This is a genomic window from Teichococcus wenyumeiae (assembly GCF_003696345.1).
Classification (GTDB): domain Bacteria; phylum Pseudomonadota; class Alphaproteobacteria; order Acetobacterales; family Acetobacteraceae; genus Pseudoroseomonas; species Pseudoroseomonas wenyumeiae.
This window is the reverse complement of sequence record NZ_RFLX01000008.1, coordinates 109,947-166,395: the sequence shown is the minus strand read 5'-3', so window position 1 is coordinate 166,395 and position 56,449 is coordinate 109,947. Positions and strand designations below refer to the sequence as shown.

The following is a 56,449-nucleotide window of genomic DNA, read 5'->3' as shown; positions in this document are numbered from 1 at the left end:
GGGCTACCTGAACGCCGCCATCAAGACGGTCGCCGAGACCAATGTCGGCGACACCATCACCGACGACCGCAACCCGGCGGCCGAGCCGCTGCCAGGCTTCAAGCCCTCCATCCCCGTGGTCTGGTGCGGCCTCTACCCCGTCGATGCCGACGACTTCGAGAAGCTGCGCGAATCCTTGGGCAAGCTGCGGCTGAACGACGCCTCCTTCCATTTCGAGGCGGAAAGCTCGGCGGCGCTGGGCTTCGGCTTCCGCTGCGGCTTCCTCGGCCTGCTGCACCTGGAGATCATCCAGGAGCGGTTGAGCCGTGAGTTCGACCTCGACCTGATCGCGACCGCGCCTTCCGTCGTTTACAAGCTGAAGATGACGAAGGGCGAGGAGATCGACCTGCACAACCCGGCCGACATGCCGGACCCCTCGCTGATCGAGAGCATCCAGGAGCCCTGGATCAAGGCCACCATCATGGTGCCGGACGAGCACCTTGGCTCGATCCTGACGCTCTGCTCCGAGCGCCGGGGCCAGCAGGTGGAGCTGACCTATGTCGGCAACCGCGCCATGGCCGTCTATCGCCTGCCGCTGAACGAGGTGGTCTTCGACTTCTACGACCGCCTGAAGTCCGTCTCCCGCGGCTATGCCTCCTTCGACTACCAGATGGACGGCTACGACGTGGGCGACCTGGTAAAGATCTCCATCCTGGTGAACAACGAGCCGGTGGATGCGCTCTCCTTCATGGCGCACCGGACGCAGGCCGACCGCCGTGGCCGCGCCATCTGCGAGAAGCTGAAGGAGCTGATCCCCCGCCAACTCTTCAAGATCCCGATCCAGGCGGCGATCGGCGGCCGCGTCATCGCGCGTGAGACGATCAGCGCCATGTCCAAGGACGTCACCGCCAAGTGCTATGGCGGCGACATCAGCCGCAAGCGCAAGCTTCTGGAGAAGCAGAAGGAAGGCAAGAAGCGCATGCGGCAGTTCGGCAAGGTCGAGATCCCGCAGAGCGCCTTCATCGCCGCGCTCAAGATGGATAGCTGAGTGCACCACGGCCTGAGCTGGTACGACGTCCTCGCCCTGGCGTCCTTCGGGCTCTGGCCGGTGCTGCTGCCCGTGCTGCTGCTGCTGGCCTGGTATGGCTGGCACCGGCAGCGCCGGCACTGGAGCGGCTGGCTGATCCTGCTGCCGGCGGTGATGGCGGCGGTGCTGGTGGCTTTCGCCGCCATGGATACCGCCTGAAGCACAACCTTTCCCCTTGACGACATCCCACCCGGACCGGAGAGATACCGTAATAAATTCGTTCCGGGAGATTTGTCCGCATGCTCCGACGCAGCCTTCTGGCCGTGATCGCCGCGCCCGTCCTGTCCGCCATGGCGCTGCTGGCGCCGGCCGGGGCGCAGGCGCAGGGTGCCTATCCTAACCGCACGATCACCGTTGTTGTGCCTTTCGCCGCCGGCGGGCCGACCGACACTGTCACGCGCCTGGTGGCGGAATCCATGAGCCGTGACCTCGGCCAGACCGTGGTGGTGGAGAATGTGGGCGGCGCCGGCGGCACCCTGGGCGCCGCGCGCGTGGCCCAGGCGCGGCCGGACGGCTACTATCTGCTGCTGCACCATATCGGCATGGGCACCACCCCCAGCCTCTACCGCAAGCTCTCCTACGATGCCGTCGGCGGCTTCGAGCCGGTCGCGATGGTGACCGAGGTGCCGATGACCATCATCGGCCGCAAGAACCTGCCGGCGAACAACCTGCAGGAGCTGGTGGCCCTGGTGCGCCAGGAGCGGCAGAAGCTGAACTACGCCAATGCCGGCATCGGCGCCGCCAGCCATCTCTGCGGCTTGCTGTTCCAGAAGGCGGTGGATGCGCCGATGACCACCGTGCCCTATCGCGGCACCGGCCCGGCCATGACCGACCTGATCGGCGGCACCGTGGACCTGATGTGCGACCAGACCACCAACACCACCGAGCATATCCGCGCCGGCGCCGTGAAGGTCTTCGCCGTGACGACACCGGAGCGCCTGGCCTCGCTGCCTGAGGTGCCGACGGCCAAGGAAGCCGGGCTGCCGGGCATGGACGTGACCATCTGGCACGCGCTCTATGCCCCCAAGGGCACGCCGGCCGAGGTGGTGAACCGCCTCTCGCGCGCCGTGCAGGCCGCGCTGCGGGACGAGAAGGTGGTGGCCCGCTTCGCCGATCTCGGCACCGCCCCGGTGACGCAGGAACAGGCGACCCCCGCCGCCACCCGCGCCTTCTGGCAGGCCGATATCGCCAAGTGGCGGCCGGTGATCGAGGCCGCCGGGGAATACGCCGACTGAGGCCGCCGCAGGCCGGGTCCGCCCGGCCTGCCGGATTCTCATACGCCAATATCCGGCTTATGCCTGCTCTGGTATAAGAAGTGGGCAAGGATGACCGGGGCGGGCACCGCTCCCTCCGGATGGGCTGAGGGCGGGAGAGCGTGCGGGCTTGAAAATCGGGGAACCGCCAGCCTTGCCGGGGCAGTCGGAATTGATGGAGCAGCCCGGCGACACCATCCGGAGCCTGGGTACCTACGCCCGGCGCTGGCGGCCTACGGTGCGGCTGCACCTGCTGATCCTCTCGCTGACAACCCTGCTGCCGCTCTGGATGCTGGCCGGCTACACCGCCTGGCACGCGGCCGAGCAGCAGCGCGCCACCTTCGCCAACGACACGCGCGATGCCGCCCGCAACCTCGCCTTCGTGCTGGAGCGGGAAATGGTCGGGCTGCGTGGCGCGCTGACGGCACTGGGCAGCTCCCCGGCGCTGCGGGCCAATGACTTCGCCACCTTCCATGCCCAGGCGCTGGCGCTGCAAAGCGTCGATGGCAGCCGCATCCGGCTGACCGATGTCACCGGCCGCGTGCTGCTGGATACCAGCCTGCCCTATGGCGCGGCGCCGCCCGATGCCGTGCCGCCGGCCTCCCCCGGCGCCGACCTGCCGCTGCCCGATGCCTTTTCCGGCACCCTCGCGCCGGAGCGCCCGGGCTCCCCGCACCAGGTGGCCCTGACGCTGGAGGTGCCGCGCAGCGCCGGACAGAATCCGCTCTTCCTGTCCATCGGCACCGACCCGCTGCGGCTCTGGCTGGGCTCGCTGCGCCGCGCGGCGCTGCAGCCGGGCTGGATCGCGCTGATCGTCGATGCCGAAGGCCGCATCGTGGCGCGCGAGCCCTATGAGGCCAGCGCCATCGGGCGGCAGCTGCCGGTGGGCAGCGTGGCGCGGCAGGCGCTGGCCAGCGGCCAGTTCTTCGGCTGGTCGCGCGGCCGCTCGCCGGACGGGGTGGAACTGACCACCGCCTGGCACCGCGTCGGCGCCTCGCCCTGGCTGGTGGTGGTGGGGCTGCCGGCCACCGAGACGGACAGCCTGCTGGCGCGGGCGCTGCTGCCGGTGCTGCTGCTGGGCAGCGTGCTGCTGGTGCTCTTCACCCTTGGGCTGACCTTGTGGGTGGACCGCCGCGTCGCGGCGCCGCTGGCCCGCATGGGGCGGCTGGCCACGGCCTATGGCCAGGGTGCGCCGCTGCCCGGCCTGCGCCGCTCCGGCCTGCATGAGATCGACATGGTGGCGGAGGCGCTGATCGATGCCGCCGCCAGCCGCGAGGTGCTGGAGGCCGAGCGGCTGGAGCTGACCGCCCGCCTGCGCATGGTGCTGGAGAGCACCACGGACGGCGTGCTGGTGCTCGACCCCCAGTGGCGGCTGCTCTACGCCAATGGCCGCGCCCGGCTGCAGCTGGGCGGCGAGGGGGATGCCGTGGGGCGCATCCTGCCCGAGGCCTATCCGGGCTGGGCCCAGGGTGTCTTCGCCCACACTTGGCGCCGCGCGATGGATGAGCGGCGGCCGCAGCGCATCACCGCCTTCCATGCCGCCATGGGGCGCTGGATCTCCGCCGATGCCTATCCCTCGGCGGAGGGGCTGACCGTCTTCTTCCGCGATGTCAGCGCCGAGCGGGCGGCCGAGACCGTGCTGCGCGAAAGCGAGGCCTTGCTGAAGGCGGTGCTGGACAATGTGCCGGTGGGCATGGTGGTGGCCGAGGCGCCTTCCGGCCGCATGATCCTGGCCAACCGCCGCACCGGCGAGATCCTGCGCATGCCGCACCCGCTGTCCGACAGCATCGAGAGCTATGCCCGGGACTGGGAATGGTACCACCCGGATGGCCGGCGGGTGCAGGGCGCGGAAATGCCGCTGGCCCAGGTGCTGGCGCGCGGCATGCCGGCGGCGGCCGAGTTCCAGGCCCGCCGCGGCGATGGCGAACTGGGATGGGTGCGCATTTCCGCCAGCCCGGTGCGCGATGCCCAGGGCAAGGTGACGGGCGCGGTGGCCGCCATCACCGACATCGACATCGAGCGCCGTGCCGCCGAGCAGGTGCGGGAAAGCGAGCAGCGCTTCCGGACCCTGGCCGAGACCATCCCGCAGATCGTCTGGTCCGCCCAGCCGAACGGGGAGGTCGATTACGTCAACCCGCGCCTGCGGGACTTCACCGGGCTTTCGGGGCCGGATGCGCAGAAGATGCTGCCGCAGATCGTGCATCCGGACGACCAGCTCCGTGTCGAGCGGGCCTGGCGCCGGGCGATGCGGGCGGGCACGGCCTTCTCGGCCGAGCTGCGCCTGAAGCGGGCCGACGAGGGCTGGCGCTGGTGCGTGGCGCGCGCCCTGCCGGTGCATGGCCCGGAGCAGGGCGGGGAGCAGGGTCCGATCCGCCGCTGGATCGGCACCGTGACGGATGTGACCGACATGGTGGAGACGCGGGAGGCGCTGGCGCGGCAGGTTTCCGCCCATGCGGCCTCGCGCGAGGCGGCGGTGCGGGCGGCGGCGGCCCTGGCGGCCTCGGAAAGCCGCTTCCGCCGCTTCGCCGAGGCCAGCCCTGACGTGATGTGGATGACCGACAGCAGCGGCTCGGTGCTGGAATTCGTCAGCCCGGCCTTCGAGCGCATCTGGGGCGTGCCGCAGGAAGCCATCCTGGCCAACCCGCGGCTCTGGCTCGATGCCGTGCATCCGGCGGACCAGGACCGGGTGCGGATGGCCTGGAACGATTCCCGCTATGGCGGCACCTTCGATGCCGAATACCGCATCCACCGCCCCGACGGCGGCCAGCGCTGGATCCGCGATGTCGGCTTCCCCATCCTGGACGCGCAGGGCGGGCTGAGCCGGCGCGGCGGGCTGGCGCGCGACATCACCAGCGCCAAGGCGGCCGAGGCGCGGCAGGTGCTGCTGCTGGGCGAGCTGAACCACCGGGTCAAGAACACCCTGGCCACGGTGCATTCCCTGGCCTTGCAGACCGCCCGCACCGCCGGGGACGAATCGGAGGCGCTGCGCCGCTTCCTGGCCGATTTCCAGGCGCGGCTGATGGCGCTCTCCCGCGGCCATGACCTGCTGACCGCCCGTACCTGGCGGGGCGCGACGCTGAACGACGCGGCGCAGGCCGCGCTTTCTCCCTGGCGGCCCTTGCCGGCGGAGGGCAGCGAAGGGCAGGAGGCGGCGCGGCTGCGGCTCAGCGGCCCGCCGGTCTGGCTGGCGCCGAAGCAGGCGCTGGGCCTGGCGCTGGCCATGCACGAGTTGGCCACCAACGCTGCCAAGCATGGCGCGTTGAGTCGTCCAGAAGGCTCGATCCGCGTGGCCTGGCGTGAGGAAGAGGATGGCATGGTGGAATTGCTGTGGCAGGAGGAAGGGGGGCCGCCGGTGCAGCCGCCCCAGCGCCGCGGCTTCGGCAGCCGCATGCTGGAGCGCGGCCTGCCGGCGGAACTGGGCCCCGGTTCCTCGGTGGTGATGGATTACGCGGAGAGCGGCTTCTCGGCCACCATCCGCTTCCGTCCGGTCAATGGGCCTGGGGCTGAGGAGGAACGGGCTTGAAAGCAAAGACATGGAATGCCGGCTGCCGATGGACCCGCGCATGACTTTGAACGGACGGCGTATCCTGGTGGTCGAGGATGAGGCGCTGATCGCCATGCTGGTCGAGGATGCCTTGCTGGATGCCGGCGCCGAGGTGCTCGGCCCCGCCGCGACGGTGGAGGAGGCCCTGGCCCTGCTGGAGGACAGCGAGATCGGCGGGGCGGTGCTGGACATCAACCTGGCCGGCCAGCTTTCCACCCCCGTGGCGGATCTGCTGGCCGAGCGTGGCGTGCCCTTCGTGGTGGCCACCGGCTATGGCGCCGCCGGCCTGCCGGAGCATCACCGGGGCGTGCCGGTGCTGGCCAAGCCCTATGACCCGCGCGAGCTGGTGGAAACTCTGGAGCAGATCTGCGGCTAAGCCGCTTCAGCACCCGCCCAGGGCGCGCAGCACGCGCTCTGGCGTGGCCGGCAGGTCGAGGCGGGCGGCGCCGGTGGCGTCGCGCAGCGCGTTCCACACCGCCGTCGCCAGCATCAGCGGCGGCTCCCCCACCGCCTTGGAGCGGAAGATGGTCTCGGCCCGCGCCGGCGCATCCTCCAGCAGCTTCACGTTGAAGACCGGTGGCACGTCGCGCGAGCCCGGGATCTTGTAGGTGGAAGGGCCCAGGGTGCGCAGGCGCCCGGCGGCGTCCCACCACAACTCCTCGCAGGTCAGCCAGCCCAGGCCCTGCACGAAGGCGCCCTCGATCTGGCCGAGGTCGATGGCCGGGTTCAGGGAACGGCCGCAATCCTGCACCATGTCGGCGCGCAGCACGCGGTGCTCGCCGGTCAGCCGGTCCAGCAGCACCTCGGCCACGCTGGCGCCGTAGGAGAAATAGAAGAAGGGGTGGCCCTTCATGGCCACCGGGTCCCAGTGCAGGTCCGGGGTCTTGTAGAAGCCCGTGGCGGAAAGGCTGATCCGCTGGCTCCAGCAATGATGCGCCAGCTCGCCGAAGCTCATGCTGTGGTTGCCGGCCGTGACCTGGCCGTCGGTGAAGGCGACATCCTCCTCCGCCAGGCCCCAGAGCGCGGCGGCGGCCCTGGCCATGCGGGCGCGGATGGCGGTGGCGGCGACATGCGCCGCCCAGCCGTTCAGGTCGCTGCCGGTGGAGGCCGCCGTGGGGGAGGTATTCGGCACCTCGTCCGTCGAGGTCGCGGTGATGCGGATGCGCTCCACCTCCACCCCGAACACCTCCGCCACCACCTGGGCGACCTTGATGAACAGGCCCTGGCCCATCTCGGTGCCGCCATGGTTCAGGCGGATGGAGCCATCGGTATAGACGCTGACCAGCGCGCCCGCCTGGTTCATGGCGACGATGCCGAAGGAAATGCCGAAGGCCAGCACGAAGCTGCCCAGGCCCCGGCGCAGGGTCGGGTGGCTTGCGTTGAAGGCGTCGATCTCGGCACGGCGGGCGTCCCAGGCGGAGAGCAGTTTGGCCTCGGCCCAGACACGGCGGATCAGGTCGCCTTCCAGGTGCTGGCCATAGGGCGTCTCGTCGCCATTGGGGCCGCCGGCGAAGTTGTGCTCCCGCACCGCTTCCAGGCTCTGGCCGGTGGCGCGGGCGGCGGCCTGCAGCACGTCCTCCATCAGCAGCACGCCCTGCGGGCCGCCGAAGCCGCGGAAGGCGGTGTTGCTGACCGTGTTGGTCTTGCAGGCCAGGCCAGTGACGCGCACCGCCGGCACGTCGCAGGCATTCAGCGCATGCGTCACCGCCCGCATCACCACGCCGCCGGACAGGTCCAGCGTGCTGCCGCCATCGGCGGCCAGGGTGGCATCCAGCGCCAGCAGCCGGCCGGCGGCATCGCAGCCCGCGCGCCAGCGGAACAGGAAGGGGTGGCGCTTGCCGGTAGCGGCCATATCGGCCTTGCGCGCCAGCCGCAGCTTCACCGGCCGGCCGCTGGCGCGGGCGGCCAGGGCGGCGGCGGCGCCGACCCAGCTGGCATTGCTTTCCTTGCCGCCGAAGCCGCCGCCCATGCGCCGGCACTGCACGGAAACGCGGTTGTAGTCGCAGCCCAGCACGCGGGCGGCGATATGCTGCACCTCCGTCGGGTGCTGGGTGGAGGAATGCACGGTCAGGTCGCCATCCTCGCCGGGAATGGCCAGGGCGATCTGCCCTTCCAGATAGAAATGTTCCTGCCCGCCGCAGCGGAATTCGCCATCCAGCGCGATGGGCGCAGCCGCCAGCGCCGCCGCCGCGTCGCCGCGCTGCATCACCATGGGCGGCATCAGCAGGCTGTTCGCCGCCAGGGCCTCTTCCAATTCCAGCACCGGGGGCAAGGGGCGGATCTCCGGCCGCAGCGCGGTGGCGGCGGCGATGGCCTCGTCCCGCGTGTGGGCCACCACCAGGGCCAGCGGCTGGCCCCAGTGTTCCACGTATTCCTCGGCGAAGAGCCGTTCCCGCGCCTTGCCGCTGGGCGAGATGTCGTTGCGGCCTGGGATATCCCCCGGCCCCAGCGCCACCACCACGCCGGGCATGGCGCGGGCCGGGGCGAGGTCCAGGGGCGCCAGCGCGCCATGCGCCACGGGGGAGAGCGCCAGCACCGCATGCAGCAGCCCCGGCGGTTCCAGCATGTCGTCAGCGAAGCGCGCCTCGCCGGTGGTGTGCTTCAGCGCGCTGTCCTGGCGCAGCGCGGCGCCCATGCCGGTCTTCACAGCGCATGCACCTCCATCGCCAGTTCGGGATGCGCGGCGCGCCAGTAGAGCCGCCGCAGCAGCCCCGCCGCGCCCGCCGCGCGGTATTCCGCGCTGCCGCGCCAGTCGGAGAGAGGCGTGAAATCCCGCGCCAGAGCCTCGACGGCGGTGGCGAAGCTGGCTTCGGCCAGGGGGGCACCGGTCAGGGCGGCCTCGGCGGCGGCGGCGCGGGCGGGGGTGGCGGCCATGCCGCCGAAGGCCAGCCGGGCCTCGGCGATGCGCCCGCCTTCCAGCCGCAGCAGGAAGGTGGCGGAGACGGTGGAAATATCCTGGTCGTGCCGCTTGGAAAGCTTCTCGCAGACAAAGACGCTGTTCTGCGGCGGGCGCGGCAGGTCGATGCGGATGATGACCTCGTCCGGCGCCAGCAGCGTCTGGCGGTAGCCGGTGAAGAAGGCATCGGCCCCGACCACCCGCTTCCCCCGCGCCGCCGAGGCCAGCACGATGCGCGCGCCCAGCGCCAGCAGCGGCGGCAGCGCATCCCCGATCGGCGAAGCGGTGCCCAGATTGCCCCCCAGCGTGCCCATGCCTCGGATCTGGCGCGAGCCCAGGCGGCGCAGCAACGCGGCCATGGGGGCGAAATCCCCCTCCAGCGCCGGCAGCAGGCGGCCATAGGTGACGCCGGCGCCGATGCGCAGCCCTTCCGGCCCCGCTTCCAGGTGCTGCAGTTCCGGCACCGCCGACAGGCAAAGGATGGCGGGCGGCTTTTCCCGGTGTTCGGAGACGCGCAGGCCGAGGTCGGTGCCGCCGGCCAGCAGCCAGGCATCGGGCAGGGTGGCGCGCAGCGCCAGCAGGGAAGGAAGGTCGGCGGGCAGGTGGAATTCCTGCCCGGTGCCGCTGAAATGCCCGCCCGCCAGGGCAGCGGGTGGCGGGGCGGGGGCCGCGTCATCCTCCAGCCGGGAAAAGGCATCGAGGATCGGGCGGTAGCCGGTGCAGCGGCAGAGATTGCCTGCCAATGCCTCATGCACGCTGCCGCCTTCGCGGGCATGCGCCCAGGCGGACATGACGATGCCGGGGGTGCAGAAGCCGCATTGGGTGGCATCGGCCTCGGCCATCGCGCGCTGCACCGGGTGGGGGGCGCCGCCGGGACCGCGCAGCCCTTCCACGGTGCGGAGGCTGCGGCCATGCATCTGGCCCAGCAGCGCCAGGCAGGCATTCAGCGGCACGCGGCGGCCGTCCGGCTCCTCCGCCACCACGGTGCAGGCGCCGCAATCGCCCTCGGCGCAGCCTTCCTTGGTGCCGGTCAGCCCGGCCTCAGGCCCGCGCAGCCATTCCAGCAGGGTCTGGCCCGGCGGGGTGCCGGGCGGCAGGCGGCGGGTCACGCCGTTCAGGACGAACTCGATGCATCCGTTCATCCCGGAAGCGAAGCAAATCCCGCGCCGTGCCGGAAGGGATTGTTCTCAGCGCCAGTTGATGCCGCCGCCGGCGCCGCCATAGAAGCCGGAGGTGCCCGGCCGATGGGCGGAATCCCGGTCCTGGCTGCAGGCGGAGAGCGTGCCGGCCGCCAGGACCAGCGTCAGGACAGCGGCCAGGCGGGCCAGGGTGGTGCGGGTCATTGTTCGTCTCCCTCGTGGTGGTGGATGGTCAGGGCACGGTGCCTTCCGGCAGGCCGGCCACATGGTCCAGGATGCCGCCGGCGGTGGTGATCCAGACCTCTTCGCGCGCCGCCGCGATCGTGGCCAGCGCTCGCCGCAGCGCCCGCAGCCGATAAGGCTGGCCGATCAGGTAAGGATGCAGGGCGATGCCCATCACCTGCGGCTTGCCATCCCGCACCTGCCGCAGCCTTTCCGCGAAATCATCCAGGATCATCTCCGCGAACTGCGCCGCGCCGTCCTTGCGGGCCACAATGGCGGGGATGTCGTTGACCTCCTGCGGATAGGGGATGGCCAGCAGCCGGCCTGCGCGGGTGTTCATCCAGACCGGCTGGTCGTCGGCGCACCAGTTCAGGGTGTAGCGATAGCCGGCCTCGGCCAGCAGGTCCGGCGTGGTGCGGCTCTCGGCGATCCAGGGGGAAAGCCAGCCGCGCGGCGCCGCGCCCTCATGCCGCGCGATGGCGGCGGTGGCCTCGGCGATCAGCGCGCGCTCCTCCGCCTCGGGCAGGGTGCTCTGGCGCTCGCTGTTGCTGCGGCCATGGCCGGCGATCTCGTCGCCCCGGGCGCGGTGGGCGGCCACCAGCTCCGGCGCGTAGTCATACATGGCGCTGTTCAGCAGCACCGTGGCGGGCAGGGCGAGTTCCTCCAGCAGTTCCAGCACCCGCCAGGCGCCGACGCGGTTGCCATAGTCCCGCCAGGCATAGTTCAGCACATCCGGCTGCGGCCCGCCGCCGCCATTGGCGCCCGGCGCCAGCTCCGCCCCCAACCCCTCGCCAAAGGCGAAATGCTCCAGGTTCAGGCCGAGATAGACGGCCAGCCTGGCCCCGCCCGGCCAGCGGTATTCCGGCCGCTGCGGCCAGGGATGGTAGGCATAGCGACCATGGCTGGGCAGCATCGGCGGGGGTTTTCCTGCATCCGGCGGGCAATTCGCACAGGCAGCGATACCGCCCCGGGACAATCTGTTCTAGAACGCCCGGCATGTCCCTGCCCCGTAAGGCCGAGATGGCCCGGGCGCGCGCCCTGCTTTCGGCCGCGGCACGTGAAAGCCGCGGCCGTCTGGCGCGCCCGGTTCTGCTCGGCATCGCCTCCATTGCCTGCGGCATCGCCCAGGCCTGGTTCATCGCCCGCCTCCTGGCCGCCCTGCTCGGCCATGGCGAAGCCCGCTGGGGCGAGGCCGGCTGGCCGGAACTCGCCGCCGCCGCCGCCCTGGCGCTGCTGGCCACCGCCCTGACGGTGGCGCAGGAGCGTGCCCAGGCCGCCGCCGGCGCCGCCGCCCGCGCCACGCTGCGGGACCGCGCCTTCGCCGCCCTGCTGGCCGCCGGCCCCGCCGACGAGCGCCCGGTGGGCGAGCGCGCCGCCCTGGTGGTGGACCGGATCGAGGCTCTGGACGGTTATTTCTCCCGCTGGCTGCCCGCCGCCATCCTGGCCGCCGCCGGGCCGCTGCTGATCGCGCTGGCGGTAGCGGCGGTGGAACCGTTGAGCGGCGTGATCCTGCTGGTGGCCGGTGCGCTGGTGCCGGTCTCCATGGCCATCACCGGCATCGGCGCCGCCGTGGCCTCCCGCCGCCAGTTCGATGCCCTGCAGGCGCTGTCCGGCCGCTTCCTGGACCGCATGCGCGGCCTGCCGCAACTGGTGCTCTTCCGCCGCCAGGACGCCGAGGCCGAGGCTTTGAGCGAGGCCGCCACCGACCTGCGCCGCCGCACCATGAAGGTGCTGCGCGTCGCCTTCCTGTCCGGCCTGTCGCTGGAGGCCATTGCCGCCGCCGTGCTGGGCTGCTTGGCCTGGCGGCACGGCAACCTGCTGGTGGGCGGGCATCCGGAGCCGGTGGCGGCGGTCTTCTCCATCCTGCTGGTGCCGGCCTTCTTCGCGCCGCTGCGCGCCTTCTCGGCCGCTTATCACGAGCGCATGTCCGCCAATGGTGCCGCCGCCGCCCTGGCGCCGCTGCTCGCCTCCGAGGTGCCGCAGGAGGAGGGGCTGAAGCTCCAGGAGATCCCGCCCTCCTTGGTGGTGACCTTTGAGGGCGTCGGCCTGACCTATGACGCCGCGCGCGGCGCCGCGCTGTCGGACCTTTCCTTCCGGGTCATGCCGGGGGAGGCGCTGGTGCTGGCCGGCCCCTCGGGCTCCGGCAAATCCTCCGTTCTGCGCCTGCTGATGGGCTTCCGCCTGCCGGATACCGGGCGCATCGCCTTCAATGGCCGCGACGCCACCACCCTGGCCCCCGCCGAGCTGCGCCGCCTTTCCGCCTATGTCGGCCAGAAGGCGCATCTCTTCCGCGCCACCATCCGCGAGAATATCGCCCTGGCCCGCCCCGATGCCACGGATGCCCAGGTGGAGGCCGCCGCCCGCGCCGCGCGGGTGACGGATTTCACCGACAGCATGCCGCAGGGGCTGGAAACGCTGGTGGGCGAGGGCGGCTTCGGCCTGTCCGGCGGGCAGGCGCAGCGCGTGGCCATTGCCCGCGCCTTTCTGCGCGACGCGCCGCTGGTGCTGCTGGACGAGCCCACCGCGCATCTCGACCCCGGCACCGAATCGGATGTGCTGGACAGCCTGCGCCGCCTGTGCACCGGCCGCACCGCCATCATCGCCACCCATTCCACCGCGCTGCGCGCCCGCTTCAACCGGGTGCTGGAGCTGGAACACGGCCGCGCCCTGCCCGGCACCCGCATGGCCGGGGAGTGAGCCTCCATGCTGCATGACCTGACCCGCGTCCTCGGCCTCTGGCGCTCCCGCTGGGGCTGGCTGATCGCCGGGGCCATCGTCTCCATCCTGGCGGTGCTGGCCGGCGTGGCGCTGCTGGCCTTCGCGGGGCGTGGCGTCTCCGAAGGGCTGCGGACCGGCGCCCTGGCCGGCGCCGCCGCCGGCTCGCTGATCCTGCTGCGGCCGCTGATCTTCCTGCGCCCCGGCGCCCGCTACTTCGAGCGGCTGGTGACCCATGCCGCCACCTTCCGGGCGCTGGCCGATACCCGCGTCTGGTTCTTCCGCCGCCTGGCCGAGCGCCTGCCGGGCGGTCTCGGCCTGCGCGGGGCGGGCGACCTGCTGGGCCGCCTCGTCACGGATGTCGAGGCACTGGACGGGCTTTATCTCCGCGCCCTGGTGCCGGTGACCGCCGCCCTGGCGGTGGTGCTGGCTGCCGCCGCCATCCTGGGCGCGCTGGACCCGGCGCTGGCCGCCATCGTGGCGCTGCCGCTGGCCCTCGCGCTGCTGCTGCCGCCCCTGCTGGCCCCCGGCGCCGCCCGCGCCGCCGAGCGGGTGGCCGAGGCGCAGGGCGGCCTGCGCGCCGCCGCCATCGACCCGCTGCTGGGCATCGAGGACACACTGGCCGCCAATGCCGAGCCGCGTGCCGCCGCCCGCCTTTCCGCCGCCGCCGAGGTGCTGACCGCCGCGCAGAAGCGCCTGTCCCGCCGCTCCGCCTGGGGTGGCGCCGCCGGCACGGTGCTGGCGCAGGCGGCGCTGCTGGGGGCGCTGGCCTATGGCCTTTCCGGCGGCCCCGCCGCCGTGGGCGTGGCCGTGGTGGGCCTCTTCCTGGCCCTGGCCGCCGGCGAATCTCTCTCCGCCCTGCCGCGCGCCGGCACCGCCCTGGCCGCAGCCGGCGCTGGCGCCCGCCGCCTCTTCGAGGCCGCCGACACGCCCCCGCCGGTGGCCGAGCCCGCCACCCCCGCCGCCCCGCCCAAGGGTTATGCGCTGAAGGTGGAGGGTCTGCATTTCGCCTGGAACCAGGACCGCGACCCGGTCTTCACCGGCCTGGACATGGACCTGCCGGAAGGCGGGCGCCTGGCGCTGCTGGGGCCGTCTGGTGCTGGCAAGTCCTCGCTCGCCGCGCTGCTGCTGAAGCTGGCGGCGCCACAGGAAGGGCGAATCCTGCTGGGCGGCGTGGATATCGCCACCCTGGCGCATGACGAGGTGCGCGCCCGCATCGCCTGCCTGACGCAGGATGCCCGCCTCTTCGACGACAGCATCGCCGCCAACCTGCGCCTCGCCGCGCCGGATGCGAGCGACGAGGCGCTGTGGCGTGCCCTGGACCGCGCCGGCATCGGCGATGTGGTGCGCGCACTGCCGGAAGGGCTGGAGACCGGTTGCGGCGAGGGCGGCGCGCGCTTCTCAGGCGGGCAGGGGCGGCGGCTGGCGCTGGCCCGCGTGCTGCTCTCCCCCGCGCGCATCCTGATCCTGGACGAGCCGGCGGCGGGGCTGGACCCCTCAGCCGAGCGTGCCTTCCTGGAGACGCTGGACACCGCCACCGAAGGCCGCAGCGTGATCCTGATCGCGCACCGGCTGCTGGGGGTGGAACGGCCGACGCGCATCCTGCGGCTGATCGCCGGGCGGGCCATTCCGGCGATGCGGTGAGAAAGGCTGGAGGGGCGCCGCCCCTCCAGGTCACCCCGCTGGGTGACAGGGTCACCCCAGACCCCGCCAGCAATTGAGCCCTGACGGCACGGTGGTTCCGCCGGAGGTCATCGACCTCCGGCGACTGCGGCCTCAGCGCGCGTGGCCGTCATTGCGCCACCCTGGGCTTGAAGCCTTTAGAAAACTCGAAGCGGGGTCCGGGGTGGACTCTCCACCCCGGCGGGGTCCAGGGGCAGCGCCCCTGGCCTGTCCCCTCAGTGCCGCTCGTAGATCAGTCGCGCCCGGATGGTGCCCGGCACGTCCCGCAGTGTCGCCAGCAGCGAGTCGGGTTCCGCCACGTTCTCGGCGTCCACCACGACGTAGCCGATCTGCGGGTCCGTCTGCAGGTACTGGGCGGTGATGTTCAGGCTGTAGCGGCTGAAGGCCTCGTTCAGCGCCGCCAGCACGCCCGGCACGTTGCGGTGGACATGCAGGAAGCGGGTGCCGCGCGCCGTGGCGGGCAGGGTGACTTCCGGGAAGTTCACCGCGCCGAGCGTGGCGCCGGTGTCGGAGTAGTCCGACAGCTTGCGGGCGGTTTCCTCGCCGATGCGCTCCTGCGCCTCTTCCGTGCTGCCGCCGATATGCGGCGTCAGGATTACGTTGGGCAGGCCCTGGAGCGGGGTGGTGAAGCGCTCGCCGTTGCGCTTCGGCTCCTCGGGGAAGACATCGGCGGCGGCGCCGAGCAGGTGGCCGGACTTCAGGGCCTCGGCCAGGGCGTCCAGGTCCACCACCTTGCCGCGGCTGTTGTTGATCAGCAGCGCGCCCGGGCGCATGGCCGCGATCTCGGCGGGGCCGATCAGGTGGGTGGTCTGGTCCGTCTCCGGCACATGCAGGGTGACGACGTCGGAGGCCGCGAGCAGGTCGTGCAGGGAGGCGGCGGCGACGGCATTGCCATGGCCCAGCTTCGGGATGGTGTCGTAGTAGATGACGCGCATGCCGAAGGCCTCGGCCAGCACCGAGAGCTGGCTGCCGATATTGCCGTAGCCGACGATGCCCAGCGTCTTGCCGCGCACTTCCTTGCTGTTGTCGGCCGACTTGTCCCAGCCGCCGTCATGCGCGGAGCGGGAGCGGTCGGGGATGCGGCGCAGCAGCATCACGATCTCACCCATCGTCAGTTCCGCCACGCTGCGGGTATTGCTGAAGGGGGCGTTGAAGACCGGGATGCCCAGCTCCTTGGCAACGGCCAGGTCCACCTGGTTGGTGCCGATGCAGAAGCAGCCCACCGCGATCAGCCGGTCCGCCGCGCGCAGGGCCTCGACCGTGAGCTGGGTGCGGGAGCGGATGCCCAGCAGGTGCACGCCCTGCAGCGCCTCGGTCAGCGCCTCGCCTTCCAGTGCCTTGGTTTCGCGCTGCACATTCGTGTAGCCCGCGCCGGCCAACAGGCTGACGGCGGTGTCGGAAACGCCTTCCAGCAGAAGGATGCGGATGCGCTCCTTGGGCAGGGAGATGCGCTGATTCGACAGCGGAACGACGGGGCTGGGTGCGGTGTGATTCGGCATGGCGTGCTTCCATGCCCCCGAAATTGCCGCGCGAGAAGTGCGAAACCGCGGGACGTGCCGTGTCGTTCGGGAAGACGTGGGGGTGGCGGAAAGCGCCATGCCAGAGGCTGAGCCGGGTAGGACATGGCCCCCATGCGCCTTCCCCGGGGATGCGGGTGTTGCGGCCAATGGCCGATGCGGCCATGTCCCGCATCCGCGACCCCCGCCGTGCAAGAAGCGGGATCGACGCGTTTGGAGATAGCCCCCATGGCCCTTGAGACTTTCGCCCTGCCGCCGGCAGCCCGCCGGCGCATGACCCTCGACGCGCTGACTGACCTGACCCAGGGTGACCTGGCCGACCGCCTGCGGCTGGAGGCCGCCGCCCGCATCCTGTGCACCGTCCGCCGCGTGGCGGAGATGGTGCAGGAAGGCTCGCTGCCCGGCGGCGTGGCCGCGCCCGCCGTGGTGCAGGATTGGAACCCGCGCCTGACCACCGCGCGTGAGCATGCCGAGACGATGACCCCGGCGCAGATCGACCGCCTGCTGGCCGAGGCGCCGGGCTGGGCCGAGGCCGTGCTGCTGGCCCGCCCCGCGCAGCGCCACGCCGCCTGATGCCGGAGGGGCCTTCGGGCCCCTGGCCGCCGCGCATGAAAAAAGGCCACCGGGTTGCCCCGGTGGCCTTTTTTCTGATCCGCGCCTCAGAGGCGGCCGACGTAATAGCCGGTGAGCGCAGTCTGGTAGACGAGCTGCAGCAGGTCGCGCGTGATCTGGAAGCTCTTGGCGCCCAGCTGCGGCAGGGCGATCAGCTCGTCGCCAGGGCGCGGGCCCTCACGCGGGTCGAGGATCACCTGGCCGCTGGCGCGGCGGATCATCACCGCATCCGCGTCGCCACGCTGGGTCACGCCGCCGGCGGCATCCAGGTACTGGCGGATCGTCATGCCCTCACGCCAGACCACGCCGCCGGGGTTCAGCACCTCGCCGCCCACCAGCACGGTGTCGGAGCGCTCGGGGATCACGATGGTGTCGCCATCCTCCAGGCGGATGCGGGCGCAGCGGCCCTGGTCGTCCACCGCCACCAGCCGGCCTTCCGGCTGGATGCGGCGGCCGCGCTGGATGTAGCTGGAGACCAGCTGCGCTTCCTGCGTGCGGATCTCGGCCACGCCCGTGGTGGCGGAGGAGGCGGTGAAGAGCTGCCGCTCCAGCCGGTCCAGCGCCTCATTGATGGAGCGGAGCTGCTGCGCCGCCAGGCGCTTGCGCAGCACATAGACCGAGCGCGTATCGGCCAGGGCCGGGTTCACCTCGATATAGTCGAGCAGCTGGCAGAGATTGGCGTCGCGGTCGGCCACCAGCACGGAGGGACCGATGCGGCTGCCTTCCACGAAGACGCGCACGGTGGGCGCCGGCGAGTCGGTGATGAAGGTCACCACGTCCTGGTCCAGCAGCGGCAGGCGGCGCAGCTCGGCCAGGGTGGCGTAGCGCGACCAGGGTTGGCTGTTGCGGGTGCCGCGCACCACGGCATTGGTGGCTGCCGGCAGCGGCCCGGAGAGGTCGATCAGCTCCTGGCCCTGCATGGAGCGCCCGTCCACCTCGAAGAGGTAGTTGTTGCGCACCGCGCCATCGGCCGAGATGGTCGCGCCCTGCTTGCCGACCACGATGGTGTCGCCGTCCTGCAGCGAGATATTCGGCAGGCTGCCGCGCAGCAGGAAGGGGTAGAGGTCGATGCGATTTACCACGCGGCCGCCACGGTTGACCGTGATGTCGCGGTAGGAGCCGCGGGCGGGGTCCACGCCGCCGGCGCGCAGCAGGAAGTCCAGCGGGGTATCGGAGGCCGAGCCCTGGTGGCGGCCAGGCAGCCGCACATAGCCGGTGACATAGACGCCGAGGCGCCCCGCAGCCAGCAGCACGGCATAGACCTGCACCTGCTGGGTGTAGATGCGGCGCACCTCGGCCTCGACCGTCTGCTGCAGGTCGCCGGCGCGGACGCCGGCCAGGCGCAGCGGGCCGATGGAGGGCAGGAAGAGGTTGCCCTGGTTGTCCAGCGCGCCGATGGCCTCGGTCTCCACCGGGCCCCAGACGCGGACGCTGACGCGATCGCCCGGGCTCAGGCGGTAGTTGGGGTTGCCGCTGTCGGAGGGCGTCGGCGCCCCGCGCGCGAAGAGGGCGGCACCGAAGACGGTGCGGCTGGGTCCGGGGTTACGGAAGGGCTCGGCCAGCGGGCCCTGGGCGGTGGCGCCGGCCTCGGCCTCGGTGGCGCTGCCGGCGCGGTTGACGACGGTATCCGGCGCCAGCAGGCTCGGCACCTGCTGCATGGCGCCGCTGTTGGTCATCAGCCCCGGCGTCGGCGAGTTCAGCATCTGCTGGCCGCCGGCCTGCTCGCTGTTGAGCTGGGTCTGCTGGGCCCGCTGGGCCTCCAGCATCTGCTGATACACGTTCTGCTGCGCGCTGGCGGGTGCCGGCGCCACGGCGGCGGCGGCGAAGGCCAGCGCTGTCAGGAGAGCGGGAAGACGGCGGCTAGAGCGCATGTTCGCGAACCCCGGCGAGAAGAAGCCAGCCGACGCCATAGAGCATCGACAGGACGGCAAAGAAGCTGATCAGGAAGATGGCCGCGCGGGGGTAGAGCGGGTATTCGGCCATGTTGGGCTCCACCACGCGCGCGAGGAAGAGCTGCTGGCGCTGCGCCTCCATCCGCGCCATCTCGAGCGAGGCGGTGGCGGAGGCGAGCTGCTTGTTGGCGAATTCCCGCTCCTGCGCCAGGCGCTCGAAGACCGAGATCCGCTCGGGCAGCGCTTCGGCGCCGGTGGTCAGGCGGTCACGCTCGATGCGGATGCGGGCCTGCAGGGCCTGGATGCGGTTGCGCAGCGTGGCGATCTGCGGGTTGTCCGGCCGCATGAAGGCGGACTTCTCCTGCAGCTCGGTGCGCGCGGTGTTCAGTTCCTTTTCCAGCGCCGCGAAGCCGGCCTGGTTGATCTGCGCCAGGCTGACCGGGTCCACCGCCTGCTCCCGCTGCCGCCATTCGGTGATGGCGGTCTGGGCGGCGATGACGCGCTCCTCGGCGCGGCGCAGCTCGCCCTGCGCGAAGTTCACCGAGGCTTCCCGCGCGCGGGAGGAGAGCTTGTTGACGAATTCCTCGGACAGGCGGAGCTGCTCCTCGGCCACCCGATGCGCATCCTCCGGCCGGAAGGCACGGGCGCGGATGGTGGTGATGCCGCCCGTATTGTCCACGGTCACCGTGTTCATGTGGTGGTAGTAGAGCGCCATCAGCTCGGCCGGCAGGTCGGGGCTCCAGAGCCGCGCCAGGAAATCGGCTTCCGGCCGGCGGTAGATCTCCACCAGCCCGATCCGTGTCTTCAGAGATTCGATCGCGTCATGGGATTCGAGATAGTCGCGCACCGTCAGGGCCTCGGCCGGCACCTGCTTGAAGCCGGCGGCGGCGCCCAGCATCTCGCCCAGAGAGGAGGAGGTGGAGCCGCGCGATTCCTGCTGCCCGCGCACCACGAAACGCGCTTCCGAGACATATTGCCCGGCGGCGATGCCATAAAGGTAGATGGCGGCGATCAGGGTTGGTAGCCCCACCAGCAGCAGGAAGAAGCGTCGCCGCCACAGCATCCGCAGCAGCGCCGACCGTGGGGCGACGGCCGCAGGGCGTGCCCGCCCGGCGGAGATGGGGATGTCAGAGACCCTGGTAGGCGGCGATAGCTTCATCGACATCCTCATAGAATTCCAGCATGCCGTTCCGCAGGATGGCAGCTGTATCGCAGTATTGGCGCACATGCTGTGCGTTGTGCGACACAAGAATCATCGCGGCATTCTCACGCCGGACTTCCAGCATGTGACGGCATTTGGCGGCGAAGCGGGCATCGCCGGTCGAAAGCGCCTCATCAACCAGATAGCAATCGAAGTCCACTGCGAAGGACAGGGCCATCAGCAGGCGGCTGACCATGCCGGATGAATAAGTGTTCACAGGCTCGTAGAAGTAACGGCCAAGCTCGGCGAATTCTTCCACGAAATCCTGCGTCTGCTGCACCGGCGTGCCGTAGAGGCGGGCGATGAAGCGGGCATTGGTCGCGCCCGTCGCCACCTGCTGCAGGCCGTAGCTGCCGCCGATGGGCCAGGAGATGCTCATCTCGCGTCGGATGATGCCGTGGGTCGGGTTGTCCACGCCGCTCAGCAGCCGCATGAGGGTGGACTTGCCGGAGCCATTGCGCCCCAGGATGCCCACATGGTCGCCCTTGCGGATGCGCCCGTGCACACCGCGCAGGATCTGGTTCTGGAGGCCCGTGCGGTGGCTGCGATAGCTCTTCCAGACGTCGATCAGCTCGATCATCGGTGGCGTCTCGTCAGTCGGTTGTCACGTAGGGGCGGGCGGCGCGCAGCGCCATGATGCCCATGAAGTTCAGGATCAGCACCCAGAGCAGGACATAGGGAATATTATAATAGGCGACGATGAGGTCGCCCCACTGGGCATAGCGCATCGCCTCGTGAACATGCGCCAGAGGGTTCCAGAGCAGCAGCTCCCGCGCGCTCTCCGGCAGCGAGTCGAGCATGCCGAAGGCGCCGGAGATCGGCATCATCAGATAGGTGAAGGGGTGCACGAAGCGCTCCAGCGGCTCATAGAAGACGATGAGCGCGGCCAGCAGCGTGCCCAGCCCATGTGCCAGCAGGGCGCTGAGCACCAGGCTGAAGACAAAGAGGCCAGGATCGGACGGCCAGTATCCGCCAATGATGATGCCGCCCACCACCAGCAACAGGATGACGGGCATGCAGGCCGCGGCTTCCAGCACCGTGCGCGACATGTTCAGGTCATGCAGCCGGATGGCATTGTGATAGAGCAGGCTGCGGCCGTTGGAGATGGCCCCGGCATTGCGCGTCAGGATGCCGCGGAACATGTAGAAGGGGGCGTAGCCCAGGCCATAGAACAGGAAGACGGGAATGTTGTGCTGCAGCCCGTGCCCGGCCAGCCAGTGAATGGTTGAAACGCCAAGAGCCAGTATCGCCGGCTCGGCAACCAGCCAGACATAACCGACCCGCGACTGCCCGAAGCGGAGCTGCATGTCGCGAATCACAAGGGCGTGAATGACGCGGAGCTGCGTCGCCAATGCGCTGGCTTGGCGGCGGCGGGGTACGTAACCGCTCATCCGCGTGTTCTCCTTATGGCCGAATCGGCGGCCCATTCTGCAGCAGGGGGCGGACCGCGTCCCATTGGCCCGGCATGGTCTCGCAATACAGCGCCTGACGCCCGGTGGCCATGCTGCCGAGCAGCAACTGGCGGCAGGGGCGGCCGCCGCCGGAGTTATAAGCACGCATCAGCCGGACCGGAACCGGCGGGCTGCCCACCAGTTCCTCCTGCCCAAGCTGGGCCCGCGCCGCGAAGGCCGCCAGCGGGTCGGCGGGCCGGGGCGGCAGGTCCCCTATCGGGGGCGAGGCCATGTCGGAAGGGGCGCTGGCGCGGCTGGACACCATGCTGCAGCCAGACAGGCTCAGCAGCACCAGGCCCAGCACGGCCGGCAGCCGGAGACGCGGCAGCATCCGTGCGGCCGCAGGCGATTGGGTGGCCAAGGGGAATCCGTTCACGCCCACTCACATGCTATCCTGATGGGCCGGAAGCTAACGCACAGCACCCTTGGTAGCAAAGCCCCTGCTTTCACAACCTGCCCGGCACCGCCATCCGACAGACGGGATCTTCCACGCCTTGGCCCTTCCGCCCCGCCGCCGCCTGGCCTTTCTGCCCGAGGTTCTCCAACGCATGCCGCATCTGCCGGCCTTCTGGCCGGAGCACGAGCCTGTCATGGAACAGGCGGAGATCCTGGCGCTGCCGGCCGGCCTGGCGCCGCCCCGGGGCGCGCCGGCGGAGTTGCTGCGCTACTCGGTCGGCCCGCTGCGTGCTCCCGCTTTCGGCGGGCGGCTGGCGCCGGTGGCCCTGCTGATGGCCGATGGCCTGCCGGCCTGCCTGGACTCCGCGCCGCTGGCCCCGCCGCCCCCGGCGGCAGCCGAACTGGCTGGCCGTGCCAGGGCCGCCGCCGCTTATCTGGCTGAGTCGCGCATCGGTGGCGAGCCGGGCCTGCCCGATCCTGGCGCCGCCGCCATGCGGCTGGCGCAGCGTGGCTGGGTGGTGGTGCTGGACCCCTGTGACCCGGCGCGGCTTGCCGCCGGGCGGGCGGCACTGGCCCAGGCGGCTGCCATGCGCGCGGGGCCGCTGCTGCTGGCACGGGACCCGGCGGCCCCGGCGCATGGGCGGATGGTGCTGGCGCCCCCCATGGGCGCGCGGCTGCTGGACGCACGGCTCTCGCCCTGGACGCTGCTGGACCTGGCTGCGGATCTCCATGGCGCCACGGCGGAGATGGCGCTGCTGGCCGCCGCCGCCGGGGTGCCGGTGGCGGGGCGGGTGCTGGACCCGGTGCCGCGCATGGCGGCGCTGATCCGCGCCAGCCGCTGCGCCGATCCTTTCCTGGCCCGCCCCTGGCGCTTCGAGCAGGCGCTGGAGCAACTGGCCAACTGGAACCGCGCCCAGGCCGAGAACCGCCCGGTGGTGGCCTGCCTCGGCATGTCCTGGTGGAAGCGGGAGCGGGTGGCGGCCCTCTTCGCCCATGCAGGTGGCGCGCCAGCCTTCACCCATGGCGGGGCCTCGGCGCTGCGGCGGGCCAGGGCGGAGCGGGCGCGCAGCGGGCAGGCCGCCATCGCCGCCTGGGCCCGCGCGGTGCCGCCGGGCTTCCGCGCCGAGTGCGAAGCCGCCGGGGTGGCGCTGCTGACGGTGGAGGATGGCTTCGTGCGCTCCCGCGGCCTGGGCGCCCGCTTCCTGCCCGGCGCTTCCTATGCCGTGGACCGGCGCGGCATCTATTACGACCCCGCCACGCCCAGTGCGCTGGAGGAACTCCTGGCCACCGCCAGCTTCCCGCCGGAGCTGCTGGCGCGCGCGGCGGCGCTGCGGCAGGCGATCGTCGGGCGTGGCGTGACCAAGTACAACCTGGGCGGCGAGACCCCGGCGATCCAGGCGCCGGCGGGGCGCCAGCGGCTGCTGGTGCCTGGGCAAGTGGAGGATGACGCCTCGGTCCGGCTGGGTGGCGGCGCCATCCAGGGCAACCTGGCTCTGCTGCGGGCGGTGCGGGCCGCGCATCCCGATGCCTTTATTATCTACAAGCCGCATCCCGACCTGGAGGCCGGCTTCCGCAAGGGGCATGTGGCGGCCGAGGCCCTGGCGGCGGTGGCCGACCAGGTCGTCTCCCGCGCGCCACTGACCGGGCTGCTGGGGCAGGTGGATGCGCTGCATACCCTGACCTCGCTCTCGGGCTTCGAGGCGCTGCTGCGCGGCGTGCCAGTGGTCACCTGGGGCCAGCCCTTCTATGCCGGCTGGGGCCTGACCGAGGACCGTAACCCGCCGCCCCGCCGTGGCCGCCGGCTGGAGCTGGACGCGCTGGTGGCAGCCACGCTGATCCTCTTCCCCCGGCAGGTGGACCCGGTGACCGAACTGCCCTGCCCACCGGAGGTGATCCTGGAGCGGCTGGACGACCCCGGTGCCTGGAAGGTCTCCCGCCTCAGCCTTTATCGCGGGCTGGAGGGCGCGCTGCGCAGCGGGCTGGCCCGCCTCTGGCGCCGCCAATAGAAAAAGCCGCCCGGCATCGCTGCCGGGCGGCTTTCCACCCTGGCCGTCAGGCCAGGGCTGTCACGCAAGCCGCGGCGTCAGGACTTGACGGCGTCGCGGACATCATCCTTGGCCTTACCAACCGTGCTCTGGACCTTGCCGGCGTTCTTCTGCGCGGCGCCCTCGACCTGGGTGCTGGTATTGCCGGTCACCTTGCCAGCGGCTTCCTTCACGGCGCCCTTGACCTGGTTGGCGGCACCGTCGATGCGATTCTTGTCCATGGCTGATCCTCCATTCGATTGGCTCGTGGGTGGCGGGACTGCCATCCGGCCACGCCTCGGCGCGGCTCTGGGGATAGAACAGCGGGGGCAGGGCAGGGTTGCGGCCGTGGCCTGAGCGTTACCTTCTGCAATCTTGACCCGGCGGGTGCCGTCCGGCTACACAGTGCGGCCCTCCGGTTTATCCGGTGGGTATTCAATGGTCGGAGCGCATGAGGTGCCCGGCTCCGTCGCTCCGCGAAGACTCGCGCAGCGGCGCGTTTTGTTTTGGGCGGGTGTCAACGCATCCGCATGAAGGGGCAACGGCGGCCACGATGTTCGAGGCTTTGTCCGGCAAGCTGAACGGGGTTTTCGACAGGCTGCGCCGCCGTGGCGCGCTGACGGAAGCCGACGTGGCCGAGGCGTCGCGGGAAGTCCGCATCGCCCTGCTGGAAGCCGATGTCGCGCTGCCGGTGGTGAAGGACATCGTGGCCAAGGTGCGCGAGCGCGCCGTGGGCTCGGATGTCATCAAGTCCGTCTCCCCCGCCCAGCAGGTCATCAAGATCGTCAACGACTGCCTGGTGGAAGCACTTGGCGGAGGTGAGGGCGTGGAGCCGGCGGCGCCGGGCATCAGCCTGGCGGCCGCGGCGCCGGTGCCGATCCTGATGGTCGGCCTCCAGGGCTCGGGCAAGACCACCACTTCCGGCAAGATCGCGCTGCGCCTGCGCACGCGGGACCGCAAGAAGGTCCTGCTGGCCAGCCTCGACGTGCACCGCCCCGCCGCGCAGCTGCAGCTGGAGACGCTGGCGAAGCAGGCGGGCGTCGCCAGCCTGCCGATCGTCCAGGGCCAGACGCCGCTGGAGATCGCCGCCCGTGCCATGCAGGTGGCGCGCAACGAGCTTTACGACGTCGTCATCCTCGACACCGCCGGCCGCCTCTCGATCGACGAGGCGCTGATGGAAGAGGTGGCGCAGGTCAAGGCCGCCACCAAGCCGCACGAGAGCCTGCTGGTGGTCGATGCCATGACCGGCCAGGACGCGGTGCAGACCGCGCGCGCCTTCAACGAGCGCGTCGGCATCACCGGCATCGTCATGACGCGCATCGACGGCGATGCGCGCGGCGGTGCCGCGCTCTCCATGCGTGCCGTCACCGGCGCGCCGATCAAGCTGATGGGCGCCGGCGAGAAGCTGGAAGCGCTCGAGGATTTCCACCCGGACCGCATCGCCAGCCGCATCCTCGGCATGGGCGACATCGTCTCGCTGGTGGAGAAGGCGGCCGAGACCATCGACCGCGACGAGGCCGAGAAGCTGGCCGCGAAGATGCAGAAGGGTCAGTTCGACCTGGAAGACTATGCTTCGCAGCTCAAGCAGATCGGCAAGATGGGCTCGCTCTCGGGCATCCTGGGCATGCTGCCGGGCATCGGCAAGCTGAAGAACCAGATCGACGAGTCCAAGCTCGACAACAGCATCCTGACGCGTCAGGCCGCCATCATCGGCTCCATGACGAAGAAGGAACGCCGCAACCCCGATATCCTGAAGGCCTCCCGCAAGAAGCGCATCGCCGCCGGCGCGGGTGTCACCGTCCAGGAAGTCAACAAGCTGCTGAAGCAGTTTGACGACATGTCCGCGATGATGAAGCGGATGAACAAGCTCGGCCAGAAGGGCCTGATGCGTGGCGGTCTCGGCGCGCTGCTCCCTGGCATGGGGGGCGGCAAGCGCCCCTTCTGATGAACAACCCTTAGCGACACTGGAAGACTGGAAAACACTATGGGCCTGAAGATCCGCCTCGCTCGCGCCGGTGCCAAGAAGCGCCCCTATTACCACATCGTGGTGGCCGACAGCCGCTCCCCGCGCGATGGCCGCTTCATTGAGAAGGTTGGCAGCTACAACCCGATGCTGCCGGCCGACCATGCCGAGCGCGTGCGCCTGTTCGACGAGCGCATCAAGCACTGGCTGAGCGTTGGCGCCGTTGCCACCGACCGCGTCGCCAAGTTCCTCGGCAAGGCCGAGCTGGCGCCGATGCCGGTGTTCCGCGAGCAGCCGAAGCAGTCCGCGCCGAAGAAGAAGGCGCAGGAGCGCGCCGCTGCCGCCGCCGCGGCGGCCTGAGGCAACAGGCATTCGGTAGCAGCCTGACGCCATGGCCAAGCAGCGCATCCTGGTGGGGGAGATCGGACGGCCGCACGGTGTGCGGGGCCTTGTCCGCGTCCAGTCCTTTACCGCCGAGCCGGCGGATATCGCCGGCTATGGCCCGCTCTCGGACGAGGGCGGCAAGGAATATGTGCTGCATTGGCTGCCCGGCGGCCTGGCGCGCATCGACGGCATCACCGACCGTGACGTCGCGGCCAAGCTGACCGGTACCCGCCTCTACGTGGACCGCGACCGCCTGCCGGCACCGGAGGAGGAGGAATTCTACCTCGCCGACCTGATCGGCCTCTCCGCGCGGAATGCCGCCGGGCAGGATCTGGGTCAGGTGCGGGCGGTGGAGGATTTCGGCGCCGGTGCCTTCCTCACCATCGTCACCGATGGCGGCAAGGATCTGCTGGTGCCCTTCACCCGGGCCGCCGTGCCGGAGGTGAAGGTCTCGGAAGGCTGGCTGCTGGTGGTGCCGCCCGAGGATGGTGCGCTGCCCGAGGGGATCGAGACCGCGCCTTCCGAGGACGTGCTCGACGATGCCCACGCGCTGCCGCGACGCCAGGACGTGCCGCGCCGGGGCAACCCGCGCCCGCCGCGCGGGGGTGTTGTCGGATGAGCTGGCACGCCACCGCGCTGACCCTGTTTCCGGAAATGTTCCCGGGCACGCTGGGGCATTCCCTGGCCGGCCGCGCCCTGCGCGAGGGGAAGTGGAGCCTGGACACCCTCCAGATCCGCGACTTCGCGACGGATAAGCACCGCACGGTGGACGACACGCCTTTCGGCGGCGGCGCCGGCATGGTGATGCGGCCGGACGTGGTGGATGCCGCCTGCGCCGCCGCGCTGGCCGATGGCGTGGCGCGGCCCCTGGTCTACATGACGCCCCGCGGGCGGCTGCTGGACCAGGCGATGGTGCGGGAGCTGGTGGCGGGGCCGGGGATCATCCTGGTCTGCGGCCGCTACGAGGGGCTGGACCAGCGGGTGATCGAGGCGCGCGGCATGCGCGAGATCTCGGTCGGCGACTATGTGCTGAGCGGAGGCGAGCCGGCGGCCCTGGTGCTGCTGGATGCCTGCGTGCGGCTGCTGCCGGGTGTGATGGGCGGGGCGACGAGCGCGGAGGAGGAAAGCTTCTCCGCGGGTGGCGCGCCGCTGCTGGAATACCCGCATTACACGCGGCCGGCGGAGTGGGATGGGCGGGCTGTGCCCGATGTCCTGCTTTCCGGCCACCACGCCGAGGTGGCGCGCTGGCGCCGTGGCATGGCGGAGGCGGCGACGCGCGAGCGGCGGCCGGATCTCTGGTCGCGCCGCACCCCGGCGGGGGCTCTTTCAAACTGAACGCGTTTTTGTCGAAGGACTGAACCCATGAACCTGCTGCAGCAGTTCGACGCCGAGCAGAAGGACCGTCTGCTCTCCGCCCGCGCCGTGCCCGACTTCGCCGCTGGCGACACCGTCCGCGTGATGGTGAAGGTCGTGGAAGGCGAGCGCACCCGCACCCAGGCCTATGAGGGCGTGGTGATCGCGCGCTCCAACAAGGGCCTGCACAGCAACTTCACCGTGCGCAAGCTCTCCTACGGTGAGGGTGTGGAGCGCGTCTTCCCGCTCTATTCCCCCAACGTGGCCGAGATCGCCGTGCTGCGCCGGGGCAAGGTGCGCCGCGCGAAGCTGTACTACCTGCGTGGCCGCACGGGTAAGTCCGCCCGCATCGCCGAGAAGGTGGTGGCGCGCGCGGAGAAGACCCAGGGCTGATGCCGGCGCCGGGGACACTTCCCCGGCCTTGCCGCTGCCTTTCGCGACGCCGCCCTCCGGGGCGGCGTTTGCGTTTCTGGCGGTCCTGCGCTGCACTGCCCTCCAGCCGGGAGAGGGGAGGCGATGGCGCAGAATATCTACGGCCAGCCGGATTTCTTCGCCGGCTACAGCCAGCTCAGCCGCCTGGTGCGGGGGCTGGACGGCGCGCCGGAATGGCTGGCGCTGCGGGCCATGCTGCCGCATGGTCACGCTTTCGGCTCCTTGCCGCAGCATCCGATCTGACGAAAGATTAAGACCCTTTCCAGCGCGCTTCACGACAGTTATGTGCTGTGCCCGGGGGAGGATCGCGTCAGCCATGGTGGCTGGCACCCGAGGCCGGTGCTTCAATGCCCCGGTGCGGGACCCTATCTTCCCTGGCACCACGCCGCCTGCCCGTGGCGTGCCTGTGTTTCGTTTGTTGAGGAAATGCCGATGTCGGCCACGAAGCCGCGTACGCTGTTCGACAAGATCTGGGACGCGCATGTCGTCGAGACCCTCCCGGACGGCACCGCGCTTCTCTATATCGACCGGCACCTCGTGCATGAGGTGACCAGCCCGCAGGCCTTCGAGGGCCTGCGCATGGCGGGCCGCAAGGTGCGGCGCCTGGATGGCACGGTCGCGGTGATCGACCACAACATCGCCACGGATGCCAGCCGCTACACCGGCCAGATCGAGGACCCCGAGAGCCGGCTGCAGGTCGAGACGCTGGAGAAGAACGTCGCCGAGTTCGACGTGCCCTATATCCCGCTGACCGACGCGCGGCAGGGCATCGTGCATATCGTGGGGCCGGAGCAGGGGCTTTCCCTGCCGGGCATGACCATTGTCTGCGGCGACAGCCATACCTCGACCCATGGCGCCATGGGCGCGCTGGCCTTCGGCATCGGCACCTCCGAGGTCGAGCATGTGCTGGCCACCCAGACGCTGCTGCAGAAGCGCGCCAAGAACATGCGCGTCACGGTGAACGGCAAGCTGCCCGCGGGCTGCACCGCCAAGGACATCGTGCTGGCCATCATCGGCAAGATCGGCACCGCCGGCGGCACCGGCCATGTGATCGAATATGCCGGCGAGGCGATCCGCGCGCTGGACATGGCCGGGCGCTTCACCGTCTGCAACATGTCGATCGAGGCCGGTGCCCGCGCCGGCATGATCGCGCCGGACGAGACCACCTTCGAATACGTGAAGGGCCGCCCCTTCGCCCCGCAGGGCGAGGCGCTGGAGCGCGCCATCCAGTGGTGGCAGAGCCTGCCTTCGGATGAAGGCGCGCATTTCGACAAGGAAGTGGTGCTCGACGCTTCCGAGATCGTGCCCATGGTCTCCTGGGGCACCAGCCCCGAAGACGTGCTGCCCATCACCGCCACCGTGCCCAACCCGGCCGAGGCGGCGGACGAGGCGCGCCGCGCGCAGCTGCAGCGCATGGTCGATTACATGGGCCTGACGCCGGGCCAGAAGCTGACCGAGCTGAAGGTCGATGTGGTCTTCATCGGCTCCTGCACCAACAGCCGCATCGAGGATATCCGGGCGGCGGCCGAGATCGTGCGCGGCAAGACCGTGGCCCCGGGCGTGCGCGCCATGGTGGTGCCGGGCTCCGGCCTGGTGAAGCATGCGGCCGAGGCCGAGGGGCTGGACATCGTGCTGAAGGAGGCCGGCTTCGAATGGCGTGAGGCCGGCTGCTCCATGTGCCTGGGCATGAACCCGGACAAGCTGACGCCGGGCCAGCGCTGCGCCTCGACCTCCAACCGCAACTTCGAAGGCCGCCAGGGTCCCGGCGGCCGCACCCACCTGCTGAGCCCCGCGATGGCCGCCGCCGCCGCCATCACCGGGCACCTGACCGATGTGCGGGAGATGGCCTGAACCATGGATGCCTTCACCACCCTGACCGGTATCGCCGCGCCGCTGCCCATGGCGAATGTCGATACCGACAAGATCATCCCCGCGCGCTTCCTCAAGACCATCCAGCGCACGGGCCTGGGCAAGGCCGCCTTCGCCAATCTCCGCTACAGGGAGGATGGCAGCGAGAACCCGGATTTCGTGCTGAACCAGGAGCCTTACCGCCATGCGGAGATCCTGATCGCGCATGAGAATTTCGGCTGCGGTTCCTCGCGCGAGCACGCGCCCTGGGCGCTGCTGGATTTCGGCATCCGCTGCGTCATCGCGCCGGACTTCGCCGATATCTTCCACGGCAACAGCTTCAAGAACGGCATCCTGCCCATCAAGCTGCCGCGCGAGATCTGCGACGCGCTGATGGAAGACGCGAAGATGGGCGAGAATGCGCGCATCACCGTGGACCTGGAGCGGCAGGTGGTCGTGCGCCCGAATGGCGAGGAAATCCCCTTCGAGATTGACCCGCTGCGCCGCCACCTGCTGCTGAACGGCCTGGATGACATCGGCCAGACCATGCAGCGCGGCACGGCCATCGACAGCTTCGAGGCGCGGCAGCAGGCCGCGCAGCCCTGGCTCTACCGCTGATAAGGACGCGCGAACCGATATGACTGCGAACAAGAGGCTGCTGGTTCTGCCCGGTGACGGCATCGGGCCCGAGGTGATGCGCGAAGTGCGCCGCGTCATCGACTGGATGGACCGCCGCCGCCATGTGAGCTTCGCGCTGGAGGAAGGGCTGGTCGGCGGCGCCGCGCTGGAGGCCACCGGCTCCCCCTGCCCGGATGAGACGGTGGAGCGCGCGCTGGCCACCGATGCCGTGCTCTTCGGCTCGGTCGGCGGCCCCAAGTGGGACAGCCTGCCCTTCGAGAAGCGTCCGGAGCTGGGCATCCTGCGCCTGCGCAAGGAGCTCGGCCTTTTCGCCAACCTGCGCCCCGCCGTGGTGCTGGACCCGCTGGTGGATGCTTCCAGCCTGAAGCCCGATGTGGTGCGCGGCCTTGATCTGATGATCGTGCGCGAGACCACCGGCGGCATCTATTTCGGTGAGCCGCGCGGCGTCGAGACCATGCCGAACGGCAAGCGCCGCGGCATCGACACCGAGGTCTATACCGAGGACGAGATCGCCCGCGTCGCCCGCGTCGCCTTCGACCTGGCCCGCAAGCGCAGCAACCGCCTGACCAGCGTGGAAAAGGCGAACGTCATGCAGTCCGGCCGCCTCTGGCGCGCCGTGGTCAGCGAGGTCGGGAAGAACGAGTTCCCGGATGTCGAGCTGAGCCACATGTATGCCGACAACTGCGCCATGCAGCTGGCCAACCGGCCGAAGCAGTTCGACGTCATCCTGGCCGGCAACCTGTTCGGCGACGTGCTGTCGGACCTGGCAGCGGCGCTGACAGGCTCGCTCGGCATGCTGCCTTCCGCCACGCTGGGGGCGCCGGATTCCTCCGGCCGCCGCAATGCGCTGTACGAGCCGATCCATGGCTCGGCGCCGGATATCGCGGGCAAGGGCATCGCCAATCCCTGCGCGCAGATGCTCTCCCTCGCCATGCTGCTGCGCTGGTCCTTCGGCATGGAGGAAGACGCGAAGATGATCGAGACGGCGGTGGAGAAGGTGCTGGCCGGTGGCTTGCGCACCGCCGACATCATGGGCCCCGGCACCGCCCGGGTCGGCACCAGCGTCATGGGCGACGCGGTGCTGCGGGAGCTGGACAAGCTCGCCGCCTGACGCTCCGGGGCGGGCTTCCGGCCCGCCCCGCTTTTCCGCGCCTCAGGCGCGGCGGCGCCGCGCGACGCCGAGGCCGATCAGGCCGCTCGCCAGCAGCAGCATCGAGCTGGGCTCCGGCACCGGCACAGGGTCGCTCGGATCGGCCGGGGGCAGGGTGCCCTTGAAGCCGTAGTCATGCAGCTCGCCCCGGCCGTTGAAGGAGGCGGCGACCAGCGTGCCCTCGATCGGCGTGCTGTTGGTGACGGCTGCGTTCAGCGCCAGCACCGAGCCGTGCCAGAAGCGGTCGAAGTTCAGCACCGTCGCTTCGTAGAAGTTCCAGATGACGCGCTGGTTGACCTCCGCGCCCGCGTTGAAGTTGGCCGTGTCCAGGAAGACGCTGCCGCTGACATTGACGATGACGGTGTCGGCGCCGTTCAGGTTGAAGTTGATGTTGCGGAAGCTCTGCAGCGCCGCCGTGCTGGTCGAGAAGACCGCCAGGCCAGCGGCATCCGGCGCCGCGTTGAAGGCGACGTTGTTGAGGTCGCCGGCACCGATGTTGCTGTTGGCCTGCAGGCCGGTGAGCTGTTCCACCAGCGCGCTCATCGGCGCCATGAAATCGGCCACGTCGAAATTCGCCGTGCCGGTGGTCAGCGTGCCGCCGCCATTGAGATTGAAGCGGCCGCCGTTGCTGCCGCCCACCACGACGCTGCCACCGTTGTTCACGTTGTATGTGCCCGGCGAGACATCGCCCGCGACGTTGAGCGCGCCATAGCCCGCCACCGCGCCGCCGCGCGGCTGATTATAGAAGGTGGCGCCGCCCGTCATGTTGCCACCGATGGCGGCCCGCCCTTCCACGTCCGAATTGCTGGTGAAGTCACCGAAGACCACCGCGTTGAAGTTGCCCAGGATCTCGCCGGCGGTGAGGGGAGCGGCCTGGCTGGCGCCACTCATGAACATCATAACGGCGCCGACGAACGGAACGCTCCATAAACGCATCTCTGGACACCTTTTGGCATGAGAAGAAGATGCAGCCTTCCTCGCAAGACATGTGCCAGATTTTAAGACGTTGGAATGTTGGCGAATTTTATGGCGAGGATCACCATGCGTAAAAAATCCTGACACTGCCGCCACTCCAGCTCTGGTGCCACGACCCCGCAGCCTGGGTTGCGGAAGAAATCTGCGGCCAAGGTGAAAAAAGATGACGAGTTCCGGCCGGCCCCTGTTGCGCTCGGCGCCGCTCCTGGCTATTTCCCCCCTCACTGGACGGCGCCCGTAGCTCAGCTGGATAGAGCACCAGACTACGAATCTGGGGGTCAGGAGTTCGAATCTCTTCGGGCGCGCCAGTCTTTCCTGAGTAAGATCAGGACCTTATCGAAAAGCCCGGCAGAGATGCCGGGCTTTTCGCGTTTGGGCGTCCCACGCTGCATACACCTGTTTCGGCGGGCATTGGCCGATAGCCGCCAGTTTGCTCCTGAGGTGCAAAGCCGTCCAAGCGGACTGATGTGCGCCCTGGGTCAGTATGTGCCGGGCGCGGTTTTCGGCATTATCATCTCAAGGCGACAAGAGCGGGCTCTGGCAGAACTCTTCCGGGCGTTCTGGCAAGAGTGTAAGGCCGCTCCTCAAGGCGCCCCCCTCTGCCGGGAGTCCGCGGCGAGCTTGTCCAGGCTGGGCGGCTTACCCCCGATGCCCGCTTCATGCTTCTCCAGCCGCAGGATGATGCGCCGGTGCAGGCCGGGCTCCGCCACATGACCTCCACCCGCCCGCTCTCCAACGGCAGGGCACCATACTTGACGCATTGGTGGCGAGTTTCGTGCAGGGCGAGCACCACGCCTGCGCCTGATGCGCTGAGATGCGGAAATATTGAGGTGCCGGCACCACGATGCGGCCCGTGCAGCGCCAGGCTGCGAGAACAGCCTCCACCAGCGTGCCCATCTCAGCACCCTCCCAATCAGATCCGGTCATCAGGCCATGGGCCTGCGCCAGGGTTCGCGGCCGCCGCGCGAAGTCCTGAACGAACCGGTCAGGCTTGCCGCCAGCGCCCGCCGCGGTCTGCGCAGCCAGCGCCTGCACGATGGCGAGCATGTTCTTGACGTGGTGGTTCAGCTCACGAACCAGCAGATCTCGACGCTGTGCCGCCATGGGCCAGGGCAGGTGAGGTGGCCAGAGTGGAGAGTGCCGTCAAGCCGACCTCGATCTCCCGGTCCAGCATTGGATGTCCCGGTGCGTGGCGCCGTCGGCGACAGCATGGTCGCGGTATTCTGTTAGGCTTGTGCGGGGCTACGACCGGCGCAAGGCCGTGTGGCGAGGCACGGCAGCTGGCGCAGCGACCCTGATCACGCCAAGCACCGAATCCTGCGATCGGGAGGACGTGGAGCAACTCTTCGCGAAAACGCAAGAACGGGCGCCGAGGCCGGCGGATCGCGCAGGTGGCCCGGGCGGCGGAACTGCCGCGCTGCGCCAGCCTGCAAGTTCGGGAACTACCGCACGGGCAGCAGCAAAGGCACCAGCGCCAGGCTCACCACCATCACCAGCACGGTGAAGGGCACGCCGATACGCAGGAAGTCACCGAAGCGATAGCGTCCTGGCCCCATGACCAGCATGTTCACCGGCGAGGATACCGGCGTCATGAAGGCTGCTGAGGCAGCCAGGGCAACGATCATGGCGAAGGGATAGGGCGAGAAACCCAGCTCTCGCGCCGTGGCGATGGCGACGGGCGCCATCAGCACGGCCGTCGCGGTATTGGAGATGAACAGGCCGGTCAGAGCCGTCGCCACGAACAGGCTGGCCAGCAGGGCGTAAGGTCCTGCTTCTCCCACCAGATTGATCAGCCCATCCGCCGCCATGGCGATGCCGCCGGTTTTCTGCAGGGCCAGGGAAAAGGGCAACATGCCGCCGATCAGGACGATGGTCTGCCAATGGATGGCCCGGTAGGCGCTGTCCATGTCGATGCAGCGGAAGCCCAGCATCATCAGGCAGCCGACCAAGGCGGCCTGCACATGTGGCAGCACGCCGCTGACCATCATCACGATGACCACGGCCAGGCTGAGCAGGGCCTGCGGCGCGCGGTCGGCGGCAGGGGACAATTCCTCCAGATCCGCCGGCTGGCTGAGCAGCAGGAAGCTCCGCTTGCCGCGCTGGGAGCGGCGAAGCTCTTCCCAGGGGCCAACCAGCAGCAGCGTGTCTCCGGCCTGCAGCTTTTCCTCCAGCACACCCTTGCCCCAGGCAGTCCGGCCGCGGCGCAGTCCCACCACCGTCAGCCCGTAGGTGGAGCGGAACTCGGCTTCCAGCACCGATCTGCCGGAGAGCGGAGAGTCAGGGGGAATCATCACCTCGGCCAGGCCGATGGGATGTGGCTTGCGGATCGTGTCGAGATCGCGAAGCGGCGAATGCTGCAGGCCCAGCCGGGCGGCAAGCGCCAGCATACTTTCTTCAGAGCCGGCGAAGTGGACGATCAGCGAATCACCCGCGCGTAGCACCGTCTCCCCGGCCGGATTCAGGAAGGTGGAGGTGAAGCGCCGCGGGCGCTCGACGGCCATGACAATCAGGCCATGCGCGCCGCGCAGGCGCAGCGCCTCAAGGCTATGCCCGGCAAGCGGCGAGTCAGCCTTGATGCGGAGACGGTGGGAGGACTCGATGAGGCCGTAATCCCGGATGAGCTGCGCCAGGGTCGGCTGGCCGTGGCGCCCCGCTTCCTCCGGCTCCGCATCCGCCAGCCACCGACGCGCCACAGTCATGTAGGCGATGCCGAGCAGCAGGATCGGTAGCCCGAAGGGTGTGAAGCTGAAGAAGCCGAAGCCGGCATATCCCTCCCGCAGCAACGCGCTGTTCACAACCAGATTGGGCGGCGTTCCCACCAGCGTCATCATGCCGCTGATCAGGGCGGCGAAGCTCAGCGGCATCATGATCTGGCCGGGTGCGATCCGCAGCCGCATGACGATGCGCATGACGATGGGGATGAAGATGGCGACCACCCCGGTGGAACTCATCACAGAGCCCAGCGTCGCGACGGCCAACATCAGCATCGTCATGAGCCTGCCGCTGCTGCCGCCCGTGCGGGAAGCGATCCAATCTCCCAGGCGGCTGGCGACACCGGTCCGGACCAGCCCTTCGCCGATCACGAAAAGGGCAGCGATCAGCACAACACTGGGCTGGCTGAAACCGGCCAGCGCTTCCTGAACGGTAAGGATGCCGGTCAGCGGCAGGGCAACGATCATGATCAATGCGACCGCATCCACACGCGGGCGGCCCCAGGCGAACATGCCGATCGCCGCTGCCAACAGGCCGAATACGACAGATAGGTCCAGGGACATGACCGTGCTCCGGCAGATGATATTACTGCCTGTTGTTGCCATAGAGAACTAACACCGCTCAGTCCATGAAGACATGTTTTCCAGGATAATGCCCCGAAATGCGCCAATCACCTGCCGGATGAGTGATTGAGCGCCAGATGCCGCAATGCCAGGATCAGGATCTATCAACGAGGTTCTCGCGCTTTGATCCTGCCGTGATTCCATGGTGACAGAAGGTGCTGCCATGGCTGACCTGTCTTGGCAGACGGCGGCGCAGATCCAGCGGATCGCGTCCAACATACCGCTTTCGTATGGAGGCGCAGCGAGTGGATGATCAGCGCGCAGTCGGCGGCACCATCCATAACAGCTTGTGCTGGCGCGATGCTCCTACCATGTGCAGCCCGCACAAGACTCTATGGAACCACTTTGTTCACAGGAGTCGCATAGGTGTCTTCAACCGCATCTTCTCTAGGCTTGCGGGATGCAAAGGCCAGCCGTATCGGCTGCTGATCGGCGCCATTCACCTCAAGGCGCACCGCACGGCAGCTGGCTTGCTTGCAAAGAGACTGTTCCCCGCCATATGGGGCGCACCAAGGGTGGCCTGAACTCCAAGCTGCACACGGTTTCGGATGAGTGAGGCCGCCACTGGCGATGCTGTCCGAATACCCAGATGAGCGACCACAAAGGCGCAGCGCCGATGCTCGGTACCTTGCCGCATGCCCGCGCCCCGGACCGCGACAAGGGCTAGGACAGCAACTGCTTCCGCGAAGCCACGACCGCTCGCAGCATCAGGCCCATATTTTGTCACGCCGCAGCCACAAGCAGCGCATCCCGCATAATAGGATGCTGAATCGCCATGTGCATCTGCGCGCTTCGGCCTGAACTCTCGACCACATGTCATGGTGCTGCCCAGCCTGAGACACTCCAGTGTACTTCAGCAGAGCGCGCCTCTATTTTCCTTGCAGGATCACACCATGACCAAGGTTCCGAACCTCGCCACCGTCGTGCTGCGCCGCGACGATGCCGGGCGCTACGCCGTCCTCTCCCGTGCCGCCATGCCTTCCGGCGGGCTGCTGCCCGGGTGGAGGGTCATCCTCGACGCCGGCAGGCCGTTCTGCTTCCGCGCCGGGCTGGACGTGAACACCAGCCACGGCGGCTCAGGGACTGCGCGACATCGCGGCGTGGCTCACCGCCGTCACTGACCGAGTTCGTCGAGCAGAAGTACCTGCCGCAGATCCGGCCGATCCGGCGCAGAGGTAAAGCCCTCCTAGGCGACGAAGCCGCCATGGGTCTGGGTGCAGACACGGCAGCCTCCAAGGTGCTCATGGGCCGGAGGCGATCACAGCGGTGGCGATTCCGATAGAAGCAGGGCAGCAGCACTCGGTTCGATGACGGTGAACGCCCTATGATACTCAAACGCTGGGATGAGCGTCAGGATCACCTTCAGCGGGACTGTCGGAAATTCCGTGTTTGGGATCGTACGGTGCTGTTGAGGGAGCCATCGTATGCCGCGACGCAAACAGCCCCTGATCCTGGATGAGCTGTTGGATCAGCTCCTGGCCGGATTCGCCCCGCGACGGCCCTGGCCGATAGCGGTCTCCTGGACGGGTTCAAGAAGCCCTGGCCGAACGGGTACTCAACGCCGAGCTGGACCATCATCCCGACGGCGGTGAGCCTGATGGCCGATCCAACGGCCGCAACGGCTATGGCAGCAAGACGGTGCTGGCCGGCACGGGCAAGCTTGACCTAAAGATCCCGCGCGACCGGCTCGCGACCTCCGACCCGCAGTTGATTGCCAAGTACCAGCGCCGCTTTCCAGGCTTCAACGACAAGCTGTCGGTCGCAGTGTTCGATGTACGCCCGGGGCATGAGCACGCGGGAGATCCAGGGCCACCTGCGCGATCTCTATGGCATCGGCGTCTCGCCCGACTTGGTCAGCGCTGTGACGGATGCCGTGCTGGACAAGGTTGCCGAGTGGCTCCTGACAGTCCCGGCTTGCCCCGTCGATAAGCGCGGCGGTTCAGGGGAGAGGGTTCGTGACCGTCGCAGGTGGGGAGAGGACCTCCTCGACCCCCTGCTTCTTCGCGTTGACCCAGTGCAGCATCACTCGTAAAAGCCCGCCTCCCTGAACCAGCGAAGCCCGAACAGGCGCAGCCTTATCCAGCGCCGGAGGCGCCGCTTGACCATGCCCATGACTTTCGCCGACCTTGCCCTGGCGCCGTCCCTGCTGCGCGCCTTGGCCGAGGAAGGCTACGCCAAGCCCACCCCCATCCAGGCGCAGTCGATCCCGATGCTGCTGGAGGGCCGTGACCTGCTGGGCATGGCCCAGACCGGCACAGGCAAGACCGCCGCCTTCGCGCTGCCGCTGCTGCATCGCCTGGCCATGGCGCCCCGCCCGGCACCCAAGGGCGGCGCCCGCGTTCTGGTCCTGGCGCCGACGCGCGAGCTGGTCTCTCAGATCGCCGATGGCTTCGAGAGCTTCGGCCGCCATCTGCGGCCCAGCGTGACAACGATCTTCGGCGGCGTCAGCCAGTTCCACCAGGTCAATGCGCTCAAGGCGGGTGTGGACATCATCGTGGCGGCGCCAGGGCGGTTGCTGGACCTGATCGACCAGGGCCTCTGCGACCTGTCGCAGCTTGAGGCGCTGGTGCTGGACGAGGCCGACCAGATGCTCGACATGGGCTTCGCCAAGCCAATCGAGCGCATCGTGGCGACCCTGCCGAAGGACCGGCACACGCTGCTGTTCTCGGCAACGATGCCGAAATCCATCGCGGCTCTGGCCGAGAGCCTGCTGCGCGACCCGGCGAAGGTCGAGATCGCGCCCCCCTCAACCACCGTCGACCGGATCGAGCAGTCGGTCATGTTCGTCGATGCCGCCGACAAGAAGGCGGCGCTGCTGGCGCAGTTGCGGGCGCCCGGGATCGGCCAGGCCGTGGTCTTCACGCTGCAGAAGAACATCGCCAACGAGGTCTGCGCCTTCATCACCGAGGCGGGCATCACGGCCGAGGCGCTGCACGGCAACAAGTCGCAGGGCCAGCGCGAGCGCGCGCTGGACGCCTTCCGTGCCGGCACCGTGCAGGTCCTGGTGGCGACGGATATCGCGGCGCGCGGCATCGACGTCGATACCGTGACGCATGTCTTCAACCATGACCTGCCGAGCCTGCCGGAAAGCTATGTCCACCGCATCGGCCGCACCGGCCGCGCGGGGCGTAGCGGCTTCGCCGTCACGCTCTGCGATGCCGAGCAGCGCGCCTGGCTGCGGGATGTGGAGCGGGAAATCGGCCGCGCTCTGACCGTGCAGGCCGATCATCCGTGGCATTCGGAAGCGGCGCGCAATTCGACCATGCGCCCCCCTGTGCTGGGCGGCGGGCCGGTCAAGCAGATCAAGCCGCAGGAAAAGCGCGAGCGCAAAGTCTGGACCGAGGAAGAGAAGCTCGCCGCGCGGGCAGCGGCCAAGGCCGCCTGAGAGGAGGCCTGATAAGACTGGCCAGTCTGCCACAACGGAATTTCGCTATTCCGGTGGCGTTGCTGCTCCTCGCCCCTGGCAGGGCGAATTGCCCTGATCGGGCGACATAGCGCCCGACGGGTGATGTCTGCTCCCAGGAAGCTGGATGCACATGTTCAACGATCGGAATGGGCGCGAAGCAGCCGACCCATGCTGGCCGACAGCGGAATGGCAGCTCTCCGCGGGAAAGGCGCAGAAGCCGCCAACGACCCGCAAGCGCTTTCCGCCGGTGCTTGTTGTCCCCGTCTGGTCAAGGCGGCCCGGAAGCTGATCGTCCCTGATCTGCCGAACGTCGTTGGGCCGACACGATGTTGCGGCACACCGCCATGAGGGTGCCGCGCAACCATTGATGGGCCGGGTCGGCGTCCAGGCGCGGGTGCCACATCGCCGACACGACGATCTCCGGTGTGCGGACGGGGAGCTCGAAGCTGGCAAGCCCGTCCGGCGGCGGGTCAGCGCGTGTCATGTCCTTGCCCAGGCACGCGCGTGGCACCAGTGCGACCAGATCCGACTGCCGCGCGATGCGCAGCGCGTCGCGGTATCCGGGCATGACGGCGACAATCGCCCGGTGCAGCCCTTGAGCCTCCAGGGCTTCGTCGACCGGCCCTCTGAAGCTGGCCTTGCGCGAGGCCACGACATGCTGGCAGGCGGCATAGCGTTCCGGCGTCACCGCTCCCGCCAGCAATGGATGTCCTGCCCGCACCGCGCCAACGAAGCTGTCGCGGAAGATGACCTGGGTGCGCACCTCGGGAGCGGAGGCGCCGAGAACCCCGACCTCAAGGTCGATCTGCGCCTCCCGTAAAGGACCGGCATCCTTGTCGGGCTTGGGCGCGAACCGCAGGCAGGCACGCGGCGCCGCATCTGTGACGGCAGCCACCAGAGGCACGGAAAACAGTTCCACGAACCCTTCACTGGCGCGAATGGTGAAGGTCCGCGCCAGCGCGGCGACATCCAGGCGGCCGTGCCGCGGGCTGAGAACCGTGCGGACGTCATGGGCGAGCGCATGCACCTGGTCGCGCAGTGCCGCGGCCCGGGGTGTCGGTACAAGCCTGCGACCGGCGCGCACGAGCAGCGGGTCGCCGGTCGTGGCACGCAGCCGCGCCAGCGTCCGGCTCATGGCGGAGGAACTCAGGCCCAGGCGGCGTGCCGCCGCGGTCACGCTTCCTTCGGCCAGCAGCGCGTCCAGCGCGGTCAGCAGGTTCAGGTCGACACTGTCCATGGCTTATTGGTAGGCCGGTCCGGCTGCCCGGCACAGGCGCCGCGTGCAACGATCATGTGCATGCGATGCGTCTGGCGCCGCTTGGCGGTGCCTTCATATCTGCTGTCGTCCTGACCGGCACAGACCGCCCATGCCGCACCGGTGAGGCACTGAAACGCCAGAAGGTGGCAGCAATGAAATTGATCGGTATCGAAGAGCACTTCCTCACGTCCGAAGTGCGGGATGCATGGCACGCCATCGGCCTGGAAGCGGCCGACCCGAGCGTGGCGGTGCATTCCGGCATCATCGAGGACCGGCTGCTCGACCTCGCCGAGGAGCGGCTGGCCCTGATGGACGAGACCGGGCTGGACGTGCAGGTCCTGTCGCTGACCACGCCCGCGCTCCACGACCTCGGGCCGGACAGTGTCGACATGGCGAGGCGCATCAACGACGCCCTGGCGGCGGCGGTCGCGCGTCATCCAACGCGGTTCCAGGCCTTTGCCACGCTGCCGGTCGCCATGCCGGAGGAAGCCGCCCTGGAACTTGAGCGGTGCGTCCGGACGCTCGGCTTCAAGGGAGCCATGCTGTGCGGCAGGGTGGGGTCGCGCAGCCTCGACGATCCGTTCCTGTCGCCCATCCTCCGGAGCGCCGAGGCATTGGGCGCGCCGATCCTGCTGCATCCCCGCACGCCCGAGGCGGCGGTGCGGGCCGCGTACTATTCAGGCTTCAAGCCCGAGATCGATGCCGCCTTCGCCTCCTATGGGCTTGGCTGGCACTACGACGCGGGCATCCAGTTCATTCGACTGGTGCTGGCAGGCACCTTCGACCGGATGCCGCGCCTGCAGGTGATCCTGGGACACTGGGGCGAGCTGGTGCTGTTCTATGCCGAGCGCCTCGCCGCCATGGACCGGGTCTCCGGTCTGGCTCATCCGATCGGCACCTACCTGCGCCGCAACCTCTATGTCACGGCGAGCGGCATGTTCCTCCCGCACTATCTCGAGCGCGCCGCAGCCGTCGTGGGCCACGACCGCCTGCTGTTCTCCACCGACTTCCCGTACCAGTACCGTCCCGGCCACGACGCGAAACGGTTCCTGCAGAACTGCGGTCTCGATGAGGCCCAGAAGGCCGGGTTTGCCCATGCCAACTGGTTGCGCCTGACAACCGAATGCAACATGCAGGCTGGTGCCCGGTGAGTGGAGGGGCGCGCCCGCCACCTGTGACATGACCTTGGCCGTGTATGGCCGCAGGCGCATGCCCGCGGTGTGAAAGCTGATCGGCTACCCAGATGTCTGAGAAGGGAGCAGATCCGTCCGAGCGCCTTTATCTGGCGGTGGGCAACACAGGTGCGGCAGCAGACGCTGGAGGCCACGGTCGGCTCGAACTTCGATCTGTTCGAGCCGTTGAGCGGAAGCTTCTGCTGCGGCAATGCCCTGGGTGCTGGTCACCGCTTTGTGGGCGTGTCCTTCGGCTGCTGCTGCATGAACTCGGCGTGGAATTCATCGGCCATGCGCCGCAGCTCCCGGCCAATGCGGGCGTATTCGTATTCGTTGAGATTAGCGAGTGAGACACGGGCCGCCGGCTGCTGCGTGCCGAAGCCACGCCCGGGTAGCAGCACGATGCCCGCCTGATCGGCAACGCGGAACAGCAGGTCGCCGGAGCTGGAGCGCTCGGTGATCCAGGCGCCAAAGGCCTCGCCGTAAAGCCGCGTCGCGATCCGCTGCAGGTCGAGCAGCGTGTAGTAATCCACCGCGTTCGGCCCTGATTCCGGCGGCAGGCCGAGCTCCCGGTACAAGGTCGCCTCACGCCGTCGCACGAGCTTCTTCAGCTCCGCCTTGTAGCTGTCGCTCTCGTCCATCATCGCGAAGAGGGCGAACATCACCATCTGCACCTGCTGCGGCGTCGAGAGCCCGGCGGTGTGGTTCAGCGCCACCGTGCGGCTGTCCGCCACCAGGCGGTCGATGAAGTGCAGGGACCGCACATCCGGAACCAGCGAGCCGTAGCGCCGGTCCAGTGCCGTCTTTGCCTCCTCGGGCAATGCCGCGATGCTGCGGTCCATCACATTGTCCTGGTGCGTCGCCACCACGCCAAGCCGCCAGCCGGTTGCACCGAAGTACTTCGAGAAGGAGTAGACCAGAATGGTGTTCTGCGGGCAGGCGGCGAACAGCGAACGGAAGTTGTCGGCGAAGGTGCCATAAACATCATCGGTCAGGATGATCAGGTCCGGCCGGCTTTCCTTCACGATGCTCGCGACGCGCGCCAGGCTGCGGTCGTCCATCTTGACGGAGGGCGGGTTGCTGGGATTGACGCAGAAGAAGACCTTGACCGCCGGGTCCTTCAGCTTGTCCAGCTCCGAATCCGGGTATTGCCAGTCCTGATCAGGATCGGCGTGGATCTGCACTTCTTCCAACGCGTAGTTGTCGAGTTGTGGAATCTCGATATAGGGGGTGAAGACAGGCAGGCCGATCGCCACCTTGTCGCCCTTGGCCACCAGATGGTTCTTCTGCAGGCTGTCGAAGATGTAGGTCATGGCGGCGGTGCCGCCTTCGAGCGCGAAGAGATCGATGGCGTCGCTCGACTGGTAGCCGCCGATCATCTCCCGCACCAGGTACTGCTTCACGATCTGCTCGCTGATGCGCAGCATGCGCGGCGGCTCCGGGTAGACGCCGCCGAGCACGCCTTCCACCAGCTCATGCAGGAAGTCCGAGGCGGGGAGGCCAAGCTGGTCGCGCACATAGCTCAGCGCCCGGCCGAGAAAGGTGACGCCGGCCTGATCGCGATGCTCGGCGATGAAGCGCTCGAACCGCCCCTCGATGCCTTCGAGGCGCGGCAGCCCGCCGATGCCGATCGGCATGTAGGAATAGGAGAGTTCGGATTCCGACACGGCGAAAAGGCCAAGGCGCAGGAAGGCCCGGCGTGGCAGCGTCGCCATGAAATTGGGATTGCCGCGGCCGGCATTGAGCATCAGGCGGTTCGCCTTGCCGGAGGCAAGCCGGATCAACTCATCCTTCAGCTCGAAAGGGCTCAGCTTGGCATACTGGGCGTAGTCGTCCTGCCTGGTTTCCATGGAACGGCCTCCTGCCGTGTGTCATGCAAAGGCCACGACCAGCGGCCCAAGCAGCGTGAGGAACACATTCGCCAGCGCATAGGTGATGGCGAAAGGCGCGGTGGGGATGGAGTTGCCAGCCTTGTCCAGCACCTCGCCGAAGGCTGGATTGGCGGAGCGGGAGCCGGACAGCGCACCGGCAAAGATTGCGGTGTTGTTGTAGCGCAGCACGTACTTGCCGACCGCCATGGTGATCAGCAGCGGCAACACCGTGACGACGACGCCAAGCAGAAAGATGGTCAGGCCCTGATCCAGCACCGTGGTCACCGCCTGCTGGCCGGACTGCAGCCCGACGGCCGCGACGAAACCCGCGAGGCCGAGATCGCGCAGCAGGGTGGAAGCCCCTGTTGGCATATTGCCGATGGCGAGGTGGCGGCCGCGATACCAGCCGAACAACAGGCCGGAGAGCAGCGCGCCACCGCCGCTGCCGAGCGTCAGCGGCACATCGGCCACCCGCACCACGGCGAGGCCGATCAGCAGCCCCAAGGCAAGGCCGAGGCCGTGGAACACGAAGTCGGTCTTGTCGGAAGGCACGATCACCGTGCCGGCCGTACTCGCCGCGCGCTGCACATCGCCGGCGGCACCATAGAGGGTGGCGACGTCACCGCTCTCCACCCGGGTTGTCGACTGAAGCGGCACCGGCTGGCCGCCGCGCCGCAATGCCGAGAGGAACACGCCATGCCGCATTTCCGGCGCCGCTGCTTCGTGGATCTCGGCGACGGTGCGGCCAACATAGGCCGGGTTGGTTACCGCCACGTCCCGCGTCAGGGTGACGACATCCATCCCCTCGGAGGACTGCAGTTCCGGCCCGATCCGCCCCGCGAGGTCGACAAGGCCGGCGCGCCGGCCGACCACCAGCACGACGTCGCCACGTTCCAGCTTGACCAGTGGCTCCACGCCGACAAACGAGCCCGCGTGCTTGATCCGCTCGACCGACACCGTGACGCCGGCCTGCGATTCCAGCTCTGCCACCGTTTGCCCGGCGGATTGCTCAACCTTGAACAGCCGGCCCACAATATCGGGTACCGCAGGCTGCTCGCCCGGACCATAGACTTTCACGCCGGCGAGCAACGCCGCTTCGGCCTTCAGCGCGTCGTCGCGGATGCTGTGGCCGGTGAACCAGGGCAACAGGTTGACGCAGATGATGATCGCGCCAAAAGAGCCAAAGATGTAGGTCACGGCGTAGCCAACCGCGACATTGCTCTGTAGCCGCTGCACTTCCTCGGCCGCGAGCCCGAGCTTTGTAATGGCGGAACCGGCGGTGCCGATGATGGCCGATTGCGTCAGCCCGCCGGCCGCGATCCCCGCAGCCAGCCCTTTGTCGAGCCCGAACATGCGGGCCAGCACCAGCACCGTGGCCAGCGCGCTGACCGAGAGCACAACGGCCAACACGATCTCGCGGATCGACTGACGCCCGAGGGAACGGAAGAACTGCGGGCCGCTGTCGAAGCCAACCGCATAGATGAACAATGCGAAGAGGATCGACTTCACGCCGTTGTCGATGTGGACACCGAACTGGCTGATCACCACCGCCGCCAGCAGTGAACCGGCCACGCCGCCAAGCTGGAATTTTCCGAACTGAAAGCGGCCGATCCAGTAGCCAATGGCAAGAGAGAGAAAGAGGGCGATTTCGGGGGATTGATCCAGAATGGCATGAATCCAGGACACAGCATTCAACCCCGAGAAATGACCATCAAGCAGCGACCGAAAATCGATCCGCTTACAAATGAACTTCACAGAGGCATCGGATTTTCAGAAGAACTAATCGCCTGGTCGCGGAACGGTGTTGGAATTTCCCCGGCGGAGACCGGCGGCGTGAAAAAAGAGGCCGCGTCCTGGGCTTTACCGAACTCGATGCGCTTCGCCGTTGGATCGGCCTTGTTCTAGCTGCTTCCTGAGTGCCTCAGGTGTCGGGGCATTGATGAGCGGTAACAATGGAGGATGTCGTGTCACACCATCTGGAAGACCAATCCACCTTCGCAGGCGGGTGAGGAGAATTCACCCGGAACCGTTCCTGATGACGCGGTTTGGCTGCACGTCACCTATCCACGACGTAGGTGCTGAGCACAGGAAGCAGGCGCTTGTTGGCTTCATGGATGCCATCCAGCTTCATCCCGGCGGCTGGATGTTTCGCCACGATGACACTAGCGGACTTCTGACAACGAGCCGGACATAGTCCCTTAGCCAGCAGGTGGTTCGGCTCAGGCAATGCGGCGGAAGGGAACTGGCAAGGTGTCTTCGTGCGGCCGGCCGTCTCGCCACCACCGGGCCATCGATGCTTGCGGCAAGCGAGGCACCGTGAGCGGCGCGTTCCTTTGCCAGTGCCTCTCCCGTGGACCAGTCAGTGCCTGTCGTTCCAGGACTTGGCGGTCTCCTCCGCGAAGGCTTGGTAGCGGCGCGGCGGATGCCCGATCAGACCTTCGAGCACAGCCTGGCTGTCCTGGCCCGGCACCATGCCGTGGCGGTGGAAGCCCCGCAGCATCAGGCGCATGTCATGGGCCAGCCAGCCAGGCATCATGCCGGCTGCCTGTTGCTCGAAGCTGGCCAGGTCGTTGCCGCCATGCCGCACCTCGCGCCCCAGGGCAGAGGACCAGATCGACGCCACGTCCTCTCCCGTCAGCGTATCCGGGCCAACGAGTTCCACGGTGCTGCGGGGCAGCGGGTGAGGCGCGCGGCTGCGGCGCAGCAGTTCCGCCGTGGCGGCATCGGCGATGTCGCGCGCGTCAACCATGGCGATCCCCAGCTCACCGAGCGGCTGCGGGTAGATGCCGGCTTGCAATGCTTCCCGGAACATCGCGTCGTTCTGCATGAAATAGGCAGGTCGGAGGACAGTCGCGGGGATCGCCTGGCTGTCGATGACGCGTTCCACGAGGTACTTGCCCGCGAAGTGGGGAACGTCGTCGAACAGGCTGCTGTTGAACACCGACAGGTAGACAATCCGGCGGATGCCCGCCTCACGCGCGAGGTCGAGCGTGATGAGCGCCTGCGTCGTCTCATCGGGCACGACGGCATTGAGCAGGAACAGGGTCTCGATCCCCTTCAGCGCCTCGCGCATGGAGGCGGGGTCCGCCATGTCGCCCTTCACGGGTACGACGCTGCCTGGCGGCTTGAGCCTGGAGGTGTCCCGCGTCAGCGCCCGCACGGGCACGTCGTGTTGCGCGAGCCGCTGCAGCACCAGTGAGCCGATGGTCCCGGTGCTGCCGGTCACGAGGATGGTCATGGTTTCGATCCCATTTGTTTGGCAGGGACGATGTATGCCGCCCGTGCCATCCTCAAATGACCGTCGCTGAAACGCAGCGTCCCAGGAATGCAACGCCGATGGACCTGAATGCCGTGCGCGACTTCCTCGCCGTGGCCGAGCACGGCGGCTATGCCGAGGCCGGCCGGGTGCTGGGGCTCCCGAAGTCCACGCTGTCGCGGCGCGTGGCGGCGCTGGAGCGGTCGCTCGGGGTACGCCTGCTGGACCGGAATTCGCGCCGGCTGCGCCTCACAGCCGAGGGCAGCGTGTTCCGGGACCGCGCGAAGGACCTGATCGCATCCCTGACGGACCTGGAGGAGCAGCTTCGCCCTGAAGGCGCTCCGCTATCCGGACGGCTGCGCATCAGCGTGCCTGTGCTATTCGGACACACCTTCCTGGGCCAGATCGCGGCGCGCTTCGCCGCGCTGCACCCCGGCATCGTGCTGGAGGCGGCTGTGGAGGACCGGCACGCCGATCTGCTGCGCGACGGCTTCGACGCCGCCTTGCGGGTCAACCCCGTTCCTGACGGCACCCTCAGCGGGCGCCTGCTGGGCCGCAACCGGCTGCTCCTGGTCGCCGCGCCGGCCTTGGCGGATCGGCTCGGCTACAAGGGCCGCTCACCCCAGGATCTGGTCTGGCCTGCTGTGGTGCGGCAGGGCTGGGGCAGCGATGGCGGCTGGGACATCGCCGGAACCCAGGGGCCGGTGCGCGTCCGCGCCGATCTGCGGCTCAGCCTGTCCTCGCCGCTGGCCATGCGGGATGCCGTGGTCGCCGGGGCTGGCGCCGCGCTGCTGCCGGCCTCCCTGGTGCGGCCGGATCTTGCCAATGGCCGGCTGGTATCCCTGGGGGAGCGGAGCGGTGGCCCCGAGGAGGTCTGGATCGTGCATGCATCCGGCCGCCTGCCCAGCCGGCGCCTGCGTGCCCTGATCGACACGATGGTCGCCTATTTCACGGAGGAACCGATCCTCGGGTGAGCAGGCGCTTAGTCGCGAAGCGCCTGCGTGATGCCGATGCTCGCGAGGCGAGCCGTGGCGAGGAGGCGGTCCAGGTCATGGCCTGAGCGGGCCATGCTGGAGAGACCCGTCATCAGGGTGACGACGTAATCCGTCAGTTGCCCTGCCAGCTCCGGATGGGTGGCCGCGACGAAGCGGTGGATGGTGTCCTGGGCGGCGGCGACAAGGGCGCGGGCGGCCTCCCGCGCCTCGGGGTCGTTGCAGCGGGCACCCTCGAGGGCGAGGCAGCCGGCGGCGGAGCCGGGCTTGGTGCAGTCCGAGGCGTAGCGGCGGGCGGCCTCCTCCAGCACGGCGGCGAGGGCTTCGGTCACCGGGCGGCCGGGGCGCAGGATCTCCTGCAGGGGAACGCCTTCGCTCTCGGTGTAGCGGCCGAGGGTGCGGGCATAGAGGCCTGCCTTGCTGCCGAAGGCGGCATAGAAGCTGGGCGGGTTGATGCCGAGGGCTTCCGTGATGTCGGCAACGCCGACCGCATCGTAGCCGCGGGCGTGGAAGAGGCGCTGGGCGGTCGCGACCGCTTCCTCCGGGTCGAAGCGGCGGGGGCGGCCACGCGGGCGAGGTGTTTTTGTAGTCATTAATACAAAAGCCATTGACGGGGCATGCGGGTGATTTATGTAGCGGTGACTAGGTTAAATCTCAAGGAGGGCCCGATGGCCGGTTTTCAGGGTAAGTCCGTTCTGGTGCTCGGTGGCAGCCGGGGCATCGGGGCGGCGATCGTGCGGCGCTTCGCGGCGGAAGGCGCGGCGGTGACATTCACCTATGCCGGCTCCCGCGAGGCGGCGGAGCGGCTGGCGGCCGAGACAGGCAGCACGGCGGTGGCGACGGACAGCGCGGACCGGGATGCGGTGATCGCGCGGGTGCGCGACAGCGGGCCGCTGGATGTGCTGGTGGTGAACGCGGGAGTGGCCATGATGGGTGACCCGCTGGAGCTGGAGGCGGACGCGGTGGACCGGATGATCCGCATCAACGTGGCCGCGCCCTATCACGCGGCGGTGGAGGCGGCTCGCCGGATGCCGGAGGGCGGGCGAATCGTGGTGATCGGCTCCAATGTCGGGGACCACGTGGGATTTCCCGGAATCGCGGCCTATGCGCTCACGAAGTCGGCGGTGCAGGGGCTGGTGCGCGGGCTGGCGCGGGACTTCGGGCCGCGCAGCATCACGGTGAACGCGGTGCAACCGGGGCCAGTGGATACGGACATGAACCCGGCGGACGGGCCGCTGAAGGACATCGTTTACGGGCAGATGGCGATCAAGCGGCACGGGCAGCCGGACGAGATCGCGGGGATGGTTGCCTGGCTCGCAGGGCCGGAAGCGAGCTTTGTGACCGGAGCGATGCACACGATCGACGGCGGCTTCGGCGCCTGAGGCCGGGGCAGCGATTTTTCGGATGCCTCAATAGCCGCTGCCTCTGCCCATGGGGCGTTCCAACGATCCGGAAGCAGGAGTTCGGATCGCTGGAGGTGCGCCATTCCTTTCTGGCCCGCGATCAGGACCTCACTGCAAGCCCGGTGGAAACGCCGGGCTTTTCGCGTTCCGGCGTTCCCGGATGGAAGCGGAGGACAGGGCGGAATCCACAGCCGGTTTGCCGTGTCGGCCGTGCCAGCGTGGTTCGCACATCCAGGCCGTGCAGCGGGTTGAAGCCGGGTCGCGCCCCTGGCGTCACGCCCGTCTGGTCCTTCAGTCGAAGCCCGGGGCGCAATGCCTTCCCTGCAAGCCCGCCGCGCTTCGGACAGGTGGCGGCGGCCCTCCGGCACATCGCCGCCGTCGCAAAACTGTCACACAATCCCCATACTGCTCTGACTGGCCTGTTGGGGTCGAACTGCACGAAGGGAGGTGGCCCACCATGGCCTTCATCATCGCGGCGATCAGCCTGGCAGGGGCCATTGCCCTGCTGCTCTGGGGAACGCGCATGGTGCAGACCGGGGTGCAGCGCGCCTTCGGGCCCAGGCTCCGGGTGGTGCTGGGCCGGGCGCTGGACAACCGCGTCAAGGCCTTCCTGGCCGGTATCGGAGTGACGGCCGCGTTGCAGAGCAGCACAGCCACCGGGTTCATGGTGGCGGGCTTCGCCGCTGGCGGCGTGGTGGCGGCGGTGCCGGCCCTGGCGGTGATGCTGGGCGCCAACCTGGGCACCACGCTGATCGTGCAGCTGCTCTCCTTCGATGTCGCCTTTCTTTCCCCGCTGCTGGTGCTGGCCGGCTTCCTGATGTTCCGGCGCGACCCGGCCTCGGTGGCGCATGACCTGGGGCGGGCGGCGATCGGCCTGGGCCTGATGCTGCTGGCGCTGCACCAGTTGATGGAGCTGATGGCGCCGCTGGAAACCTCGCCAGCGCTGCGGCAACTGCTGGAGCTGGTGTCGGTGGTGCCGCTGCTGGATGTGCTGCTGGCCGCGGTGCTGACCTGGGCCACCCATTCCTCGGTGGCCGTGGTGCTGCTGACCATGTCCCTGGCCGGGCACGGCATCCTGCCGACCGAGGCCGCCTTCGCCATGGTGCTGGGCGCCAACCTGGGCAGCGCGGTCAATCCGCTGCTGGAAGGCACCCGGCGCGACGACCCGGCGGCACGCCGGGTGCCGGTGGGCAATCTGCTGAACCGCGTGGTGGGGCTGGCCATCGCCCTGCCGCTGCTGCCCTGGATTGCCCAGTGGGCCGGGGCAGGGGAGCCGGCGCGGGCCGTGGCCCTGTTCCATACCGGCTTCAACCTGGTGCTGGCGGCTGCCTTCCTGCCGCTGCTGACGCCCTATGCCGCCCTGCTGCGCCGCTGGCTGCCGGAGCGCCCGGCGGCGGCCGACCCGGCCCGCCCGATCTATCTGGACCCGGCGGCCCAGCGCGTGCCGGGCGTCGCGCTGGGCGCCGCGGCGCGGGAGGCGCTGCGCCTGGCCGATATCCTGGAGGAGCTGCTGGGCGCCGCGCGGGACACGCTGGGCGCCCGCCGCCCGCCCACCGGCAGCAAGGCGCTGGACGAGGCGCTGGGCCGGCTGGCCCAGGCCATCCGCGCCTGGCTGGCGGCGCTGGATACCGAGGCGCTGTCCGAGGCCGATCACCGCCGGATGCGGGAGATCGTGACCTTTGTCACGCAGTTGGACCAGGCCGGCAGCGTCGCCCGGCGCATCCTGCTGCCGCATGCCGCCGCGCTCTGGAAGGACGGCCATCCGGTCGACGAGGCGGGGGTGGATGAGCTGCGCGCCCTGCTGGACCGGCTGACCGGCAACCTCCGCGCCGCCGCGTCCCTCTTCATGACCGAGGACCCCCGCGCCGCCCGCATGCTGGCGGAGGAGAAGACCGCCTTCCGGCAGTTGGAGGAGGCTTCGACTCGCACCCATCTGGAACGGCTGCGGGGCGGCGCGGCGGAGGCGGTGGGGGCCAGCGCCCTGCATCTCGACCTTCTGCGCGATATCAAGCAGATCAACAGCCATCTGGTAGCCGCCGCCGCCTATCCGGTGCTGGAGAGGGTGGGCGCGCTGCTGCCCAGCCGGGTGGTGGAGCCGGACCGCGCATAAATTTTTTCGGGGGTGTGACATGGCCTGGGCAAGGCTGTGGAGAACCCGAAAAAATCGGCCTTTAGCCGGCGTTTCTGAACTGTGAGGAAAGGACCGGACCCCCAACCACTAGGGTTTTGCATGCATCCCATCCCTAAATCTGGTGTTGATGGGCGCGAGGCCAGGGTGCAAACCTGCGGCCGATCGAAGCCTAGCCACAGGGATTTTCTGCCGTGTTCGATGCCATCCAGCTCGAAGGCCATAGCCAGGTTCGCCTGGACCGTACACGCGATGCGCTGTTGACCGATTTCGGCAAGGCCACCCTGGACGATCGCTACCTGATGCCGGGTGAATCCTACCAGGATCTCTTTGCCCGCGTCGCCAGCGCCTATGGCGACGACACGGCCCATGCCCAGCGCATCTACGACTATATCAGCAAGCTCTGGTTCATGCCGGCGACGCCGGTGCTGTCCAATGGCGGCACCACGCGCGGCCTGCCCATCTCCTGCTTCCTGAACGAGGCCAATGACAGCCTGGATGGCATCGTCGGCCTCTGGAACGAGAATGTCTGGCTGGCCTCCAAGGGCGGCGGCATCGGCTCCTACTGGGGCAATCTGCGCTCCATCGGCGAGAAGGTCGGCCAGAACGGCAAGACCTCCGGCATCATCCCCTTCATCCGCGTGATGGACAGCCTGACGCTGGCCATCAGCCAGGGCTCGCTGCGCCGCGGTTCCGCCGCCGTCTACCTGCCGGTCTCGCATCCCGAGATCGAGGAATTCGTCGACCTGCGGCGCCCCACCGGCGGCGACCCGAACCGCAAGGCGCTGAACCTGCACCACGGCGTGCTGATCCCCGACGCCTTCATGCGCGCGGTGGAAGCCGACGAGGAATGGGCGCTGACCTCGCCCAAGGACGGCGCCATCGTGCGCAAGATTTCTGCTCGTGCGCTGTGGATCCGTATCCTGATGGCGCGCATCGAGCAGGGCGAGCCGTACATCATCTATTCCGACCACGCCAACAACGCGCGGCCGGAGCACCACAAGCTGGCCGGGCTGGAGATCAAGACCTCCAACCTCTGCGCCGAGATCATGCTGCCCACCGGGCGCGACCAGCATGACCAGGAGCGGACGGCGGTCTGCTGCCTGTCCTCCCTCAACCTCGAGACCTGGTTCGAGTGGAAGGACGACCCCAACTTCATCCCCGATGTGATGCGGTTCCTGGACAACGTGCTCCAGAACTTCATCGACACCGCGCCGGACAGCATGGCGCGCGCCAAGTACAGCGCGATGCGGGAGCGTTCCGTCGGCCTCGGCGTGATGGGCTTCCATTCCTTCCTGCAGGCGCAGAACGTGCCCTTCGAGAGCGTGATCGCGAAGGTCTGGAACACCCGGATGTTCAAGCACATCCGCGCCCAGGCCGATATCGCGAGCCGTGTGCTGGCCGAGGAGCGCGGCCCGTGCCCCGATGCCGCCGAATACGGCTTCATGGAGCGTTTCTCGAACAAGATGGCGATCGCGCCGACGGCCTCGATCTCCATCATCTGCGGCGGTGCCTCTCCGGGCATCGAGCCGATCGCGGCCAATGTCTATAACCACAAGACGCTGTCGGGCTCCTTCATCGTGCGCAATCCGTCGCTGAAGAAGGTGCTGGCGCAGCATGGCCGCGACGACGAGGACACCTGGACCTCGATCACCGTCAACAAGGGCAGCGTGCAGCACCTGGACTTCCTGACGGAGCAGGAGAAGGCCGTCTTCAAGACCGCCTTCGAACTCGACCAGCGCTGGGTGGTGGAACATGCGGCCGACCGCACGCCCTTCATCTGCCAGTCGCAGTCGGTGAACATCTTCCTGCCGGCGGATGTGCATAAGCGCGACCTGCACCAGATCCACTACCAGGCCTGGAAGAAGGGCGTGAAGTCGCTCTACTACTGCCGCAGCCTGTCGATCCAGCGCGCCGACACTATCAGCGAGAAGGTGGCCGCGCAGCCGAAGCTCGGCATGGCGGAAGCCACCAGCCTGGAAGCCGTGCTGCCGCTGACGGTGCCCGCCCGCGCGCAGGTCATGGTCAGCGAGAACAGCACCGACTACGAGGAATGCCTCGCCTGCCAGTGATGCGGGCGCGAGGCTGAACGGACCAGGGCCGGCGGGGATTCACCCCGACCGGCCCTTGGCTTTATGATCGTCCCGTTACTGAAGAACCGAGGACGTTCATGCGCGCCAAGATTCGCGATACCGAGATTTACTTCGACGTCGAAGGCATGGGGCTGGTGCCGGATGGCCCGCGGATGCGGGAGCGCCCGGTGGCCTTCGTGCTGCATGGCGGCCCCGGCAGCGACCACAGCGGCTTCAAGCCCGGATTCTCCCCGCTCGCGGAGCGGATGCAGCTTGTCTATATCGACCACCGCGGCCAGGGGCGTTCCGCCAAAGGCGACCCCGAGCGCTACAATCTCGATGAGAATGTCGAGGATCTGGAAGCCCTGCGGCAGTATCTCGGCCTCGGGCCCATCGTTTCCATCGGCACCAGCTACGGCGGCATGGTCGCCATGGCGCATGCGGCGCGCTACCCGGATTCCGTCTCGCATCTCGTCTGCGTCGTCACGGCGGCGCATAGCGGCTTCATGCCGCGCGCGCAGCAGATCGTGGCCGAGCGCGGCACGCCGGAACAGCAGCGTGTCTGCGACATGCTCTGGAACGGCGAGTTGGATACGCTGGAGAAGGTGCAGCACTATTATGACGTGATGGGGCCGCTTTATTCCACCACCTACGACCCCCAGCGCAGCAAGGATGGCCGCGCCCGCACCCTGCATGAGCCCGAGGCGCTGAACCGCGCCTTCCGCCCCGGCGGCTTCCTGCGCAGCTACGACCTGCGCCCGGAACTGCCGAAGATCACCGCCAAGACGCTGGTGCTGGGCGGCGCGCATGACTGGATCTGCGCCCCGGAATTCTCGCGGGAGATCCATGAGCTGATCCCCGGCTCCGACCTGCGCATCTTCGCCAACAGCAGCCACTCCATCCGCGCCGATGAGCCGGAAGCGATGATGGACGCGATCAAGGGCTTCATCGTCTACTGAGGCTCGGCAAGGCCCCGCGACCGGCTTCTGTGGCCGGGCGCGGGGCCACGGGCTGAATCCCGCTTGGCCCTTCTGCAGAGGGGGGCTCAGCGCTTGCGCACGAACTCCGCCCGCAGGACCAGGCCCTTGATGGTGTCGTGGCGGCAGTCGATCTCCTGGTCATCGTCCGTGAGGCGGATAGACCGGATCACCGTCCCCTGCTTCAGAACCTGGTTTGCCCCTTTGACCTTCAGGTCCTTGATGAGGGTCACCGCATCCCCATCCGCCAGAAGGTTCCCGGCCGCGTCACGGACTTCGGGCCGGGCGGTGGCCTGATTGGCGGCTACCTCGGAAGCAGGCCGCCATTCGCCCGTGGCTTCGTCATACACATAGTCATCGCTGTCGTTGGCCATGCCTGCCTCGGTCCCAAAGCAGGTGCCTTCGCCTGAAGGGTGGGCAAGCCGCAAGGGGGAAAGGGTGGGCAACCTGGCACTGGTACCCGGCCAGGGATGCTCCCGCAGCCATGGGCTGGCCGATGCAGAGGACATTTATCGTGCCTAGAGCGTCTGAGATGCGCTTTTCGCCTCATTCTGAAGGCCTGCCTTGTGCCGCAACGGTGACGCTTCATGAATTCGGGGTAGGATTCAGGCGGCGGGCGTAACCTTCCCCAGTTCCGTGGATTCAGCTTCCGGGTGCCGCCACTCGGCAGCCAGGAGTTGCGGTGCGGGACCAGGGGGATGTGACCAGCCGATGGCGCAGCATTTCTCACCCAGTGCGGATACGCTGTTCCGCGCCGTGCTGGCGGGGCTGGCGCTGCTGCTGCTGGCCGGGCTGGCTGTGATGCTGGCGCTGCCCTTCACGCCGCACATGACGCGCCGCAACGACACGGTGGAGCAGCCCGTGCAGTTCAGCCACGCGCACCATGTGGGGGAGCTGGGGCTGGATTGCCGCATGTGCCACCAGTCGGTCGTGCAGTCCCGCTTCGCCGGCATGCCGCCGACCCATACCTGCATGACCTGCCATTCCCAGATCTGGACCGAGGCCGCCATGCTGGCCCCGGTGCGGCAGAGCCTGGCGGAGAAGGAGCCGCTGGCCTGGAAGCGGGTGCACCGGCTGCCGGACTACGTCTTTTTCGACCACAGCGTGCATGTGGCCAAGGGCGTCGGCTGCAGCACCTGCCATGGCCCGGTGCAATCCATGCAGCAGGTCTATCAGGCGGAGCCCATGACCATGGGCTGGTGCCTGAGCTGCCACCGCGACCCTGCGCCGCACCTGCGGCCACGGGAGCAGGTCTTCGACATGGACTGGACCCCGCCGCCGGACCAGCGCGCGCGCGGCGAGGCGCTGATCCGCCACTCCATGATCGAGACCGAGCACCTGACGGATTGCTCGCGGTGCCACCGGTGAGCGGGCCTTCCCTGGGGCGGCGGCAGGCGGCGCTGGGCCTGCTGGCCTCGGCGCTGACGCTCACCTCCTGCGGCGAGCCGGCGGAGGAGATCATCCCCTATGTCGAGGCGCCCGAGGGCCAGGTGCCCGGCCTGCCACGGCGCTTCGCCACCACCCTGGCGCTGAACGGCTATGGCCGCGGCGTGTTGGCCACCTGCTTCGAGGGGCGGCCGGTGAAGCTGGAGGGCAATGCGCTGCACCCCGCCAGCCTCGGCGGCACCGATGCCTTCACCGAGGCGGCGATCCTTTCCCTCTACGACCCCGACCGCTCCCGCACCGTGCGGCAGGAAGGGCGGCCGGCTTCCTTCGAGGCTTTCCTGTCCGCCCTGAAGCCCCGGCTGGCGGCGCTGGAGGCGCGGGGCGGCGCCGGGCTGCACCTGCTGACCGGGCATGTCACCTCGCCCACCCTGCGGCGGCTGATCGGCCGGCTGCGCGCCCGCTTCCCCGCCGCGCAATGGCACGCGGAGGAGCCGGTGGACGAGCGCAATGCTCTGGCCGGCGCCGAGGCCGCCTTCGGCCAGCGCCTGCGCGCCCGCCCGCGCCTGGAAAGCGCTCGCGTGGTCCTGACGCTGGATGCCGACCCGCTGGGGCCGGGGCCGGAACAGGTCGCCCACGCCCGCGCCTTCGCGGCCCGGCGGCAGGCGCGGCGGGGGCGGGAAGCACCCTTCCTGCGGCTCTACGCGGCGGAGCCGCTGCTGACCAATACCGGCGCCAAGGCCGACCACCGGCTGGCGCTGCGCCCCTGGGAGGTGCGGGATCTCGCCATCGCCCTGGCGGCGCGGCTGGGCGCGGCGGTGGCGGAGCCTGACCTGCCGCC

49 protein-coding genes, 1 tRNA gene and 1 pseudogene (2 of these 51 only partly in view) are annotated in these 56,449 nt (G+C 69.1%); 31 read left to right on the top strand and 20 right to left on the bottom strand.

Translation table 11 applies throughout. The features are described from left to right. The 5 genes from lepA to EBE87_RS13005 form a co-directional block, all read left to right on the top strand. Positions 1–1,027, top strand: partial view of a translation elongation factor 4 gene (gene lepA / locus EBE87_RS13025; protein ID WP_120639542.1) — the 3' portion only. The gene continues 779 nt to the left of window position 1, outside the view; only the last 1,027 of its 1,806 coding nucleotides appear in the window; the start codon falls outside the window, past its left edge; the stop codon is at positions 1,025–1,027. After that, entirely contained in the window at positions 1,028–1,225 is a 198-nt protein-coding gene (locus tag EBE87_RS13020) for a hypothetical protein (RefSeq protein ID WP_120639543.1), read from the top strand. It abuts the gene before it with no gap. Between the two features lie 80 nt (positions 1,226–1,305). Further along, positions 1,306–2,301, top strand: a complete 996-nt coding sequence (locus EBE87_RS13015; protein WP_120639544.1) for a tripartite tricarboxylate transporter substrate-binding protein — start codon at positions 1,306–1,308, stop codon at positions 2,299–2,301. 148 nt (positions 2,302–2,449) lie between these two features. Then, a complete protein-coding gene (locus tag EBE87_RS13010; protein WP_147426131.1) occupies positions 2,450–5,842 on the top strand; it encodes a PAS domain S-box protein in 3,393 nt (1,130 codons plus the stop codon). Between the two features lie 28 nt (positions 5,843–5,870). After that, positions 5,871–6,239 (top strand): response regulator, encoded by a 369-nt coding sequence (locus EBE87_RS13005; RefSeq protein ID WP_120639548.1) that lies wholly within the window; start codon positions 5,871–5,873, stop codon positions 6,237–6,239. Positions 6,240–6,245: 6 nt separating this feature from the next. Here EBE87_RS13005 and xdhB read toward each other — a convergent pair whose 3' ends face one another. Genes xdhB through EBE87_RS12990 form a run of 4 tightly spaced genes read right to left on the bottom strand, consistent with a single transcriptional unit; the run spans position 6,246 to position 11,033 of the window. Further along, the gene (gene xdhB, locus EBE87_RS13000) at positions 6,246–8,510 is read right to left on the bottom strand and encodes a xanthine dehydrogenase molybdopterin binding subunit (protein WP_233553323.1); all 2,265 of its coding nucleotides are present in this window, start codon (positions 8,508–8,510) and stop codon (positions 6,246–6,248) included. Next, positions 8,507–9,901, bottom strand: coding sequence for a xanthine dehydrogenase small subunit (locus EBE87_RS12995; RefSeq protein ID WP_120639546.1), 1,395 nt, complete (start codon positions 9,899–9,901; stop codon positions 8,507–8,509). Before EBE87_RS12995 ends, xdhB begins: the two co-directional genes overlap by 4 nt. Positions 9,902–9,946: 45 nt before the next feature. Then, positions 9,947–10,102, bottom strand: coding sequence for a hypothetical protein (locus tag EBE87_RS28990; RefSeq protein ID WP_158600958.1), 156 nt, complete (start codon positions 10,100–10,102; stop codon positions 9,947–9,949). A gap of 28 nt (positions 10,103–10,130) precedes the next feature. Further along, entirely contained in the window at positions 10,131–11,033 is a 903-nt protein-coding gene (locus EBE87_RS12990; protein ID WP_120639547.1) for a polysaccharide deacetylase family protein, read from the bottom strand. Positions 11,034–11,116: 83 nt separating this feature from the next. Between EBE87_RS12990 and cydD the strand changes: the two genes are divergently transcribed. Both cydD and cydC read left to right on the top strand, forming a co-directional pair. Next, positions 11,117–12,817 carry a thiol reductant ABC exporter subunit CydD gene (gene cydD / locus EBE87_RS12985; RefSeq protein ID WP_122140025.1) on the top strand — a complete coding sequence of 567 codons (1,701 nt, stop codon included), beginning with the start codon at positions 11,117–11,119 and terminating at the stop codon, positions 12,815–12,817. A 6-nt stretch (positions 12,818–12,823) separates the two neighbouring features. Then, the gene (cydC, locus tag EBE87_RS12980) at positions 12,824–14,479 is read left to right on the top strand and encodes a thiol reductant ABC exporter subunit CydC (RefSeq protein ID WP_122140024.1); all 1,656 of its coding nucleotides are present in this window, start codon (positions 12,824–12,826) and stop codon (positions 14,477–14,479) included. 254 nt (positions 14,480–14,733) lie between these two features. Here cydC and serA read toward each other — a convergent pair whose 3' ends face one another. Continuing rightward, entirely contained in the window at positions 14,734–16,017 is a 1,284-nt protein-coding gene (gene serA / locus EBE87_RS12975) for a phosphoglycerate dehydrogenase (RefSeq protein ID WP_120640525.1), read from the bottom strand. Positions 16,018–16,263: 246 nt separating this feature from the next. On the opposite strand from serA, the gene EBE87_RS12970 reads away from it, so the two are divergent. Continuing rightward, positions 16,264–16,608: a hypothetical protein gene (locus EBE87_RS12970; RefSeq protein WP_120640526.1), complete on the top strand. Its 345-nt coding sequence runs from the start codon at positions 16,264–16,266 to the stop codon at positions 16,606–16,608. Positions 16,609–16,694: 86 nt separating this feature from the next. Here EBE87_RS12970 and EBE87_RS12965 read toward each other — a convergent pair whose 3' ends face one another. The 5 genes from EBE87_RS12965 to EBE87_RS12945 are packed head-to-tail and all read right to left on the bottom strand — an operon-like array spanning position 16,695 to position 21,522. After that, positions 16,695–18,518 (bottom strand): polysaccharide biosynthesis/export family protein, encoded by a 1,824-nt coding sequence (locus EBE87_RS12965; RefSeq protein WP_120640531.1) that lies wholly within the window; start codon positions 18,516–18,518, stop codon positions 16,695–16,697. Further along, complete coding sequence (locus EBE87_RS12960; RefSeq protein ID WP_233553425.1) at positions 18,508–19,698, bottom strand: capsule biosynthesis protein; 1,191 nt, start codon at positions 19,696–19,698, stop codon at positions 18,508–18,510. The genes EBE87_RS12965 and EBE87_RS12960 overlap by 11 nt, the downstream gene beginning before the upstream one ends. Then, entirely contained in the window at positions 19,667–20,320 is a 654-nt protein-coding gene (locus EBE87_RS12955) for an ABC transporter ATP-binding protein (RefSeq protein ID WP_120640528.1), read from the bottom strand. Before EBE87_RS12955 ends, EBE87_RS12960 begins: the two co-directional genes overlap by 32 nt. 13 nt (positions 20,321–20,333) lie before the next feature. Beyond that, positions 20,334–21,131, bottom strand: a complete 798-nt coding sequence (locus EBE87_RS12950) for an ABC transporter permease (RefSeq protein WP_120640529.1) — start codon at positions 21,129–21,131, stop codon at positions 20,334–20,336. A 13-nt stretch (positions 21,132–21,144) separates the two neighbouring features. Beyond that, entirely contained in the window at positions 21,145–21,522 is a 378-nt protein-coding gene (locus EBE87_RS12945; protein ID WP_147426199.1) for a hypothetical protein, read from the bottom strand. A gap of 163 nt (positions 21,523–21,685) precedes the next feature. Here EBE87_RS12945 and EBE87_RS12940 point away from each other — a divergent pair, with 163 nt between their 5' ends. Then, the gene (locus tag EBE87_RS12940; RefSeq protein ID WP_122140022.1) at positions 21,686–23,593 is read left to right on the top strand and encodes a capsular polysaccharide export protein, LipB/KpsS family; all 1,908 of its coding nucleotides are present in this window, start codon (positions 21,686–21,688) and stop codon (positions 23,591–23,593) included. A gap of 77 nt (positions 23,594–23,670) precedes the next feature. On the opposite strand, the gene EBE87_RS12935 is transcribed toward EBE87_RS12940, so the two are convergent. Then, a complete protein-coding gene (locus EBE87_RS12935) occupies positions 23,671–23,853 on the bottom strand; it encodes a CsbD family protein (RefSeq protein WP_120638398.1) in 183 nt (60 codons plus the stop codon). Positions 23,854–24,164: 311 nt separating this feature from the next. Between EBE87_RS12935 and ffh the strand changes: the two genes are divergently transcribed. From ffh to leuB, 9 genes are all read left to right on the top strand, one after another. Further along, positions 24,165–25,556, top strand: coding sequence for a signal recognition particle protein (gene ffh, locus EBE87_RS12930; RefSeq protein WP_120638399.1), 1,392 nt, complete (start codon positions 24,165–24,167; stop codon positions 25,554–25,556). A 39-nt stretch (positions 25,557–25,595) separates the two neighbouring features. Further along, a complete protein-coding gene (gene rpsP, locus EBE87_RS12925) occupies positions 25,596–25,934 on the top strand; it encodes a 30S ribosomal protein S16 (protein WP_120638400.1) in 339 nt (112 codons plus the stop codon). Between the two features lie 31 nt (positions 25,935–25,965). Beyond that, positions 25,966–26,577 (top strand): ribosome maturation factor RimM, encoded by a 612-nt coding sequence (gene rimM, locus EBE87_RS12920; RefSeq protein ID WP_120638401.1) that lies wholly within the window; start codon positions 25,966–25,968, stop codon positions 26,575–26,577. Continuing rightward, the gene (trmD, locus tag EBE87_RS12915) at positions 26,574–27,293 is read left to right on the top strand and encodes a tRNA (guanosine(37)-N1)-methyltransferase TrmD (RefSeq protein WP_120638402.1); all 720 of its coding nucleotides are present in this window, start codon (positions 26,574–26,576) and stop codon (positions 27,291–27,293) included. The genes rimM and trmD overlap by 4 nt, the downstream gene beginning before the upstream one ends. A gap of 27 nt (positions 27,294–27,320) precedes the next feature. Further along, positions 27,321–27,704 carry a 50S ribosomal protein L19 gene (gene rplS / locus EBE87_RS12910; protein ID WP_120638403.1) on the top strand — a complete coding sequence of 128 codons (384 nt, stop codon included), beginning with the start codon at positions 27,321–27,323 and terminating at the stop codon, positions 27,702–27,704. A 123-nt stretch (positions 27,705–27,827) separates the two neighbouring features. Beyond that, complete coding sequence (locus tag EBE87_RS12905; protein WP_199707379.1) at positions 27,828–27,986, top strand: hypothetical protein; 159 nt, start codon at positions 27,828–27,830, stop codon at positions 27,984–27,986. A 183-nt stretch (positions 27,987–28,169) separates the two neighbouring features. Further along, entirely contained in the window at positions 28,170–29,594 is a 1,425-nt protein-coding gene (leuC, locus tag EBE87_RS12900) for a 3-isopropylmalate dehydratase large subunit (protein ID WP_120638404.1), read from the top strand. Positions 29,595–29,597: 3 nt separating this feature from the next. Next, positions 29,598–30,209 carry a 3-isopropylmalate dehydratase small subunit gene (gene leuD / locus EBE87_RS12895; RefSeq protein WP_120638405.1) on the top strand — a complete coding sequence of 204 codons (612 nt, stop codon included), beginning with the start codon at positions 29,598–29,600 and terminating at the stop codon, positions 30,207–30,209. 19 nt (positions 30,210–30,228) lie between these two features. Next, a complete protein-coding gene (leuB, locus tag EBE87_RS12890) occupies positions 30,229–31,341 on the top strand; it encodes a 3-isopropylmalate dehydrogenase (protein WP_120638406.1) in 1,113 nt (370 codons plus the stop codon). 42 nt (positions 31,342–31,383) lie between these two features. Here leuB and EBE87_RS12885 read toward each other — a convergent pair whose 3' ends face one another. Beyond that, positions 31,384–32,271, bottom strand: a complete 888-nt coding sequence (locus EBE87_RS12885; RefSeq protein ID WP_158600877.1) for a choice-of-anchor A family protein — start codon at positions 32,269–32,271, stop codon at positions 31,384–31,386. A gap of 315 nt (positions 32,272–32,586) precedes the next feature. On the opposite strand from EBE87_RS12885, the gene EBE87_RS12880 reads away from it, so the two are divergent. Next, positions 32,587–32,663: transfer RNA gene (locus tag EBE87_RS12880), tRNA-Arg, on the top strand. Positions 32,664–33,012: 349 nt separating this feature from the next. On the opposite strand, the gene EBE87_RS12875 is transcribed toward EBE87_RS12880, so the two are convergent. Both EBE87_RS12875 and EBE87_RS12870 read right to left on the bottom strand, forming a co-directional pair. Next, positions 33,013–33,459 carry an HWE histidine kinase domain-containing protein gene (locus EBE87_RS12875; RefSeq protein WP_120638407.1) on the bottom strand — a complete coding sequence of 149 codons (447 nt, stop codon included), beginning with the start codon at positions 33,457–33,459 and terminating at the stop codon, positions 33,013–33,015. A gap of 338 nt (positions 33,460–33,797) precedes the next feature. Beyond that, positions 33,798–35,630 (bottom strand): SLC13 family permease, encoded by a 1,833-nt coding sequence (locus tag EBE87_RS12870; RefSeq protein WP_120638408.1) that lies wholly within the window; start codon positions 35,628–35,630, stop codon positions 33,798–33,800. Positions 35,631–36,583: 953 nt separating this feature from the next. Between EBE87_RS12870 and EBE87_RS12865 the strand changes: the two genes are divergently transcribed. From EBE87_RS12865 to EBE87_RS12855, 3 genes and pseudogenes are all read left to right on the top strand, one after another. After that, positions 36,584–36,811, top strand: coding sequence for a hypothetical protein (locus tag EBE87_RS12865; protein ID WP_147426056.1), 228 nt, complete (start codon positions 36,584–36,586; stop codon positions 36,809–36,811). 303 nt (positions 36,812–37,114) lie between these two features. After that, positions 37,115–37,587: pseudogene (locus EBE87_RS12860) on the top strand (transposase); the annotation flags it as partial. 207 nt (positions 37,588–37,794) lie between these two features. Further along, a complete protein-coding gene (locus tag EBE87_RS12855; RefSeq protein WP_120638418.1) occupies positions 37,795–39,075 on the top strand; it encodes a DEAD/DEAH box helicase in 1,281 nt (426 codons plus the stop codon). Between the two features lie 289 nt (positions 39,076–39,364). Here the strand turns inward: EBE87_RS12855 and EBE87_RS12850 are convergent, their stop codons facing one another. Beyond that, positions 39,365–40,333: a LysR family transcriptional regulator gene (locus tag EBE87_RS12850; RefSeq protein WP_120638410.1), complete on the bottom strand. Its 969-nt coding sequence runs from the start codon at positions 40,331–40,333 to the stop codon at positions 39,365–39,367. A gap of 65 nt (positions 40,334–40,398) precedes the next feature. Between EBE87_RS12850 and EBE87_RS12845 the strand changes: the two genes are divergently transcribed. After that, positions 40,399–41,505 (top strand): amidohydrolase family protein, encoded by a 1,107-nt coding sequence (locus tag EBE87_RS12845; protein ID WP_233553207.1) that lies wholly within the window; start codon positions 40,399–40,401, stop codon positions 41,503–41,505. Positions 41,506–41,753: 248 nt separating this feature from the next. Here the strand turns inward: EBE87_RS12845 and EBE87_RS12840 are convergent, their stop codons facing one another. Together EBE87_RS12840 and aspT are read right to left on the bottom strand one after the other, a co-directional pair. Then, positions 41,754–43,376: a bifunctional aspartate transaminase/aspartate 4-decarboxylase gene (locus EBE87_RS12840; protein WP_120638412.1), complete on the bottom strand. Its 1,623-nt coding sequence runs from the start codon at positions 43,374–43,376 to the stop codon at positions 41,754–41,756. A 21-nt stretch (positions 43,377–43,397) separates the two neighbouring features. Further along, the gene (gene aspT / locus EBE87_RS12835; RefSeq protein ID WP_120638419.1) at positions 43,398–45,083 is read right to left on the bottom strand and encodes an aspartate-alanine antiporter; all 1,686 of its coding nucleotides are present in this window, start codon (positions 45,081–45,083) and stop codon (positions 43,398–43,400) included. Positions 45,084–45,101: 18 nt separating this feature from the next. On the opposite strand from aspT, the gene EBE87_RS29700 reads away from it, so the two are divergent. Further along, complete coding sequence (locus EBE87_RS29700; protein ID WP_147426057.1) at positions 45,102–45,302, top strand: hypothetical protein; 201 nt, start codon at positions 45,102–45,104, stop codon at positions 45,300–45,302. Positions 45,303–45,756: 454 nt separating this feature from the next. Here EBE87_RS29700 and EBE87_RS12830 read toward each other — a convergent pair whose 3' ends face one another. Next, the gene (locus EBE87_RS12830; RefSeq protein WP_120638413.1) at positions 45,757–46,635 is read right to left on the bottom strand and encodes an SDR family oxidoreductase; all 879 of its coding nucleotides are present in this window, start codon (positions 46,633–46,635) and stop codon (positions 45,757–45,759) included. A gap of 98 nt (positions 46,636–46,733) precedes the next feature. Between EBE87_RS12830 and EBE87_RS12825 the strand changes: the two genes are divergently transcribed. Continuing rightward, entirely contained in the window at positions 46,734–47,627 is an 894-nt protein-coding gene (locus EBE87_RS12825; protein ID WP_158600878.1) for a LysR family transcriptional regulator, read from the top strand. A gap of 8 nt (positions 47,628–47,635) precedes the next feature. On the opposite strand, the gene EBE87_RS12820 is transcribed toward EBE87_RS12825, so the two are convergent. Next, complete coding sequence (locus EBE87_RS12820) at positions 47,636–48,238, bottom strand: TetR/AcrR family transcriptional regulator (protein ID WP_120638415.1); 603 nt, start codon at positions 48,236–48,238, stop codon at positions 47,636–47,638. 75 nt (positions 48,239–48,313) lie between these two features. Here EBE87_RS12820 and bdcA point away from each other — a divergent pair, with 75 nt between their 5' ends. The 4 genes from bdcA (at position 48,314) to EBE87_RS12800 (ending at position 54,207) form a co-directional block, all read left to right on the top strand. Beyond that, positions 48,314–49,027, top strand: a complete 714-nt coding sequence (gene bdcA / locus EBE87_RS12815; RefSeq protein WP_120638416.1) for an SDR family oxidoreductase — start codon at positions 48,314–48,316, stop codon at positions 49,025–49,027. Positions 49,028–49,505: 478 nt separating this feature from the next. Continuing rightward, complete coding sequence (locus tag EBE87_RS30310; protein WP_122140021.1) at positions 49,506–51,158, top strand: Na/Pi cotransporter family protein; 1,653 nt, start codon at positions 49,506–49,508, stop codon at positions 51,156–51,158. A gap of 212 nt (positions 51,159–51,370) precedes the next feature. Next, entirely contained in the window at positions 51,371–53,248 is a 1,878-nt protein-coding gene (locus EBE87_RS12805) for a ribonucleoside-diphosphate reductase subunit alpha (protein ID WP_120640793.1), read from the top strand. Positions 53,249–53,346: 98 nt separating this feature from the next. Continuing rightward, positions 53,347–54,207 carry an alpha/beta fold hydrolase gene (locus tag EBE87_RS12800; RefSeq protein WP_120640792.1) on the top strand — a complete coding sequence of 287 codons (861 nt, stop codon included), beginning with the start codon at positions 53,347–53,349 and terminating at the stop codon, positions 54,205–54,207. An 86-nt stretch (positions 54,208–54,293) separates the two neighbouring features. Here EBE87_RS12800 and EBE87_RS12795 read toward each other — a convergent pair whose 3' ends face one another. Beyond that, positions 54,294–54,599, bottom strand: a complete 306-nt coding sequence (locus EBE87_RS12795; protein WP_120640791.1) for a zinc ribbon domain-containing protein YjdM — start codon at positions 54,597–54,599, stop codon at positions 54,294–54,296. Between the two features lie 337 nt (positions 54,600–54,936). Between EBE87_RS12795 and EBE87_RS12790 the strand changes: the two genes are divergently transcribed. Both EBE87_RS12790 and EBE87_RS12785 read left to right on the top strand, forming a co-directional pair. Next, entirely contained in the window at positions 54,937–55,593 is a 657-nt protein-coding gene (locus tag EBE87_RS12790) for a cytochrome c3 family protein (RefSeq protein ID WP_120640790.1), read from the top strand. Further along, positions 55,590–56,449 carry the 5' portion of a 4Fe-4S dicluster domain-containing protein gene (locus EBE87_RS12785; protein WP_233560097.1) on the top strand. 1,954 nt of this gene lie beyond the right edge of the window, so the window shows 860 of its 2,814 coding nt (coding positions 1–860); it begins with the start codon at positions 55,590–55,592; the stop codon falls past the right edge of the window. Before EBE87_RS12790 ends, EBE87_RS12785 begins: the two co-directional genes overlap by 4 nt.

Bases quoted from the DNA above. Each gene is read 5' to 3' on its own strand.
- EBE87_RS13015 (WP_120639544.1), top strand. From the start codon at position 1,306: ATGCTCCGACGCAGCCTTCTGGCCGTGATCGCCGCGCCCGTCCTGTCC.
- EBE87_RS13005 (WP_120639548.1), top strand. From the start codon at position 5,871: ATGGACCCGCGCATGACTTTGAACGGACGGCGTATCCTGGTGGTCGAG.
- EBE87_RS12995 (WP_120639546.1), bottom strand. From the start codon at position 9,901: ATGAACGGATGCATCGAGTTCGTCCTGAACGGCGTGACCCGCCGCCTG.
- EBE87_RS28990 (WP_158600958.1), bottom strand. From the start codon at position 10,102: ATGACCCGCACCACCCTGGCCCGCCTGGCCGCTGTCCTGACGCTGGTC.
- EBE87_RS12990 (WP_120639547.1), bottom strand. From the start codon at position 11,033: ATGCTGCCCAGCCATGGTCGCTATGCCTACCATCCCTGGCCGCAGCGG.
- cydD (WP_122140025.1), top strand. From the start codon at position 11,117: ATGTCCCTGCCCCGTAAGGCCGAGATGGCCCGGGCGCGCGCCCTGCTT.
- cydC (WP_122140024.1), top strand. From the start codon at position 12,824: ATGCTGCATGACCTGACCCGCGTCCTCGGCCTCTGGCGCTCCCGCTGG.
- serA (WP_120640525.1), bottom strand. From the start codon at position 16,017: ATGCCGAATCACACCGCACCCAGCCCCGTCGTTCCGCTGTCGAATCAG.
- EBE87_RS12970 (WP_120640526.1), top strand. From the start codon at position 16,264: ATGGCCCTTGAGACTTTCGCCCTGCCGCCGGCAGCCCGCCGGCGCATG.
- EBE87_RS12965 (WP_120640531.1), bottom strand. From the start codon at position 18,518: ATGCGCTCTAGCCGCCGTCTTCCCGCTCTCCTGACAGCGCTGGCCTTC.
- EBE87_RS12960 (WP_233553425.1), bottom strand. From the start codon at position 19,698: ATGAAGCTATCGCCGCCTACCAGGGTCTCTGACATCCCCATCTCCGCC.
- EBE87_RS12955 (WP_120640528.1), bottom strand. From the start codon at position 20,320: ATGATCGAGCTGATCGACGTCTGGAAGAGCTATCGCAGCCACCGCACG.
- EBE87_RS12950 (WP_120640529.1), bottom strand. From the start codon at position 21,131: ATGAGCGGTTACGTACCCCGCCGCCGCCAAGCCAGCGCATTGGCGACG.
- EBE87_RS12945 (WP_147426199.1), bottom strand. From the start codon at position 21,522: ATGCTGCCGCGTCTCCGGCTGCCGGCCGTGCTGGGCCTGGTGCTGCTG.
- EBE87_RS12935 (WP_120638398.1), bottom strand. From the start codon at position 23,853: ATGGACAAGAATCGCATCGACGGTGCCGCCAACCAGGTCAAGGGCGCC.
- ffh (WP_120638399.1), top strand. From the start codon at position 24,165: ATGTTCGAGGCTTTGTCCGGCAAGCTGAACGGGGTTTTCGACAGGCTG.
- rpsP (WP_120638400.1), top strand. From the start codon at position 25,596: ATGGGCCTGAAGATCCGCCTCGCTCGCGCCGGTGCCAAGAAGCGCCCC.
- rimM (WP_120638401.1), top strand. From the start codon at position 25,966: ATGGCCAAGCAGCGCATCCTGGTGGGGGAGATCGGACGGCCGCACGGT.
- trmD (WP_120638402.1), top strand. From the start codon at position 26,574: ATGAGCTGGCACGCCACCGCGCTGACCCTGTTTCCGGAAATGTTCCCG.
- rplS (WP_120638403.1), top strand. From the start codon at position 27,321: ATGAACCTGCTGCAGCAGTTCGACGCCGAGCAGAAGGACCGTCTGCTC.
- EBE87_RS12905 (WP_199707379.1), top strand. From the start codon at position 27,828: ATGGCGCAGAATATCTACGGCCAGCCGGATTTCTTCGCCGGCTACAGC.
- leuC (WP_120638404.1), top strand. From the start codon at position 28,170: ATGCCGATGTCGGCCACGAAGCCGCGTACGCTGTTCGACAAGATCTGG.
- leuD (WP_120638405.1), top strand. From the start codon at position 29,598: ATGGATGCCTTCACCACCCTGACCGGTATCGCCGCGCCGCTGCCCATG.
- leuB (WP_120638406.1), top strand. From the start codon at position 30,229: ATGACTGCGAACAAGAGGCTGCTGGTTCTGCCCGGTGACGGCATCGGG.
- EBE87_RS12885 (WP_158600877.1), bottom strand. From the start codon at position 32,271: ATGAGTGGCGCCAGCCAGGCCGCTCCCCTCACCGCCGGCGAGATCCTG.
- EBE87_RS12875 (WP_120638407.1), bottom strand. From the start codon at position 33,459: ATGGCGGCACAGCGTCGAGATCTGCTGGTTCGTGAGCTGAACCACCAC.
- EBE87_RS12870 (WP_120638408.1), bottom strand. From the start codon at position 35,630: ATGTCCCTGGACCTATCTGTCGTATTCGGCCTGTTGGCAGCGGCGATC.
- EBE87_RS12865 (WP_147426056.1), top strand. From the start codon at position 36,584: ATGACCAAGGTTCCGAACCTCGCCACCGTCGTGCTGCGCCGCGACGAT.
- EBE87_RS12855 (WP_120638418.1), top strand. From the start codon at position 37,795: ATGCCCATGACTTTCGCCGACCTTGCCCTGGCGCCGTCCCTGCTGCGC.
- EBE87_RS12850 (WP_120638410.1), bottom strand. From the start codon at position 40,333: ATGGACAGTGTCGACCTGAACCTGCTGACCGCGCTGGACGCGCTGCTG.
- EBE87_RS12845 (WP_233553207.1), top strand. From the start codon at position 40,399: ATGCGTCTGGCGCCGCTTGGCGGTGCCTTCATATCTGCTGTCGTCCTG.
- EBE87_RS12840 (WP_120638412.1), bottom strand. From the start codon at position 43,376: ATGGAAACCAGGCAGGACGACTACGCCCAGTATGCCAAGCTGAGCCCT.
- EBE87_RS29700 (WP_147426057.1), top strand. From the start codon at position 45,102: ATGACCATCAAGCAGCGACCGAAAATCGATCCGCTTACAAATGAACTT.
- EBE87_RS12830 (WP_120638413.1), bottom strand. From the start codon at position 46,635: ATGACCATCCTCGTGACCGGCAGCACCGGGACCATCGGCTCACTGGTG.
- EBE87_RS12825 (WP_158600878.1), top strand. From the start codon at position 46,734: ATGGACCTGAATGCCGTGCGCGACTTCCTCGCCGTGGCCGAGCACGGC.
- EBE87_RS12820 (WP_120638415.1), bottom strand. From the start codon at position 48,238: ATGACTACAAAAACACCTCGCCCGCGTGGCCGCCCCCGCCGCTTCGAC.
- bdcA (WP_120638416.1), top strand. From the start codon at position 48,314: ATGGCCGGTTTTCAGGGTAAGTCCGTTCTGGTGCTCGGTGGCAGCCGG.
- EBE87_RS30310 (WP_122140021.1), top strand. From the start codon at position 49,506: ATGGCCTTCATCATCGCGGCGATCAGCCTGGCAGGGGCCATTGCCCTG.
- EBE87_RS12800 (WP_120640792.1), top strand. From the start codon at position 53,347: ATGCGCGCCAAGATTCGCGATACCGAGATTTACTTCGACGTCGAAGGC.
- EBE87_RS12795 (WP_120640791.1), bottom strand. From the start codon at position 54,599: ATGGCCAACGACAGCGATGACTATGTGTATGACGAAGCCACGGGCGAA.
- EBE87_RS12790 (WP_120640790.1), top strand. From the start codon at position 54,937: ATGGCGCAGCATTTCTCACCCAGTGCGGATACGCTGTTCCGCGCCGTG.